The 57,671-nt window shown below is 54.6% G+C and carries 50 protein-coding genes, 1 tRNA gene and 1 pseudogene (1 of these 52 running past the window's edge); 25 read left to right on the plus strand and 27 right to left on the minus strand.

The annotated features are described in order from the left end of the window. Positions 1–459: 459 nt before the first annotated feature. The 10 genes and pseudogenes from cirA to yieE form a co-directional block, all read right to left on the minus strand. Positions 460–2,430 (minus strand): catecholate siderophore receptor CirA, encoded by a 1,971-nt coding sequence (gene cirA / locus VGM55_RS20325; protein WP_154188054.1) that lies wholly within the window; start codon positions 2,428–2,430, stop codon positions 460–462. 126 nt (positions 2,431–2,556) lie between these two features. Further along, complete coding sequence (locus VGM55_RS20330) at positions 2,557–3,345, minus strand: ABC transporter ATP-binding protein (protein WP_096753968.1); 789 nt, start codon at positions 3,343–3,345, stop codon at positions 2,557–2,559. Continuing rightward, positions 3,342–4,418 carry a FecCD family ABC transporter permease gene (locus VGM55_RS20335; RefSeq protein ID WP_038481087.1) on the minus strand — a complete coding sequence of 359 codons (1,077 nt, stop codon included), beginning with the start codon at positions 4,416–4,418 and terminating at the stop codon, positions 3,342–3,344. The genes VGM55_RS20330 and VGM55_RS20335 overlap by 4 nt, the downstream gene beginning before the upstream one ends. A gap of 15 nt (positions 4,419–4,433) precedes the next feature. After that, entirely contained in the window at positions 4,434–5,549 is a 1,116-nt protein-coding gene (locus tag VGM55_RS20340; RefSeq protein ID WP_331636503.1) for an ABC transporter substrate-binding protein, read from the minus strand. A gap of 179 nt (positions 5,550–5,728) precedes the next feature. Further along, the gene (locus VGM55_RS20345) at positions 5,729–7,198 is read right to left on the minus strand and encodes an amino acid permease (RefSeq protein WP_331636474.1); all 1,470 of its coding nucleotides are present in this window, start codon (positions 7,196–7,198) and stop codon (positions 5,729–5,731) included. Positions 7,199–7,386: 188 nt separating this feature from the next. Beyond that, positions 7,387–8,125: pseudogene (locus tag VGM55_RS20350) on the minus strand (amino acid ABC transporter ATP-binding protein). Then, the gene (locus VGM55_RS20355) at positions 8,106–8,762 is read right to left on the minus strand and encodes an amino acid ABC transporter permease (protein ID WP_331636476.1); all 657 of its coding nucleotides are present in this window, start codon (positions 8,760–8,762) and stop codon (positions 8,106–8,108) included. The pseudogene VGM55_RS20350 and the gene VGM55_RS20355 overlap by 20 nt, the downstream one beginning before the upstream one ends. Next, positions 8,759–9,427, minus strand: a complete 669-nt coding sequence (locus VGM55_RS20360; protein WP_154188059.1) for an amino acid ABC transporter permease — start codon at positions 9,425–9,427, stop codon at positions 8,759–8,761. Before VGM55_RS20360 ends, VGM55_RS20355 begins: the two co-directional genes overlap by 4 nt. A gap of 10 nt (positions 9,428–9,437) precedes the next feature. Next, complete coding sequence (locus tag VGM55_RS20365; RefSeq protein WP_154188148.1) at positions 9,438–10,223, minus strand: transporter substrate-binding domain-containing protein; 786 nt, start codon at positions 10,221–10,223, stop codon at positions 9,438–9,440. Between the two features lie 183 nt (positions 10,224–10,406). Continuing rightward, positions 10,407–11,273, minus strand: a complete 867-nt coding sequence (gene yieE, locus VGM55_RS20370; RefSeq protein WP_154188060.1) for a DNA-binding transcriptional regulator YeiE — start codon at positions 11,271–11,273, stop codon at positions 10,407–10,409. A gap of 125 nt (positions 11,274–11,398) precedes the next feature. Here yieE and VGM55_RS20375 point away from each other — a divergent pair, with 125 nt between their 5' ends. Beyond that, positions 11,399–12,448, plus strand: a complete 1,050-nt coding sequence (locus VGM55_RS20375) for a YeiH family putative sulfate export transporter (protein WP_154188061.1) — start codon at positions 11,399–11,401, stop codon at positions 12,446–12,448. Positions 12,449–12,534: 86 nt separating this feature from the next. Continuing rightward, positions 12,535–13,392, plus strand: a complete 858-nt coding sequence (gene nfo / locus VGM55_RS20380) for a deoxyribonuclease IV (protein ID WP_331636478.1) — start codon at positions 12,535–12,537, stop codon at positions 13,390–13,392. Positions 13,393–13,434: 42 nt separating this feature from the next. Here nfo and nadS read toward each other — a convergent pair whose 3' ends face one another. From nadS to fruB, 5 genes are all read right to left on the minus strand, one after another. Then, complete coding sequence (gene nadS, locus VGM55_RS20385) at positions 13,435–13,719, minus strand: NadS family protein (protein ID WP_154188063.1); 285 nt, start codon at positions 13,717–13,719, stop codon at positions 13,435–13,437. Between the two features lie 3 nt (positions 13,720–13,722). Continuing rightward, positions 13,723–14,052, minus strand: coding sequence for a type II toxin-antitoxin system RelE/ParE family toxin (locus VGM55_RS20390; protein ID WP_331636480.1), 330 nt, complete (start codon positions 14,050–14,052; stop codon positions 13,723–13,725). A gap of 286 nt (positions 14,053–14,338) precedes the next feature. Beyond that, entirely contained in the window at positions 14,339–16,036 is a 1,698-nt protein-coding gene (fruA, locus tag VGM55_RS20395; protein WP_154188065.1) for a PTS fructose transporter subunit IIBC, read from the minus strand. Between the two features lie 16 nt (positions 16,037–16,052). Next, positions 16,053–16,991, minus strand: coding sequence for a 1-phosphofructokinase (gene fruK, locus VGM55_RS20400; RefSeq protein WP_154188066.1), 939 nt, complete (start codon positions 16,989–16,991; stop codon positions 16,053–16,055). After that, complete coding sequence (gene fruB / locus VGM55_RS20405; protein WP_331636482.1) at positions 16,991–18,121, minus strand: fused PTS fructose transporter subunit IIA/HPr protein; 1,131 nt, start codon at positions 18,119–18,121, stop codon at positions 16,991–16,993. The genes fruK and fruB overlap by 1 nt, the downstream gene beginning before the upstream one ends. A gap of 386 nt (positions 18,122–18,507) precedes the next feature. Here fruB and setB point away from each other — a divergent pair, with 386 nt between their 5' ends. Next, positions 18,508–19,692 (plus strand): sugar efflux transporter SetB, encoded by a 1,185-nt coding sequence (setB, locus tag VGM55_RS20410; RefSeq protein WP_331636483.1) that lies wholly within the window; start codon positions 18,508–18,510, stop codon positions 19,690–19,692. On the opposite strand, the gene VGM55_RS20415 is transcribed toward setB, so the two are convergent. Beyond that, on the minus strand, positions 19,689–19,943 hold the full coding sequence (locus VGM55_RS20415) for a YkgJ family cysteine cluster protein (protein ID WP_154188069.1): 255 nt from the start codon (positions 19,941–19,943) through the stop codon (positions 19,689–19,691). The genes setB and VGM55_RS20415 overlap by 4 nt on opposite strands. Before the next feature lie 193 nt (positions 19,944–20,136). On the opposite strand from VGM55_RS20415, the gene VGM55_RS20420 reads away from it, so the two are divergent. The 13 genes from VGM55_RS20420 to yejF all read left to right on the plus strand — a co-directional run bounded on the left by VGM55_RS20420 (position 20,137) and on the right by yejF (position 35,738). Then, the gene (locus VGM55_RS20420; protein WP_414648300.1) at positions 20,137–20,517 is read left to right on the plus strand and encodes a DUF2946 domain-containing protein; all 381 of its coding nucleotides are present in this window, start codon (positions 20,137–20,139) and stop codon (positions 20,515–20,517) included. Between the two features lie 104 nt (positions 20,518–20,621). Then, positions 20,622–22,688, plus strand: coding sequence for a TonB-dependent copper receptor (locus VGM55_RS20425; protein ID WP_154188149.1), 2,067 nt, complete (start codon positions 20,622–20,624; stop codon positions 22,686–22,688). A gap of 61 nt (positions 22,689–22,749) precedes the next feature. After that, positions 22,750–23,010, plus strand: coding sequence for a DUF2534 family protein (locus tag VGM55_RS20430; RefSeq protein ID WP_154188071.1), 261 nt, complete (start codon positions 22,750–22,752; stop codon positions 23,008–23,010). Positions 23,011–23,162: 152 nt separating this feature from the next. After that, positions 23,163–23,735, plus strand: coding sequence for an elongation factor P-like protein YeiP (yeiP, locus tag VGM55_RS20435; protein ID WP_008459912.1), 573 nt, complete (start codon positions 23,163–23,165; stop codon positions 23,733–23,735). 191 nt (positions 23,736–23,926) lie between these two features. Continuing rightward, positions 23,927–25,393: a fructuronate reductase gene (locus VGM55_RS20440; protein ID WP_331636485.1), complete on the plus strand. Its 1,467-nt coding sequence runs from the start codon at positions 23,927–23,929 to the stop codon at positions 25,391–25,393. Between the two features lie 151 nt (positions 25,394–25,544). After that, on the plus strand, positions 25,545–26,522 hold the full coding sequence (locus VGM55_RS20445; protein ID WP_331636486.1) for a GTP-binding protein: 978 nt from the start codon (positions 25,545–25,547) through the stop codon (positions 26,520–26,522). 45 nt (positions 26,523–26,567) lie between these two features. Beyond that, a complete protein-coding gene (locus VGM55_RS20450) occupies positions 26,568–27,272 on the plus strand; it encodes a hypothetical protein (protein WP_331636487.1) in 705 nt (234 codons plus the stop codon). A 420-nt stretch (positions 27,273–27,692) separates the two neighbouring features. Beyond that, the gene (gene mepS / locus VGM55_RS20455; RefSeq protein ID WP_154188074.1) at positions 27,693–28,259 is read left to right on the plus strand and encodes a bifunctional murein DD-endopeptidase/murein LD-carboxypeptidase; all 567 of its coding nucleotides are present in this window, start codon (positions 27,693–27,695) and stop codon (positions 28,257–28,259) included. Positions 28,260–28,512: 253 nt separating this feature from the next. Continuing rightward, entirely contained in the window at positions 28,513–30,093 is a 1,581-nt protein-coding gene (locus VGM55_RS20460) for a cyclic di-GMP phosphodiesterase (RefSeq protein ID WP_154188075.1), read from the plus strand. A gap of 132 nt (positions 30,094–30,225) precedes the next feature. Next, complete coding sequence (locus VGM55_RS20465; RefSeq protein ID WP_414648301.1) at positions 30,226–32,016, plus strand: extracellular solute-binding protein; 1,791 nt, start codon at positions 30,226–30,228, stop codon at positions 32,014–32,016. A gap of 10 nt (positions 32,017–32,026) precedes the next feature. Beyond that, on the plus strand, positions 32,027–33,124 hold the full coding sequence (locus tag VGM55_RS20470) for a microcin C ABC transporter permease YejB (RefSeq protein WP_331636490.1): 1,098 nt from the start codon (positions 32,027–32,029) through the stop codon (positions 33,122–33,124). After that, positions 33,121–34,146, plus strand: a complete 1,026-nt coding sequence (locus VGM55_RS20475; RefSeq protein ID WP_331636491.1) for a microcin C ABC transporter permease — start codon at positions 33,121–33,123, stop codon at positions 34,144–34,146. Before VGM55_RS20470 ends, VGM55_RS20475 begins: the two co-directional genes overlap by 4 nt. 2 nt (positions 34,147–34,148) lie before the next feature. Beyond that, a complete protein-coding gene (gene yejF / locus VGM55_RS20480) occupies positions 34,149–35,738 on the plus strand; it encodes a microcin C ABC transporter ATP-binding protein YejF (protein WP_331636492.1) in 1,590 nt (529 codons plus the stop codon). Positions 35,739–35,740: 2 nt separating this feature from the next. Here yejF and VGM55_RS20485 read toward each other — a convergent pair whose 3' ends face one another. The 3 genes from VGM55_RS20485 to rsuA all read right to left on the minus strand — a co-directional run bounded on the left by VGM55_RS20485 (position 35,741) and on the right by rsuA (position 38,336). Next, complete coding sequence (locus VGM55_RS20485) at positions 35,741–36,085, minus strand: YejG family protein (protein WP_154188079.1); 345 nt, start codon at positions 36,083–36,085, stop codon at positions 35,741–35,743. Positions 36,086–36,422: 337 nt separating this feature from the next. Further along, positions 36,423–37,619, minus strand: coding sequence for a Bcr/CflA family multidrug efflux MFS transporter (locus tag VGM55_RS20490; protein WP_154188080.1), 1,197 nt, complete (start codon positions 37,617–37,619; stop codon positions 36,423–36,425). Between the two features lie 15 nt (positions 37,620–37,634). After that, positions 37,635–38,336, minus strand: coding sequence for a 16S rRNA pseudouridine(516) synthase RsuA (gene rsuA / locus VGM55_RS20495; RefSeq protein ID WP_154188081.1), 702 nt, complete (start codon positions 38,334–38,336; stop codon positions 37,635–37,637). Between the two features lie 198 nt (positions 38,337–38,534). On the opposite strand from rsuA, the gene VGM55_RS20500 reads away from it, so the two are divergent. The 3 genes from VGM55_RS20500 (at position 38,535) to VGM55_RS20510 (ending at position 41,250) form a co-directional block, all read left to right on the plus strand. Continuing rightward, on the plus strand, positions 38,535–40,295 hold the full coding sequence (locus tag VGM55_RS20500) for a DEAD/DEAH box helicase (RefSeq protein WP_154188082.1): 1,761 nt from the start codon (positions 38,535–38,537) through the stop codon (positions 40,293–40,295). A gap of 127 nt (positions 40,296–40,422) precedes the next feature. After that, a complete protein-coding gene (gene rplY / locus VGM55_RS20505; protein WP_038480998.1) occupies positions 40,423–40,707 on the plus strand; it encodes a 50S ribosomal protein L25 in 285 nt (94 codons plus the stop codon). A gap of 90 nt (positions 40,708–40,797) precedes the next feature. Continuing rightward, positions 40,798–41,250: a DOPA 4,5-dioxygenase family protein gene (locus tag VGM55_RS20510; RefSeq protein WP_154188083.1), complete on the plus strand. Its 453-nt coding sequence runs from the start codon at positions 40,798–40,800 to the stop codon at positions 41,248–41,250. A 16-nt stretch (positions 41,251–41,266) separates the two neighbouring features. Here VGM55_RS20510 and yejK read toward each other — a convergent pair whose 3' ends face one another. Further along, the gene (gene yejK / locus VGM55_RS20515) at positions 41,267–42,274 is read right to left on the minus strand and encodes a nucleoid-associated protein YejK (RefSeq protein WP_154188084.1); all 1,008 of its coding nucleotides are present in this window, start codon (positions 42,272–42,274) and stop codon (positions 41,267–41,269) included. Positions 42,275–42,410: 136 nt separating this feature from the next. On the opposite strand from yejK, the gene VGM55_RS20520 reads away from it, so the two are divergent. The 3 genes from VGM55_RS20520 to VGM55_RS20530 all read left to right on the plus strand — a co-directional run bounded on the left by VGM55_RS20520 (position 42,411) and on the right by VGM55_RS20530 (position 44,574). Beyond that, positions 42,411–42,638 (plus strand): YejL family protein, encoded by a 228-nt coding sequence (locus tag VGM55_RS20520; protein ID WP_154188085.1) that lies wholly within the window; start codon positions 42,411–42,413, stop codon positions 42,636–42,638. A gap of 19 nt (positions 42,639–42,657) precedes the next feature. Further along, positions 42,658–44,421 carry an LPS biosynthesis-modulating metalloenzyme YejM gene (gene yejM, locus VGM55_RS20525; RefSeq protein ID WP_154188086.1) on the plus strand — a complete coding sequence of 588 codons (1,764 nt, stop codon included), beginning with the start codon at positions 42,658–42,660 and terminating at the stop codon, positions 44,419–44,421. A gap of 76 nt (positions 44,422–44,497) precedes the next feature. Continuing rightward, positions 44,498–44,574, plus strand: a tRNA-Pro gene (locus VGM55_RS20530). 90 nt (positions 44,575–44,664) lie between these two features. Here VGM55_RS20530 and yibB read toward each other — a convergent pair. From yibB to VGM55_RS20565, 7 genes are all read right to left on the minus strand, one after another. Then, positions 44,665–45,516, minus strand: coding sequence for a protein YibB (yibB, locus tag VGM55_RS20535; RefSeq protein ID WP_154188087.1), 852 nt, complete (start codon positions 45,514–45,516; stop codon positions 44,665–44,667). 75 nt (positions 45,517–45,591) lie between these two features. Beyond that, the gene (gene mgtE / locus VGM55_RS20540) at positions 45,592–47,019 is read right to left on the minus strand and encodes a magnesium transporter (protein WP_154188088.1); all 1,428 of its coding nucleotides are present in this window, start codon (positions 47,017–47,019) and stop codon (positions 45,592–45,594) included. A 115-nt stretch (positions 47,020–47,134) separates the two neighbouring features. After that, positions 47,135–48,781 (minus strand): multidrug ABC transporter permease/ATP-binding protein, encoded by a 1,647-nt coding sequence (locus VGM55_RS20545; RefSeq protein ID WP_331636493.1) that lies wholly within the window; start codon positions 48,779–48,781, stop codon positions 47,135–47,137. A gap of 83 nt (positions 48,782–48,864) precedes the next feature. Then, positions 48,865–49,506: a DNA oxidative demethylase AlkB gene (alkB, locus tag VGM55_RS20550; RefSeq protein ID WP_331636494.1), complete on the minus strand. Its 642-nt coding sequence runs from the start codon at positions 49,504–49,506 to the stop codon at positions 48,865–48,867. Beyond that, a complete protein-coding gene (gene ada / locus VGM55_RS20555; protein WP_331636495.1) occupies positions 49,506–50,576 on the minus strand; it encodes a bifunctional DNA-binding transcriptional regulator/O6-methylguanine-DNA methyltransferase Ada in 1,071 nt (356 codons plus the stop codon). The genes alkB and ada overlap by 1 nt, the downstream gene beginning before the upstream one ends. A gap of 76 nt (positions 50,577–50,652) precedes the next feature. Further along, a complete protein-coding gene (gene apbE / locus VGM55_RS20560; protein WP_331636496.1) occupies positions 50,653–51,699 on the minus strand; it encodes an FAD:protein FMN transferase ApbE in 1,047 nt (348 codons plus the stop codon). A 130-nt stretch (positions 51,700–51,829) separates the two neighbouring features. Continuing rightward, complete coding sequence (locus tag VGM55_RS20565) at positions 51,830–52,930, minus strand: porin OmpC (protein ID WP_154188093.1); 1,101 nt, start codon at positions 52,928–52,930, stop codon at positions 51,830–51,832. Positions 52,931–53,766: 836 nt separating this feature from the next. Between VGM55_RS20565 and rcsD the strand changes: the two genes are divergently transcribed. The 3 genes from rcsD to VGM55_RS20580 form a co-directional block, all read left to right on the plus strand. After that, positions 53,767–56,427 carry a phosphotransferase RcsD gene (rcsD, locus tag VGM55_RS20570; protein ID WP_154188094.1) on the plus strand — a complete coding sequence of 887 codons (2,661 nt, stop codon included), beginning with the start codon at positions 53,767–53,769 and terminating at the stop codon, positions 56,425–56,427. A 352-nt stretch (positions 56,428–56,779) separates the two neighbouring features. Beyond that, a complete protein-coding gene (locus tag VGM55_RS20575; protein ID WP_331636498.1) occupies positions 56,780–57,418 on the plus strand; it encodes a DNA-binding protein in 639 nt (212 codons plus the stop codon). A 30-nt stretch (positions 57,419–57,448) separates the two neighbouring features. Beyond that, on the plus strand, positions 57,449–57,671 hold the 5' portion of the coding sequence (locus VGM55_RS20580) for a DinI-like family protein (protein ID WP_331636499.1). The gene runs 17 nt beyond the window's last position; 223 of the gene's 240 nt are visible here — the first part of the coding sequence; the start codon lies at positions 57,449–57,451; the stop codon falls past the right edge of the window.

The following is a 57,671-nucleotide window of genomic DNA, read 5'->3' on the forward strand; positions in this document are numbered from 1 at the left end:
CGTTCCCGACGTCCGGACCCTGGCCAGTCGAAGAGAAAACGGAGGCGATTTAAGCCGGAACCGTGCCTCGCTTTTAACCCCAGCAACACGGAACATCACAGTCGCTTCCGGTTCCACAGCCACGCCCTTGTTCCCGGCTCTCATCGCCCCCGGGTATGACCCAACTCAGGCGGGGTTGAGCTGTCGGGAACAGCGAAAGAGAGCGATCGTCGGGAACGAATCGCGAACGACCCCGAATGTTTGGGTGATAGCCGGTGGGTTTACCGCTTCAGCGGCGATGAGTTCGCCGGGCGCCGGGGGTTGTGAGGGGGAATGGCGTAATTCCCCCTCACACGTTCACCGTGCTCTGAACGAGCAGGGAAAACAGATCTATGGGTGAACGGAATAACGGCTGAACTAAGGACCTCTCCAGGAAGAATATGTATAAGACACACCTCTTAGAGAGACGGTATCTACCGCTTAGAAACTATAATCCAGCGCCATAAAGTAGCGACGGCCGTCTTCATTGTAGCTGTAGACATCACGATTCAGGTCCTTGTCGCCCAGGTTCAGCACGCCCGCGCGCACCTTCACGTTCTTCGTCGCCTTCCAGGCCCCGCCCGTGTTCCACACAATGTAGCCGCCCGGGGTTTTATCGGTGGCTGATACTGCGCGCTGCTTGCCGGTGTAGTTCGCCGAAACATAGAACGACCAGTCTTCCAGCGGCGCCCAGTCAACGGTCCCGTTGGCGGTATGGAACGACTGCTTCTGCAGCGGTTTATTGCCGCCGTTGCTCAGGTCGCGTCCGTCGTTATAGGTGTAGTTCAGCGACAGTTTCCACTGGTCGTTAAACGGTATTTTCAGCTCGGTTTCCACACCGCGAATACGCGCTTTGTTCACGTTGTAGTAGCGGAAGATTGGGTTACCGCTCTTATCAAAACCAACAAAGTTTGAGTAAGACGGCGCTACGCTGCGGTCCGCGGTACGTTGAATATCAATCATATCCTCAACGTTATTCTGGAAAGCGGTTACGCTGCCGGTCACACCATCAAGGATGCCTTCATCCCCGGCGTAATACAGGCCCAGTTCAAAGCTCTCGCTCGTTTCCGGCTTCAGGTCAGGGCTGCCGACAATCTGGCAGGCGCCACGGCAGGACTTACTGGTCCAGTCCGGACTAAGCTGCAGCAGCGACGGCGCTTTAAATGCCGTTGCCCAGCCGCCTTTAACGGTGACGGTATCGGTCGCGCTATACACCAGATAGGCACGCGGGCTCCAGTGGTCGCCGTAGGTTTCATGGTCATCCATACGAATGCCGGTGGTCAGCGCCAGCGGCTCAAAGATGCGCCATTCGTCTTCAATAAACAGGGCGTACTGGCTGGCCGAGGTTTTAGAACTATTACCGCCGGTAATATTCACCGGGTCGCTCAGCTTGTCGTGCCGCCATTCGCCGCCGAAGGTCAGGAACTGGTTGATGTCGCTGAGCGGCAACACCAGCTTGCCGTCGAGGCTATTGTTGCGCGAGGTGATGGCCGCGCTATTCCCCGGATTAAGGTTATCAATTTTGTCGCCGTAGAAACGCAGTTCGGTATTGCCGAAGTCCCAGCGTCCGTTATGGCCGAGGGAATAATCCTGACGTTCGATGCGGTTCTTATCCAGCGAGTCAGATTCCCTGTCCTGGCGGTCAAAGCCGTAGCCTACGGTGACATCCTGATTGTCGGCAGGCGTCCACGAAAACTCGGTGCTGGCATTGCGCGAAGTGAACCCTTCAATCTGCGGCGTCAGGCCATTGGCGTTAGCTGTCGAAGCCTGCTGGCCGTCTTTCTGTCGCTTGCCCAGGCTACCGTAGACTTTTACGCCGAGCACGTCGTCAATCAGCGGGCCGCTGGTGAAAAAGTTACCGTTCCAGGTATCGCCGCGGTCGCGGTGCTCCTGAACGGTTGAATCCACGGTAAAGGTGCCGTGCCAGGCTTTGCCCACTTTACGGGTAATAATATTCACCACGCCGCCGAGGGCATCGGAACCATAGAGCGAGGACATCGGCCCGCGCACCACTTCGATACGTTCAATCGCATCCGCCGGGATCCAGTTCAGGTCAAAGTCGTTATGGCGGAATACCGCATTGCGGGAGTTCACTCGCTTGCCGTCGACCAGAATCAGGGTATAGCTGCTGTCCAGCCCACGCAGGCTGACGCCACGGCGGTTATCGCCTTCATTGGTTAACTGAACGCCGGGCACGTTCTGCAGCACATCTTTCAGATTAGTGACCGGTTTCTTTTGCAAATCGTCCTGGGTGATAACGCTGATACTGGCGGGCGCATCTTTGAGGTTTTGTTCGGTGGCTGACGCGGTGACAACGAGGGTTTCTTCGCGATCGTCGGCGATGACGGGGAAAGCCAGGCCGAGTACAGATGCACAGAGTCCTCCCCGAACAATGGGATTCAACCTTAACATTTCTTTCTCTCCATGAGGTGAATTACAAACGAAACAACCGTTTAGCGCTCACATTGCACTATGCGCCAGCGGCTACATTGGCCGCAGGCTGCATACTGGGTTCCTTAGTATTTCTGAAATGCGTTGTTATACGGTGGGCGTTTCCACCAGGCCGTCGATCAGCACCTGGGCAACACCCTGTGAGCAGCGTTCAATGCGCCCCTTCACGCCGTAAACCTGGGCCAGGCTGCGCGGAGTAATCACTTCCTCCGGCTCACCGCTGGCAACCAGTTTGCCGTCGCGCAGCATGAGAACATGCTCGCTATGGCGTAAAGCAATATTAATATCGTGCACCACAACGACGGTGACGATGTTGCGCTCGCGGGTTTCGCGGGCCACCAGATCCATGACGTGGAACTGATAGTTCAAATCCAGCGCGCTCAGCGGCTCGTCCAGCAGCAACAAAGATGGTCGACGGATCAAAGACTGCGCCAGGCCCACCAGCTGTTTTTGCCCGCCGGAAAGCTGATCCAGGTAGCTCAAAGCCAGATGTGAGATCCCCAGCTGTTTCAGCAGCTGCATGACCTGCGCTTCGCTTTCAGCGCTGTGGCGGCCACCGGACGCGCGCTGGGCCACGATAATGGATTCCAGCACATGCAGATGTACGCCCTGCGGCAGCGACTGCGGCAGATAAACGACTTTTTCAGCGCGTTTGGCAAACGGCAAAGCCATCAGGTCTTCACCGTCGAGATACAGCTGCCCTTCCGCACGGTTCAGGCCCGCCAGCGAGCGCAGTAAAGTCGATTTACCGCAGCCGTTTGGCCCCAGCAGCACGGTGATTTTGCCGCGTGGCAGCGTCGGCACGCTGAGGTTTTCAATAATTTTACGCTTCGGGTAACCGGCGTTGAATGCATCAATCTGTAAACCCTGCATCACACGTTCCCCTTATGGCGAAGAATAATACTCAGGAAGAACGGCACGCCCACCAGCGAGGTGACGATCCCCACCGGAATGATGACGCCAGGGATAATGTTTTTAGAGGCAACCGACGCCAGGGACAGCACCAGCGCGCCGACCAGCACGCTGCCCGGCAGGTAAAAACGATGATCTTCGCCAAACAGCATACGGGCGATATGCGGCGCGACCAGGCCAATGAAGCCGATGGGGCCAACAAAGGCAACCGACAGCGCGGACAAAATACTGATGCGTAGCAGAGTGCCTAAACGCAGGCGCTTCACGTCGATGCCAAAGCTGACGGCGCGATCTTCGCCTAAGCGCAGCGCGGTCAGCTTCCAGGAGCTGAGCATAGAAATAGGCATGATGATGGCAAAGGCCAGCAGCAGCACGCCGAGCTTGTCCCAGGAGGCACGCGCCAGGCTGCCCATCGTCCAGAACACCAGCCCCTGCAGCGTGTCTTCGCTGGCGATAAACTGCAGCATCGACACCAGGGCATTAAAGGTGAACACCAGCGCGATACCAAACAGCACCACGCCGGAACTCGCCACGCGCGTCCAGCGGGTAATGGCGTCCAGCATCAGCGCGGCAAACAGCGCAAAGACAAAGGCGTTGGCAGAGATAAACCACTGATCGGGCACCCCAGGAATACCGATGCCGAGAATAATCGCCAGCGCGGCACCAAAGGCCGCCGCCGAGGAAACGCCGAGCGTAAACGGGCTGGCCAGCGGGTTATTGAGGATGGTTTGCATCTCCGCCCCCGCCAGGCCCAGCGCCATGCCGACCAGCAGCGCCATCAGCGCATACGGCAGACGAATGTCCCACACGATCACCCGCGTACCGGCATTCGCGCTGGCCGGGTCAATCAGGGTCTGCCACAGCGTATCCAGCGGCAGCCCGGAAGGGCCAAGGGTAAAGTCCAGCAGCAGCGAGGCTAAGATCGCAATGACCAACGCCCCCATCAGCAAATAGCGGTGACGTAGCACCTGCTGGTAGCGCCCCATAATAGTGGCAGGCTGCGCCTCGTTTGGCATCGGATCGGTGGTGGCACTCATCAAGTCTTACCTTCGTTACTTCTTAAGATCGGTCCAGTACGTTCCCGTTGGCTCTACCGCCAGGAACTGTTTATAAAGTTGCTGCATCGTCTGCTCCGGGTTCACCTCAGCAAACTGCTGCGGGTGGAACCAGGTCGCCATCGCCTGAATAGCGAGGATGTTGTAAGGCGAATTGTAGAAATTATGCCATACGCCCCAGGCGCGCCCTTCTTTCACCGCGGTTAGCTGGTCAATGCCCTTACGCTCCAGCACGGTCTGCAGGCTGGCCTGAGCTTCTGCTTTTGTTGCCTGAGCCCCCAGCACCACGCCCGGTGCAGTCGCTCCCGGCGCTTTGCCGCCGCTGGCAATGTAGATTTGCGGGTCAGCGGCAAGTACTTTTTCCAGGTTTACCGTACCCAGCGCGCCCGGCAGCAGGTCTTTAGCTATGTTGTTGCCGCCTGCCAGGTCGATAAAATCACCCATGTTGCCTTTACCGGCGGATCCACAGCACTCTTCCATTGCCGCAGCACGCAGTTCGATAAACACCGAAGGTTTATCTTTCACCGCCATCTTGCCGGTGACATCGGTTATTTTTTTCAGGTTTGCTTCATAAAAGGCGATGTAATCATCGGCCTGCTTCTCGCGATGCAACACTTTGCCCAGCACGCGCATGCTCGGCAAGGTATTTTTAAGCGGCGAGGTACGAAAATCAACGAAGACCACCGGCACGCCCGCTTTTTCAAGCTGGGAAACCAGCTCGCTATGGCGGCCAGGCCCGTGACCAGACAGGCCAAAAATCGCCACGTCAGGGTGCAACGTCAGCACTTTTTCCGGGCTGACGCTGTCGGCCGTGGTGCTGCCAATCAGCGGAATATCATCGATTTTCGGGAATTTTGCTTTGTACTGCGCGTAAGTCTGCGTGTCCAGCTTACGGAAGTCTCCCTGCCAGCCAACGATACGGTCGATCGGCTTTTGCCCTTCCAGCAGCGCCAGAGCATAAAACAGCCGCCCTTCCCCCAGCAAAATGCGATCAACCTTCTGCGGGATAGTGACTTCACGCCCGACGATGTCGGTCACCGTCGCGGCGATTGCGGCGTGCAAACCGGAGGCGGTTAATGCCAGTGCAAGACAGATATTTTTTAATTTAATCATACGCTTCATGCTAACGCTCCTTCGTTCCTTAAAGAATGGTGTTAACGATAAAGCAAATGATAATGGTTATCAATTTAATTGTTGAATACTATAGCCCGTTGGCATTATTGATTGCCAGCAGAATAGAAAAAGGGCGTGATAATCACGCCCTTTAAAGAGTAACTTATTGTTACTTTGGCTTATTTTTCACGGAATTTCGGGAATTCCATTTCGCTGTAGCGCACGAAGCGGCTGCCTTTCGTTATCTTGTAGCCGAACCAGATAGCCAGGAACAGCGGAATGCCGATGTAGGTTGCCGCGACGCCGCCCCAGTCGATGGTGTCAGACAGGAAAGCTTCGTAGTTCTGGCCCAGCGTGATGACAAGGCACAGCACAAAGGCGAAGATCGGCCCAATCGGGAAGAAGCCCGAACGGTACGGCAGGTCGTTAATGTCGTTGCCCTGCAGCACGTAGCCGCGACGGAAGCGATAGTGGCTGATGGCAATCCCCAACCAGGCGATAAAGCCTGTCATCCCGGAGGTATTCAGCAGCCACAGGTAAACGGTCTGGTTGCCGAACATAGAGGTCAGGAAGCAGAGCGCAGCGATGACGGTGGTAGCGTAAAGCGCGTTACGCGGCACGCCACCTTTAGACAGCTTCGCGAAGATACGCGGCGCCTTACCGTCGCAGGCCAGGGTGTAAAGCATACGCGTGGAAGCGTACATCCCGGAGTTACCCGCCGACAGCACCGCCGTGAGGATAACGGCGTTCATGACCGCCGCCGCAGAGAGCAGGCCCGCGTGCTGGAACACCAGGGTGAACGGGCTGACGCTGATGTCTTTCACGTCGTTGCGCAGCAGGCTTGGATCAGTATAAGGAATGATCAGGCTAACAATCAGGATCGCGAACACATAGAACAGCAGGATTCGCCAGAACACCTGACGCACGGCGCGAGGGATATTTTTCTCCGGGTCCGCGGACTCACCGGCGGCAATCCCGATAAGCTCGGTGCCCTGGAAAGAAAAGCCTACGATCATCGCTACGCCGATCATTGCGGCAAAGCCCCCGGCAAACGGCGCGTCGCCGGTTGTCCAGTTGCTCCAGCCTACCGGCTGTGCCCCTTTGAAAATACCCACGATCATCATCACACCCACAATGATGAAGATGATGACGGTGGTCACTTTTATCAGCGAGAACCAGTATTCCGCTTCGCCAAAGCCCTTCACGGAGATCCAGTTAAGCAGGAACATGATGCCGAGGAACAGCGCACTCCAGATCCAGCCTGGGGTGTCCGGGAACCAGTAATTCATTACTAGCTGCGAGGCGACGAGGTCAACGGCGATGGTTACCGCCCAGTTGTACCAATAGTTCCAGCCGAGCGCGAAGCCGAAGCCGTCTTCTACATATTTCTGGCCGTAGGTTGCGAAGGAACCAGAGACCGGCATAAACGCCGCCAGCTCGCCCAGGCTGGTCATCAGGAAGTACACCATCAGGCCAATCAGCATATAAGAGAGCAGCGCGCCGCCCGGCCCCGCCTGAGAAATTGTCGCCCCAGAGGCAACGAAAAGCCCCGTACCGATGGAGCCGCCAATGGCGATCATCGTCAGGTGGCGCGCCTTTAATTCGCGGCGTAAGCCAGGCGCTTCTGTCGTTTTATCTTGTGAAACCATAGGAAATTGTTGCCTATCCAAAAAATGAGGCAAGATTGTAACAAAACGTCTTTATTCAGATAGCAGAAATCCCGGGTTATAAGAGAGCTTCATGATCGCCCGGCAATTATTAGCAAGTCGCTAATCAGGCCGATAAGTTGAGGGGAATTAAAAACCGCCGGCGCATTCAGCCGACCGGCGGTCAAAGATTAACCGAGCCCGCGTACGGACGAGATAAACTGCTGCAATTCCTGAGTACGAGGACTGGCAAAAAACGACTTGCTCTCCCCCTGCTCCCACACTTTGCCCTGATGCATAAACACCACGCGATCGCCGACTTCCCGGGCAAAGTTCATTTCATGAGTCACCAGAATCAGCGTCATGCCTTCTGCCGCCAGCTGTTCCAAAACTTTAAGCACTTCGCCCACCAGTTCAGGATCGAGCGCCGAGGTAATTTCATCGCACAGCAGCACTTTAGGGTTCATTGCCAGCGCGCGGGCAATGGCAACGCGCTGCTGCTGGCCGCCGGAAAGATTGGCCGGGTAATAATCCACGCGCTCGCCCAGGCCGACTTTGTTGAGCATCTCCAGCGCCAGCTCACGGCATTCGGCAGCGCTCTTATTCAGGACCCGTCGCGGCGCCAGCATCACGTTTTCCAGCGCGGTCATATGCGGGAACAGGTTAAAGCTCTGGAACACCATCCCCCACGGAACGGCTGATTTCTCTCGCCTGAGATTCACGGTCGGTGATGGTCATGCCGCCAAGCTTGATGCTGCCGTCCTGGTAACCTTCAAGCCCGTTCATGCAGCGCAGCAACGTACTTTTACCGGAGCCGCTGCGGCCGATGATCGACACCACTTCGCCCATGTCGATATCAAGGCTGACGCCCTTCAGCACGTGGTTGTCGCCGTAATATTTTTGTACGTCATTAATGGTGATGAGCGGCATGGAATTTTTTCTCCAGATAGCGGCTGTAGCGCGACAGCGGATAGCAAAGTAAGAAATAGCCGAGCGCCACCAGGGCAAACACTTTAAACGGCTCAAACGTCACGTTATTCAGCATGGTGCCGGCTTTGGTCAGCTCAACAAAACCAATAATCGAGGCCAGCGCGGTGCCCTTAATCACCTGTACCGAAAACCCGATCGTCGGCGCAACGGCGATGCGCATTGCCTGCGGGGCAATCACCCGAAACAGCGTCTGCCCGAAGCTCAAACCGAGACAACGACAGGCTTCCCATTGGCCTTTGGGTAACGCACGAATGCTGCCGTACCAGATATCCAGCAGAAACGCGCTGGTAAATAACGTCAGGGCAAGCGTCGCCGCCGTCCAGGCGCTCACGTCAATACCGAACAGCGCGATACCGAAGAAAGCGAGGAACAGCTGCATCAGCAGCGGCGTGCCCTGAAACAGCGCGACATAAGCGCTAATGAAACGTTTTGGCCACGTCCAGCGGCTGATGCGAAGCAGCAGCAGCGGCAAGGTCACCAGCGTGCCGCAAAAAAACGCAATCAGCGACAGCAGCACCGTCCAGCGGGCCGCCAGCAGCAGGTTGCGCACGATATCCCAGTCGGTAAACGTCATCATCCGACATCACTCCCCAGCCATTTTCGCCCTGCTGCCAGCAGCAGCTGACGCATAATTAAAGACAGCACCAGATACATTAAAGTTGTCACCAGATAGACCTCAAAACTGAGGAAGGTGCGTGACTGGATGAGGCTGGCGGCAAACGTCAGGTCTTCGCAAGAAACCTGCGACACCACGGAAGACCCCAGCATCACGATAATGCACTGGCTGACCAGCGACGGATAAATGCGCTTCAGGGAAGGCGGCAGCACCACGCGTAAAAACGTCTGGCTACGCGTCAAGCCCAGCACGCGGGCGGCTTCCCACTGCCCTTTCGGCGTCACCTGAATGCCCGCCCGGATAATTTCGGTGCTGTAAGCCCCGAGGTTAATCAACATCGCGATAAGCGCCGCTTCCCCGGCGTTGAGCTTTAGCCCCAGCGCCGGTAGTCCGAAAACAATAAAGAACAGCTGCACCACAAACGGCGTGTTGCGGATTAGCTCCACGTAACCGCCCCATACCAGGCTCAGCAGCCCCGGTTTGCCGCTGCGAATGGCCGCCCCGGTAATGCCGATGGCAACGCCACCGACCGTCGCCATAAAAGTGAGTCCCAGCGTCACCCACAGGCCGGAGAGTAGCTCCGGCCAGTAAGGCAGCAGACCGGCAAAATCAAGTTGCGTGGTCATCCCCCGCTCCTCAGGCGCCGAGGTTGGCAGGCAGCGGCGCCTGCATCCATTTCTGCGACAGGGTATTCAGGGTGTTGTCCTTCAGCGCGTCGCCAATCAGCTCATCTACCTTCGCTTTCAGCGCAGGTTCGTTCTTTTTCAGCCCAATATAGCAAGGCGAGTCTTTCAGCATAAATTTACTGACCGGCGCTTTGGTGGGTGTCTGGCGGGCAATCGCCGCCACGACCAGGTTGCCGGTGGCGATGTACTGCACCTGGCCGGAGAGATAAGCGGAGATTGTGGTGTTGTTATCTTCGTAGCGCTTCACGTCGGCGTCTTTCGGTGCCAGGTCGGTTAATACCATGTCCTCCACAGCACCGCGAGTCACGCCAATGGTTTTGCCGCTAAGCGCTTTAGCATCAGCTACGGTAGCATCTTTAGGGCCAAATACGCCGAGGAAGAACGGGGCATAGGCGCGGCTAAAATCGATGACCTTTTCACGTTCCGCGTTCTTGCCGAGGCTTGAAATCACCAGGTCAACCTTGTCCGTTTGCAGGTACGGGACACGGTTCGCGCTGGTCACCGGCACCAGCTGCAGTTTGACTTTCAGCCCTTTCGCCAGGTAGGCCGCCATATCGATGTCATAGCCCTGCGGTTTCAGGTCAGCATTGACTGAGCCAAAAGGCGGGAAATCCTGCGGAACCGCCACGCGCAGCACGCCGCGCTTTTCAATATCCTGCAGCTGGTCGGCCATTACCGCCCCCGCCTGAGCCAGCAGAACCGTCGCGCCAACTAAAGAGAACAACCATTTTTTCATCGTCATGTGCAGCCTCGTCGCCTGATTGAAACAAAAGATTCTTTGAATTCAAATCTGCAACTAATGTGCCAACGAAGCTGAATCGCCAAGATTGTTGCTACATCACGGTGAAAGGAGGTTATCGGGGGGAAAGCTGCCTCGCAGTTACACCCCAATCGGGTGCAGCTGCAAGATCTTGGTGCATTATGCTTCGCAGTAGCGCAGGAAACGAAGCAGCGCGTTAGAGATGTGCTTCTGGCGGTGGTGGATACGGTACAGCGTGCGCACCAGGCGAGGGAGCGGGACGACAACCTCCACCAACGAGCCGCTTTCCAGCTGTTCGGCAATGACGCGGCGGGACAGGCAGCTGATGCCCAGCCCGTGGCGCACCGCATGCTTGATCGCCTCCGAATTGCCCAGCTCCATGCCCAGCTGAAACTTCGGCAAGTGCGAAAGCAATAAATAGTCGACAATCTCACGGGTGCCTGAGCCACGCTCACGCAGGATCCACGGCTGTTTTGCCAGGTTTTCAAGCGTGACCGGTTGATGTACCAGCGGGTTTCCCGGCGAAGCAAAGATCACTAGCTCATCTTCGAGCCACGGTTCAGTCACCAGCTCTGCCATGTGGCAGGGCCCTTCAATCAGCCCGATATCGACGCGGAAATCCGCCACCGCGTTAATCACGTCCTGACTGTTGCCGACGCTAAGCTCGAGAGGCAGCTTCGGAAAGTCGCGCCGGTAGCGGGCAATCATCTCCGGCAGAATGTAGTTGCCAATGGTGCTGCTGGCATAAACACGGATCGCGCCGTTATCCTCGCGAAACAGCTGTTCTATTTCACCCGCCTGCTCCAGCAGCCCCACCACACGCGGATAGAGCAGCCTGCCGTGCTCGTTGACGACCAGCCGCTTCCCGACCCTGTCGAAAAGCTGAACCCCAAGCTGCCCTTCCAGGTCGGCCAGGGCGGCGCTTACCGCCGACTGGGACAGAGACAGCATCTGGGATGCCTGGGTGGTCGAGCCGCTTTTAAGGACTTCAGCAAACACTTCAAGTTGCCGCAGCGTGATATGCATAAGGGGGCTTTCCTGTGGTGGCAGCGCGTTGCTTACCACTTATAAAGATTAATTATAAATATATAATCAATTTTATTTTTATGCCAGCGAGGCGTAGCCTTTTTGCCATGACAAAGGAGAAGGTTATGACTGCACTCACAGTACAAGCTCACCGCCACACGCTGTGGCACTTTTTACCGGGGCTGGCGCTTTCCGCCGCCATTACCGGACTGGCGTTATGGCTCGGCAATATCCCTGCGGTGGCCGGCGTCGGTCTTAGCGCCCTGACGCTTGCCATCCTTTGCGGCATGATTGTCGGCAACACCGTTTACCCAAAAATCTGGCAGCAGTGCGACGGCGGCGTGCTGTTCGCCAAGCAGCATCTGCTGCGCCTCGGCATTATTCTTTATGGCTTCCGCCTGACGTTTTCGCAAATTGCCGACGTCGGCGTAAGTGGCCTGCTGATTGACGTGCTGACGCTGTGCAGCACCTTCGCCCTCGCCTGCTGGCTCGGCCAAAAAGTCTTCGGTCTGGATAAACAAACCAGCTGGCTGATTGGCGCGGGCAGCAGCATTTGCGGCGCGGCGGCGGTGCTTGCCACAGAGCCCGTGGTCAAGGCCGAGGCCAGCAAAGTCACCGTGGCGGTGGCAACCGTGGTTATCTTCGGGACGCTCGCTATCTTTGTCTACCCGATGATTTACCCGTTCGTCACCCACTGGTTTACGCCGGAAACCTTCGGGATCTACACCGGGTCGACGATGCATGAGGTCGCTCAGGTGGTGGCTGCAGGCCATGCGATTAGCCCGGAAACCGAGAACGCAGCGGTCATTGCCAAGATGCTGCGCGTGATGATGCTTGCGCCGTTCCTGATTTTCCTTGCCGCCCGCGTTAAGTCTCTGGCGCCGGCTGGCAGCGCGCAGACGCGCAAAATCACTATCCCATGGTTTGCGATACTGTTTATCGTGGTGGCGATTTTCAACTCCTTCCACTTCTTGCCGCAGGCCGTGGTTAATTTGCTGGTAACGCTGGATACCGTCCTGCTGGCGGTGGCGATGGCCGCGCTCGGCCTGACAACCCACGTCAGCGCGCTGAAAAAGGCCGGCGTGCGCCCTCTGTTGATGGCGCTGGTGCTGTTCATCTGGCTGATTGTCGGTGGCGCGGGCATTAACCTGGCGATTCACCACCTGATCGCATAATTCAATACGGAAAAAAGCCTCCTGACCCGCTATCATGACGGATTACCGATAGCGGGTTCTGCCCGTCAAGAAACAGGAGAAGACAGATGAAGTTTATTGGAGCGCACATTAGCGCCTCGGGCGGCCTGGAAAACGCCGCCATCCGCGCCCACGAACTGGAAGCCACCGCTTTTGCCCTGTTCACCAAGAATCAACGCCAGTGGCGCGCCGCGCCGCTGGCCAGCGAAATTATCGACAGCTTTAAAAGCGCCTGCGAAAAATATCACTACGGTCCGGGCCAAATTCTCCCTCACGACAGCTACCTGATTAACCTCGGCCATCCGGTTGAAGAGGCGCTGGAAAAATCCCGCGAGGCGTTTATCGACGAAATGGTTCGCTGCCAGGACCTGGGGCTGACGCTGCTGAATTTTCACCCCGGCAGCCACCTGAAGCAAATTCCGGAAGAGGAATGCCTGAAGCGCATCGCCGAGTCGATTAATATTGCGCTGGAAAAGTCCGAGGGCGTAACCGCGGTTATCGAAAACACCGCAGGCCAGGGCAGCAACCTCGGCTTCCGCTTTGAGCATCTCGCGGCCATCATTGACGGCGTGGAAGACAAGTCCCGCGTTGGCGTCTGCATTGATACCTGCCACGCTTTTGCCGCCGGTTACGATCTGCGTACCGAAGAAGACTGTGAAAATACCTTTAGCGAGTTCGAACGCATTGTCGGCTTTAAGTACCTTCGCGGTATGCACCTTAACAATGCGAAAAGTGAATTTGGCAGCCGCGTTGACCGTCATAACAGCCTGGGCCTCGGCAACATCGGCCACACGCCGTTCAGCTGGATCATGCGCGATGCACGTTTCGACGGCATCCCGTTAATTCTGGAAACCACTAATCCGGATATCTGGGCGGAAGAAATAGCCTGGCTTAAGGCGCAGCAGCACGAAGAAGCTACAGCTTAGTTCTTAAGCGAATTGCGCCTGGATCTTAGCTGGCAGCAACGCTCAGCGTGCTGCCAGCTCATAATAGAATGCCGGGTTGGCCTGAATCGTCGCCAGCACTTTTGCGGCAAGGCCCGTAGGGTTCCGGCGCTTTAATTCCCAACTTTTGATGGTGTCAACGCTGGTGCCTAAAGCCTTTGCCATTTCACTTTGTGAAACATTCAACTGCTCTCTGATCGCCCGGACATCCGCCACGTCATAGCGAACCACCTTTGCAGGGGCCTTCGCGCCATTTTTAATCTCCACCGCCTCTTCAAGCGAAGATTTAAGGTCATTAAAAAAACTCATGCTCTATTTACCTTTCAATAATTTAGTCAATTTCCTGAGTTCAGTTTTTTCCGCGGCCGTCAGGTCTTCTTTTATATTCTTCGGCCAGGCCATAATCAGCCAAATCACCTCCGCCGTTGCCAAAAAATAAACACCCCTTGCGCCTCCGCTTTTCCCCCTGACGCCGGTTGCCATCCTGATCTTCCGTAATCCTCCGGTTTTCTGTATCAGGTCGCCTTTCTCCGGCGATCCGATTAACTCCTTTTGTAGCGCGCTAAGTTCGTCATCCGTCGCGAGCTGTTTAATCTGGCGAGTAAATAACGTCGTCTCAATAAAAGTAATAGCGTGAGTCATCGTGCCCCCGTCCTTGAGGGTACTAAGTACACCATTGGGTACATAGTACACCCATCTTGTTTGCCTGGCCAAAATATTCGTTTTTACCCGGCAGGAGACAAGGTTGAAATATCAGGATTGTGCAAAGGGCTTAGTAAAGGGCTGTAACGAGTTGGAGGGTTTTCATGTATGCGGGAGAGATCCCGAAAGAGCATGCTGAGAGGTATTTAAGGGATTGCAGGGAATAAAAAATGAAGGCAGAAGAGAAACGTCTGCCTTTAACAGGAAGGCAGACGTTGAGGAGGGATTAAGCCGCTTTCGCCGTCAGCTCCGTTTCAGGACGCTTGAGGAAGGCGTAGGACAGGCCAGCCACCAGCGTACCGGCCACAATAGCCAGCAGGTAACCCAGCACCGGGGTAATCGCGCCAGGGATCAGCAGCACAAACAGTCCACCGTGCGGCGCCATCAGCTTGGCGCCAACCGCCATGGACAGCGCTCCCGTCAGCGCGCCGCCGATGATGCAGCAAGGCAGAACGCGCATCGGGTCACGAGCGGCAAACGGAATCGCCCCTTCGGTAATGAAGCACAGCCCCAGTACCAGCGCCGCTTTGCCACCCTCCTGCTGCGCCTTGTCAAACTTACGGCGAGCAACCAGCGTGGCCAGGCCCAGCGCCAGAGGTGGCACCATGCCTGCGGCCATGATTGCCGCCATTGGCGCATAAGTCTGGGTACTGAGCAGGCCAACCCCAAAAGCGTATGCCGCTTTGTTCACCGGGCCGCCCATGTCGGTACACATCATCCCGCCCAGAATTGCGCCCAGCAGGACCGCGTTCGCGGTGCCCATGGTTTGCAGCCAGTGGGTCAGGCCCGCCAGGATTTTAGCCACCGGTGTCCCGATCAGGTAGATCATCGCCAGGCCAACCACCAGGCTTGAGAACAGCGGAATGATCAGGATCGGCTTCAGCGCTTCCATGCTTGGCGGCAGCTTCAGCTTAGCGCTAATCAACTTCGCGATATAGCCCGCAAGGAAACCGGCAATGATACCGCCGATAAAGCCTGAGCCGGTGCTAACTGCCAGCATGCCGCCAATAAGACCCGGCGTCAGGCCTGGACGGTCGGCAATAGAAAAGGCGATGTAGCCCGCCAGAACCGGCACCATCAGCGCGAACGCGGAACCGCCGCCAATCTGCATCAGCGCAGCGGCAAGCGTGCCGGGTTCCTTAAAGGCCTGGATCCCGAAGGCAAAGGAAAGTGCGATACACAGGCCGCCCGCCACCACCATCGGCAGCATGTAAGAAACGCCGGTCAGCAGGTGACGATACGCGCCTGCGCTCTCTTTCTTACCGGACTCCTGAGCGGTGCTTGCTTTACCAGCCGTTTCGTAAGGTTTGGCTTCAACCAGCGCCTTATCCAGCTCCTGAGCCGTTTTCTTCAGCGCCAGGCCGGTAGAGGTACGGTACATCGGCTTACCGGCAAATTTTGCCAGGTCGACTTCAATATCGGCCGCCACAATCACCAGATCCGCCTCGGCGACTTCTTCAGGCGTAATCGCGTTACCTGCGCCCACGGAGCCACGGGTTTCAACCTTCACCCACCAGCCACGTTTTTTCGCTTCGGTTTCAATCGCTTCGGCTGCCATAAATGTGTGCGCCACGCCGGTTGGGCAGGCGGTGACGGCGACAATACGCTTCGGCCCCTTCGCAGAAGCAACCTGAGCAGGTGCAGCGGCCACCGGCGCGGTGTACGTCTGTGCCTTACCTTTTGCTTCGCTCAGGAACAGCTCCGGGTGCTGAACGGCTCTGTCGATATCGCCGAGGAACACCTTTTTGCCGTTCAGCGCAGTATCAGCAGGAATAGCGTTCCCGACAACAATCGCCAGCTCAGCATCGTTCGGGTTATCAATGATGTCGAGGTGCGCTTTTGGCGCAGCGGCACCGAGCAGCGTTTTCGCGAGATATGCGCGCGCCTGCCCCAGTCCCGGCTCAATAATTAACAGCGTTTTCATTGCCTGTCTCCTGCTGTCAGTGGAAAGGTTTCAGGTCGACACGAGCCATCATCGCGGCCAGCTGTGTACGATCGGTTATGCCTACGTTGCTCTGGCTGACGGCCAGGGCGGCAACGGCGGTAGCAAGGCGCAGCGTGTGTTCGCTGGACTCACGCATCAGCAGGCCATAAATCAGGCCGCCGACCATCGAATCCCCTGCGCCAACGGTACTCACAACTTCACAAGCTGGTGGTTTGGCAATCCATTCCCCGGAGGCGTTAACCCACAGCGCCCCTTCAGCGCCGAGAGAAATCACCACATGGGCAATCCCCTGCTCGCGCAGCGCATGTGCCGCTTCAATCACGTCTTTCAGCTCAGGCAGTTTGCGACCGGCCCAAATTTCCAGCTCGCGACGGTTAGGCTTCACCAGCCACGGCGCTGCTTTCAGGCCCGCAACCAGCGCTTCACGGCTGCTGTCGAAGATGATGCACGGGCACTGGCTGCGCAGGCGGGTCATCCAGTCGGTGAACGCTTCCGGAGAAACGCCTGCAGGCAGGCTGCCGCTGACGCACACCATATCGAACTGGCCGAGCCAGCTCAGGGAGTCGGCAACGAAACGCTCCCAGTCTGTACCGGTAACCTCAAAACCGGAAAAGTTAAGATCGGTCACTTCGCCGTCTTTTTCGGTTAGCTTGACGTTGATACGGGTACGGCCCTGTACGACCTGAAAACGGTTCGCAATGCCCAGCTCGCTGAAGAGCTGCTGGAAGCCGTCCTGGTTATCTTTGCCCAGGAAGCCGCCGACGGTGACGTCAATGCCAAGATCTTTAAGCACTTTGGCAACGTTGATACCCTTCCCGGCAGCATGTAGGCCGGTGGTGCGAACCAGGTTGACTTCACCGCGCTCGATTTCCGGGCAGAAGCCGACTAAGTCATAGGCCGGGTTCAGGGTAATTGTCGCAACACGTCTGGTCATTACGCGCCCTCCCCAAGACCTGCAGCAATGGCATCGCCAATCGCCTTCAGCGCCAGTTCAGCATCCTCACCCAGCGCGGTGAAGCGCAGGCGATGCCCTTTTTTCACACCCAGCGCCACAACTTTCATCAGGCTACGTCCATTTGCCGGTTTGCCGGTTCCATCAAGGTTTGTCACGGTAATTTCGCTATTGAATTGTTTTATGGTATTGACCAACGCCGTACCCGGGCGGGCATGCAGGCCATGTTCATTGCGCACGGTGAATTCGGCGCTCAGCGCCTCTACCGCGGGTGCATCGTCGCTGGTCAGCAGCGTCAGCAACGCTGGCGCATCGGCGCTTAACAGTTTGTCAGCACGGTTACCGATAAGCATATCGCTCAGGCGGTTCAGCACCTGCAGCGGCTGCTCGTCGGCAACGGCGACGGTCATCAGCAAATTCACCGGGTTTCCGCTCGCTTCAAAGCCTGCCGCCGGGCGGCTAACGGCCACAGCGCTGGCCAGGTTACCTTCCGCGCTGTCGTTCAGCCAGATGCCCTGACCGAGATACAGCGGATTACCAGCGATAACATTACTGACGAAAGCGGCATCTACCGCGCCTGCCTGTTTTAGCCGTCCGGCGTTTAGTGCCTGCAGCGTCATCAGGTCGCTGGCATCGACGTTCAACGCCAGCAGGCTGTTATCCAGCAGTAGCGAGGTTGTTTGTTTTTCGCCCATCAGCAGCGCGCGAAGTTCTTCGGCGCTGGCGGCGGATTTCAGCTGTTCAGCAACGTCGTCATCGCTTAGCACATGGGTCAGCTGGCGCAGCAGGCCAAGGTGTTCATCGGAGCTGGCAGCAATACCAATCGCCACATAGGCGGTCTGGCCTTCGCCCCATTCCACCCCCTGCGGAAACTGGAAAACCTGGACGCCGGTCTTCAGCACCAGACCGCGCGTGTCGGTGGTGCCATGCGGGATAGCAATCCCGTTGCCTAAATAGGTTGTCGTCTGCTGCTCACGCGCCAGCATACCGTTCACATAGCCTTCGCCGACGTTACCGGCCTGCGCGAGCGCAGCGGCAACCAGGCGGATAGCCTCTTCTTTGCTCCCGGCAGCGTTGCCAGGGTGAATATCCTGCACAGATAACTGGAACATAAATCTCCTCTCTCGCTGAATTGAAACGATTCAGCTTTTCTGAGAAAAAAGACGTCATCTCCGTGTGGCGGGATGCCTAAGATGACGCTGAAACGTTTCAAGGATTGTTGTGCTAATTCCACTTTCCGCGCAACATTTCTCGTATTTCAGCTTTCTAAATTTAGAGCTTCAGCACATTTTCATTTTAGCAGACGGTAAGTTCAGCGTCTGAAAAGGCCATTACCGTCCAGCGTCAGCAAACTTCAGCTATACCAAATGTTCCCGGCCCGGGGCTCTATTCTGTGGATAATTTGTGCTGGCGGCCTCGCAGAGCTGGCGGGTAAATCTGTTTATTTAATGACAACGGGCGTACACTCCGCGCATTCTTTTTTCTGTCACCCGATAGCATGCAAAACGCTCCCGTTACCGCCGCCCGTAAGCCCCTTGATTTCTCGTCATCCGCTTTCCTGATTGTCGCTTTTTTGACCGGCATTGCCGGGGCGCTACAAACGCCGACGCTAAGCCTGTTTTTGACCGATGAAGTTCATGTTCGCCCCGCGCTGGTGGGATTTTTCTTCACCGGCAGCGCGGTGATAGGTATTTTGGTGAGTCAGTTTTTAGCCGGGCGCTCTGACCGCAAAGGCGACCGTAAAACGCTGATTTTTGCCTGCTGTCTGCTGGGCGCGCTGGGCTGCGTCCTGTTCGCCTGGAACCGTAACTACTTCATTTTGCTGTTCGTCGGGGTATTTCTCAGCAGCTTCGGCTCCACGGCCAACCCACAAATGTTTGCGCTTGCCCGCGAGCATGCCGACCACACCGGGCGCGAAGCGGTGATGTTCAGCTCTATCCTGCGTGCGCAGGTTTCTCTTGCCTGGGTTATTGGACCGCCGATTGCCTACGCGCTGGCGATGGGGTTCGGCTTCAAGGTGATGTACCTGAGTGCGGCGTTTGCCTTCGTCATTTGTGGAGCGATGGTCTGGCTGTTTTTACCGTCGATGCGCAAAGAGCCCACGGTGAAAACGACAGCAACGCTGGAATCGCCGCGTCGCAACCGCCGGGATGCCCTGCTGCTATTTGCCGCCTGTACCATGATGTGGGGCTGCAACAGCCTGTATATCATTAACATGCCGCTCTATATCATCAATGAGCTACATCTGCCGGAGAAGCTCGCCGGGGTAATGATGGGCACCGCTGCCGGGCTGGAAATTCCGACCATGCTGATTGCGGGCTACTACGCTAAACGCTTCGGTAAACGCTTCCTGATGCGCTTTGCCGTCGCAGCAGGGTTGCTGTTCTATATAGGGATGGTGGCGCTGACCAATGAATATATGTTGTTGGGGCTGCAGCTGTTAAACGCCATTTTTATCGGGATTTTGGCCGGGATCGGCATGATCTATTTTCAGGATCTCATGCCGGGCCAGGCGGGGGCGGCCACCACGCTTTATACCAATACTACGCGCGTGGGCTGGATTATTGCCGGTTCGCTTGCAGGGGTTGTTGCCGAGATCTGGAACTACCACAGCGTTTTCTTCATCGCGCTGGGGATGATAGCCATCAGCGTTTATTGCATGGCCCGCATCAAAGATATTTAAGGCGCCGTTGCGGCTTCAAGGTGAATCAGAAATGCCATAGCCTGCTGGCGCGAGGTGCCGCACATCTCGCGAGCAGGCTGGAGCCCCCCGCACACTTTAGGCCGTAAAGGCGAGCCAAACAGCTTGCAGCGCAGCCGCTCGTCCAGCTGAACGCAGGGCGTGTTGGCGGGTTTCCCCTCGGGCATGCCGGGGATAGGGCTTGATATCGAAGGCGCGGTACAGCAGGCGCCGCAGTCCGGACGACAATCCATTCGCGTTTCCACCAGCGTCAGAGGGTGCGTGACAATAGCAGACCCTGTGCCTGCGTCAATCTAACAATTCATTTAACATCATTCGTTCTTCCAGGATACACTTGCGCCACAATGACTACGGATCGGTAACGTTTTGTCCTGGCGCAAACGCTTTAAGCAAACGGCCTGCTGGCTGGCGCTGCTTGCCGTTGCGATGCTATTTATTGCACCGGTTATTTCAAAATCGCTGATGCACCATTCAGCCTGCGAACACAGCAGCATGATGATGACAATGGACATGTCTGACATGGACCATCATATGCCCATGCCCGATCCGTGCCCCCAGGCGTCAATGCCGCATAATATGCTGATGTCCGGCCCGGGGATGTCGCCCGGGGAAGAGATCGCCTGCGGATACTGCCAGCTGCTGATCCACCTGCCTTTTATTCAGTTTTGCCTGACCGTTTTACTGCTGTTGTTGTTGATTTGCGTGCGCCGAACGCCGGTGCTCGCCCTGTGCTGCGCAACGGTATCTCGCCCCTGGTCACCTCATCCGGCCCGCGCCCCGCCCTTTGCTGCCTTTTACATCGCATAACACTCTAATAATTAACTGCGTAACGCTGGCGGCAACGTTGAAGCGTTGTCTCGTTCTTTTGATCAAGAACGGCGACGTTACGCCTGAAGGACAGTAAGGCAATGATGAAAACGCATTTAAAGCCGCTGGTATCGCTGATACTGCTGGCTATCACCTCTCACGCGGCCATCGCGGCGGGAGCGCATGACGCTATGGATATGCAGGATGATTCCGTGATGATAGTCACCTCTCCGGCCTCATCGCCGCTGGAGGTTATAACGTCTCCTAAAACACCCCGCCAGCCCGTTCCGGCAAGCGACGGGTCTGACTATCTGAAGACGATTCCCGGCTTCTCGCAAATCCGCAATGGCGGCACCAACGGTGACCCGGTATTTCGCGGTATGTTCGGCTCCCGCCTGCGTATTCTTACCAATAATGGTGAAATGCCGGGCGCCTGCCCGGCCAGAATGGATGCCCCAGGCTCTTATATTTCGCCGGAAAGCTTTGACCTGCTGACGCTGATTAAGGGGCCAGAAAGCGTGCTCTGGGGGCCGGGTAACTCGGCGGGAACGGTGCGCTTCGACAGGGAACCGCCACGCTTTGAAAAAGCGGGCATTCAGGGCACCGCAAGCCTGCTTACCGCCTCTAATCAGCGCTGGGACAGCAACGCGGACGTTAGTCTCGGCAATGAGGAAGGTTATCTACGCCTGATCGGCAATAAATCCCACTCAGGTGATTACGAAGACGGCAACGGTAACCGGGTGGCCTCAAAGTGGGATAAATGGAACACCGACGTGGCCCTGGGCTGGACGCCCAACAAGGACACGCTGCTCGAGCTGACCGCAGGCAAAGGCAACGGCGAAGCTCGCTATGCCGGGCGCAGCATGGACGGCTCGCAGTTCAGGCGAGACAGCCTCGGCGCGCGTTTTGAAGCATCGAACATTGGCGACGTGTTCAATAAGTTCGAAACCAACGTTTATTACAACTATGCCAACCACATCATGGATAACTACTCGCTACGATCGCCAGGGACAATGTCCGGCGGGATGTCTGGCGGGCACATGGCCTCATCGATGGGCATGGATATGGGCGGCGCAATGGACATGGGTTCGTCGATGAGCATGAATATGCCGATGGCGATGCAGCTCGATCGCCGCACGATTGGCGGACGTATGATGGGCACCTGGATCTGGTCAGATTACGAACTGCGCAGCGGCCTCGACGGCCAGCAAAGCACCCACCGCAGCAAGCAGGATGCCGGCTGGAAGCAAGATGCTCGTTTCCAGGACGCTGGCGTCTTTAGCGAGCTAACCTGGAATGCTGACGCCAACGGTAAAGTTATCGGCGGCACGCGCCTCGACCGCACGCGCGTCAATAACGATACGGGCGTGGGCGCCAGCGTGCGCAGCAAAACATTACCGGCAGGTTTTGTTCGCTATGAGCAAACGCTCAGCGACATCCCGGTCATGCTGTATGCCGGCGTTGGCTACACCGAACGCTTCCCGGATTACTGGGAGCTGTTTTCGCCCACCTACGGGCCTGATGGCTCTAAAAATGTCTTCGATAACCTGCAAACGGAAAAAACCACGCAGTTAGACATTGGCGCGCAGTACAGCGGCGAGCGCTTTAATAGCTGGGTTTCTGCGTATCTTGGCCGGGTGAATGATTTTATTCTCTTCCGCTATGACCCCAATAACGTACGCGTTAGCCAGGCCGATAACGTTGACGCCACGATTATGGGCGGCGAAATGGGCATGAGCTATGCGCTGAGTGAAGCCTGGAAGGCGGATGCCAGCCTTGCCTACGCCAGGGGGCAAAACACCCGCGACCACCAGCCGTTGCCGCAAATTGCCCCGCTGGAAACGCGCGTCGGCCTGACGTGGGAACAAGGAGACTGGAGCAGTACCGGCCTGCTTCGCGTGGTCAGCCACCAGCAGCGGGTAGCGCTGAATGAAGGCAACGTTGTTGGCAAAGACTTTGACAAAAGCAGCGGCTTCGCGATTTTCTCCGCCAACGCGGCTTATCGTCTCAGCAAAGCTATCAAGCTTAGTGCCGGGGTCGATAACCTGTTTAACAAAACCTACAGCGAGCACCTGAACCTGGCGGGCAACAGCAGCTTTGGCTATTCGTCCAACACCCCGGTTAATGAACCCGGCCGAACGGTCTGGGGCAAAGTAAACGTCACGTTTTAATCATCCAGGCCTCGTCTACCGGGGCCATTACGCTTAACGACTCACCAGCCAGGAGGCTGATATGTTTGCAAAACTTCGTACTCCCGAAGGGAAAAAATTTCTTATCGCGGTTGCGATTGTCTTCACTATCGTGGTGTCACTGATTTCGAAGGTCACCTTTGAAGGCGTGGAGGAGCAGTACAACTGGCCGATGGAGCAATGGACGCTGGACATGTTTATCATGCAGGGCGCATGGGTCGCTATCTACACGATTATGTTCACCATTCTCTGCTCGCTGCCGTTTGCTTTCTATTTCTTAGCGCCGAAGGATGGCCGCGGCTAAGCCTTCCCGCCTCACTTGCCGGTAACGATGCAAAGTTACCGGCTAATGCGCTCCAGCCCCCGTTTTCTTGAATAAATCCGCTTGCCTGAAACGCGCCTCACGAGTACTTTGACGCAATATTTTCGCATCTCAATTTTTGACAGGAAACACCGATGGCAAGAGCTAACGAAATCAAAAAAGGCATGGTTCTCAATTACAATGGCAAGCTGCTGATTGTTAAAGACATTGATATCCAGGCTCCGAGCGCTCGCGGCGCAGCAACCCTGTACAAGATGCGTTTCTCAGACGTGCGTACCGGGCAGAAAGTGGAAGAGCGCTTCAAGGGTGACGATATCGTTGACACTATTACCCTGACCCGTCGTTTCGTTGACTTCTCCTATATCGACGGCAACGAATACGTGTTCATGGATAAAGAAGATTACACGCCGTATATCTTCACCAAAGACCAGATTGAAGAAGAGCTGCAGTTTATCCCTGAAGGCGGCATGCCGGATATGCAGGTTCTGACCTGGGACGGCCAGCTGCTGGCGCTTGAGCTGCCGCAAACCGTGGATCTGGAAATCATCGAAACCGCACCGGGCATCAAAGGCGCTTCTGCCAGCTCCCGCACCAAGCCAGCCACCCTGTCCACCGGCCTGGTGATTCAGGTGCCGGAATACATGGTTGCCGGCGAGAAAATCCGTATTCATATTGCGGAAAAGCGTTCAATGGGCCGCGCAGACTGATGATTAATGACGCTCCTTCGGGAGCGTTTTTTCTTTCTTTTCGCCAAAGTTATTATACCAATTAACCATTCCCACCTCATTATCAGACCTGAATCACACAAAAACGATTAAATTAATAGACCAATTTTATTTCCTGTCATACAGCTTTACACTACACGGGTTTCCATTTCCCTCACCCAGGATGCCAACCTATGGACACCATTGCCACCGCTTCACTCCCGGATACCGTTCAGTTGCCAGGCTACGACCGTAATGCGCTTAAAACGCGCATCGTGCATTTTGGCTTTGGCGCTTTCCATCGCGCACATCAGGCGCTGCTTACCGATCGGGTTCTTAACAAGCTGGGCGGCGACTGGGGGATCTGCGAGATCAGCCTGTTCAACGGCGATAAGCTAATGCGCGATCTGCGGCAGCAGGATCATCTTTTTACGGTGCTGGAAAAAGGCGCGGCAGGAAATCAGGCGTTGGTGATTGGCGCCGTGAGAGAGTGCCTGAACGCGAAGCTGGACGGCATGGAGGCCATCATAGAGAAGTTTTGCGAGCCGCAGGTGGCTATCGTTTCTCTGACCGTTACCGAAAAAGGCTACTGCATCGATCCGGCAAGCGGCACGCTCGATACCGGGAACGAGCGAATCATTCACGATCTGGCCTCACCTCAGGAGCCTCACTCGGTGCCCGGGATCCTTGTCGAAGCATTGAGCCGCCGCCGCGAGCGTGGACTGCGCCCGTTTACGGTCTTATCCTGCGACAATATTCCCAATAACGGGCATTTGGTTCGTCAGGCCGTGCTGGGCATGGCCGCCAAACGAAGCACGGTGCTGGAAGAATGGATTGTTAAAGAGGTCACTTTCCCGAGCACTATGGTTGACCGCATTGTTCCGGCGGCGACGGAGGCGTCGCTGCAAGAGATAGCTGACCTGCTGGGCGTAAAAGACCCCTGCGCCATTGCCGCTGAGCCGTTTATTCAGTGGGTAATAGAAGATGACTTCGTGGCCGGCCGCCCCGAATGGGAAACCGTGGGCGTGGAAATGGTTGAAGACGTCATGCCCTTTGAACAAATGAAGCTGCGTATGCTTAACGGCAGCCATTCGTTTCTGGCTTATCTCGGCTACCTTGCCGGCTACCATCATATTAATGATTGCATGGCCGACGAACACTTTGCCCGTGCCGCACGGCAACTGATGCTGCAGGAGCAGGCCGTGACGCTAAATATTAGCGGCGTCGATCTGCATCAGTACGCCACAAACCTGCTGGAGCGGTTCGCAAACCCAGCGCTGAAGCACCGCACCTGGCAAATCGCTATGGACGGCAGCCAGAAGCTGCCCCAGCGCTGGTTAGAAGGCGTACGCTGGCACCTGGAAAATAATGATAGTTGGCCGTGCCTCGCGTTAGGTATCGCGGGCTGGATGCGCTACGTAAGCGGTGTGGACGGGCAAGGCCACGCGATTGATGTACGCGACCCGTTAGTGGAAAAAATCCAGGCGCTGGTTAACGGCAGCAGCGAAAACCAACGCGTAATAGCCCTGCTCAGCCTGAGTGAAATCTTTGGTCACGATCTGCCTTCAACCGCCAGGTTTGTCGACGAAGTCCAGCGGGCGTGGCAACAGCTCACGCAAAACGGTGCCCGCCGGGCGGTAGAAAACCTGCTCGCAGGTTAACAATCTATGCGCTTAACGCGGTTTTACCCGGCAGCAAACCGTGTTAGGGCTTCTCTTTTGGACGGGTTGTGGTCAGGATAGTCAGCGTAAATAATTAGCAATGACTGACTGATTAACGTGGTTTACAGGCAGTGAACTACCCGGAGTACCCGTGACAAAGACAAATTTAATTACCGGCTTCCTGGGGAGCGGCAAAACCACCACCATTCTGCACCTGCTGGCGAATAAACCCGCCGATGAAAAGTGGGCGGTGCTGGTGAACGAGTTTGGCGAGATTGGCATTGACGGCGCACTGCTGGCCGACAGCGGCGCCCTGCTCAAAGAGATCCCCGGCGGCTGCATGTGCTGCGTCAACGGCCTGCCGATGCAGGTCGGACTGAATACGTTGCTGCGCCAGGGCAAACCTGACCGGTTATTGATTGAGCCCACCGGCCTCGGCCATCCAAAGCAAATCCTCGATATGCTCTCCGCCGACGTGTATCAGCCGTGGATCGATCTGCGCGCGACCCTTTGCCTGCTGGATCCCCGACAGCTCCTGAATGAGAACGCCCTGAATAATGACAACTTCCGCGACCAATTAGCCGCGGCGGATATCATTGTGGCCAACAAACAGGATCGCGCCACGCCAGAAAGTCAGGCCGCGTTAGCGCACTGGCATTTGGCGCACGGAGATGGCCGGGAATGGGTTCATGCGGAAAAAGGCGCGATCGGCGTTGAGCTGCTGGACAGGCCAAGGCTGAACCAACGAGCGCTTCCAGCCAGTGCCGAACATCAGCATGGACAGGGAGCGGCACGTGGCCTGGCCGCGCTCAGTCTTCCTGAACATCAGCGCTGGCGCCGCAGCGTTAACAGCGGACAGGGGTATCACGCCTGCGGTTGGGTTTTCGATGAGGAAACGGTGTTCGACACTATTGGGCTGCTGGAATGGGCGCGTCTCGCCCCAGTTGAACGCGTTAAAGGCGTACTGCGTATTCCCGAAGGACTGGTGCGCATCAATCGCCAGGGCAATGACCTGCATATTGAAACGCAATCCTCACCGCCGCCGGATAGCCGCATAGAATTGATACACCCGGAGAAGCCCGACTGGAACGCTTTGCAATCCAGCCTGTTGAGCTTACGTTTAAGTTAGCACGTCTACCTTTGCGCCCCCGTAACGAGATTTAGAAGCTATATAATGACTAATCGCCTCCCTCTAATCCTGCTGCTGAACGCACTGGGCATTGCCCTGTTCTTTAGCTGGTATCTGCCCGAGAACCATGGATTTTGGTTCAACATTGACGCCACGCTGTTCCACTTCTTTAATAATGAACTGGTCAAGAGCCCGACTTTTTTAACGCTGATAGCGGTCACCAATAACCGCGCTTTTGACGGTATTTCGCTGCTGGCTATGGGCGCTCTGTTCTCCTGGTTCTGGCTACATGAAGACGGCGCTGGCCGACGCCGCCTGGTGCTGATGGGCATCGTGATGCTGCTTTGCGCCGTGGTGATCAACCAGCTGGGCCACCTGATCCCGGTGGTTCACGTCAGCCCGACGCTGTTTTTCGACGATATCCATCGCGTCAGCGAACTGCTGCATTTCCCGACGAAAGATGCCTCCCGCGATAGCTTTCCCGGCGATCATGGCCTGATGCTGCTCATCTTCACCGGTTTTATGCTGCGCTATTTTGGCAGGTGCGCGTTTTTGATCGCGGCAGTTATCTTCGTTATCTTCTCCTCACCAAGAATAATGATTGGCGCACATTGGTTTACCGATGTCTACGTTGGCTCGGTTTCTATTGCCCTCGTTGGCCTGCCGTGGGTGCTTTTAACCCCCATCAGTGACCGGTTAATTTCTATACTGAACCGTACCGTGCCGGGTAAATATAAAGCTCAGCGCTAATGGCTAATAAGGTATGACGATTGCCAATAAGCAGGGCCCTGCCTCAGGACCTGCTTATTTTTTCAGCACCATGACAGTAAGATGAATATTTACGCATAGTAAATTCTCTTCAAATTGAATGACCTGGCGATAAAAACAGCAACATCGCCGATCATTTGTTCGAAATAACCTTTCGCGACGAAACATCACAATTTCTTATAAAAATAAGAATAAAAACGCTCGCATAGCCCGGTTTTATCGGGTAGTCTCGGGAAAGTTTGCTCTGCGGCTGATCTATTTGTGCTGTGAATAAAAGTGTGCGATGTTCCACATTTTTGTGCATGAATAATTGTCTCGTGGCTTTTAGGTAATTAATCTCGTCACGTTGGTATTTTTGTATAACGAATTATTCGTTAAGGACATCAAGGGAAAACAAACAAAATGGTCAAATCTCAGCCTATTTTGAGATATATCTTGCGGGCTATCCCCGCGATTGCGGTAGCAGTTATGCTTTCCGCCTGTAGTTCGACTAACACAGCAAATATGCATTCTGAGACGCATGCAGTCGGTGAAAAAGATGGTTTTTTACTGCAAGCCTCTCAGGATGAATTCGAAGAGATGGTTCGTAACGTTGACGTTAAGTCACGCATTATGGATCAATACGCGAGCTGGAAAGGTGTACGCTACCGCCTTGGCGGCAGCAGCAGGGCTGGCATTGATTGTTCTGCTTTCGTGCAGCGCACCTTCCAGGAGCAGTTTGGCTTAACGCTGCCTCGTTCTACTTCTGAGCAGCAGGAAACGGGTAAATCGGTGTCGCGCAGTAAATTACGCACCGGCGATTTAGTTCTGTTTCGTGCAGGCTCAACCGGGCGTCATGTTGGCATCTACATTGGCAATAACCAATTTGTACATGCCTCTACAAGCAGTGGCGTAGTGATCTCCAGTATGGATGAACCTTACTGGAAGAAGCGCTACAACGAAGCACGCAGAGTGCTAAGCCGCAGCTAACGCCGTAGCCAGACACGTTTTGTTGAGGGTTATTCCCTTGGCCTTTCAGCAAAACCGCCAACGTGATAAAAGCGCTGCCTATGCAGCGTTTTTTTATGTCTTAAATTCAGAAGGTTAGCTTTTTACCCGACAATTGAAACATCGAATAGTCACCAGACGAAACAAAGTAAACAATTTCCTGGTTATGGGTTATAGTCAGAAAAAATCATAAAACAAACGATGATTCGCTTGCCCCTGCGGGACTCATACATCCATGTCTTATAAGAACATTTTTTCGCGCTACTTTAGCACGCCAAAACAGATAGTCACCTTCAGCCTTCTGATTGGGCTGATTGCCGCATTATTTGTGGGTGGGCTAACCAGCCTGGCACTTCATTCCAAGCGTGAGTCCGCTTATAACCTTCTCGTTCGCGACATCAGTAACTACCTCGATACCTTTTTTAAAGAACTCCACGCCACGGCCGATGGCATTCAACCTTTAACCATGAACGAATGCGAAAGAGTCAGCGGCGAGCTAACTTCCCGCGCGGCGTTTAATCCCAACGTGCGGGCCTTTTTACTGGTGCGTAACGGTATCGCCTACTGCTCTTCCGCCACCGGCGACATGGAACTGTCGATGGATGCACTGGAACCCGAGCTGAACATTAATAAAACTATCGATCTGGCTATCATGAACGGCACGCCGATGATGCCGGGCAGGCCGGTGATTGCCGCCTGGTTTCTGAATCCCCTGGCTTCCGGACGTGGCGTGTTTACCACGCTTAATGTCAACCTCACGCCGTACCTGGTCTTCACCTCGAGGCAGCAGGACATCAGTTCGATGGCGCTGGTAGTAGGCAACAAAGCGCTGACGTCCTATTCCCAGGACGTGATTAATGTTGATGAGCTCCCCCCTTCTCCCACTCGAATTTCCATCCTTAGCGGCTACCCAATCAAACTTTATATCTATGGTACCCCCTGGCCGATAGAGGATATCCAGCTGGCGATCCTTGCTGGATTGTTATTCGGTCTGCTAAGCACCGCGCTTTGCGCCTACTTCCTTTCGGTGAAAGTGCGTGCCGGCAAGGAGATCCTGACCGGTATCAAGCGGGGGCAATTCTTTGTGGTTTACCAACCCGTTGTCGATTCCGAAGCCCTGCAGATGCGTGGAATAGAAGTGTTGATGCGCTGGGAACATCCAACAGCAGGCATGATACCGCCCGACGCGTTTATTGGCTTTGCCGAAGCCCAGCAGCTGATTGTTCCGCTGACGCGCCATCTGTTTGAACTCATCGCCAGAGATGCACCCACGCTGCAAAACGTCTTACCTGCCGGAGCCAAGCTTGGCGTTAATCTTGCCCCCAGCCATCTTCACTCGCCAACGTTTAAGCACGATATTCAGGCTTTTGCCGCCTCTCTGCCGCCGCACCATTTCCAGCTGGTTTTCGAAATAACCGAGCGCGATATGCTGAAAGAAAAGGAGGCGATGGGCATCTTCGCCTGGCTGCATGAGCAAGGGTTTGAAATTGCGGTTGATGACTTCGGCACCGGCCACAGCGCGCTGATTTATCTGGAACGTTTTACTCTGGATTACCTGAAAATCGATCGAGGCTTCGTCAACTCCATAGGAATGGAAACGGTAACGGCTCCGGTGCTGGACGCCGTGCTGACGCTTGCCCAGCGCCTGAACATGAACACCGTAGCAGAGGGCGTAGAAACGCCGGAACAGGCAAAATGGCTTATCGAGCGCGGCTGCAACTTCCTGCAGGGCTATTACTTCAGCCGCCCGCTTACCCTAAGCCAGCTGGTCAGCTGGAACCCGTCGCATACGCTTTATGATGAACTGAAAGACTGACAGACATTGCACAATCTTCACCGGCTAACTTATGATTAACCATCATGGGCTTACCGGGCGCGTGAGAGCTACGCCTGCACTATCCCATCCACCGGGCAAGGAATGAAGATGACGAAAGCTGTACGTGTACTGATGCTGCTTTGCCTGAGCGCATTATCCCAGGCGCCACACGCCGCTGAGATAAACGAAAGCTACGCCTTTGCCGTGCTGGGCGACCCCAAATATGCCGTCAACTTTACCCAGTTTGATTACGTCAACCCGGCCGCCCCGAAAGGCGGAGACATAACGCTTTCGGCGATTGGCACCTTCGATAACTTCAACCGCTTTGCCATGCGCGGCAATCCCGGCATCCGCACCGATGCGCTTTACGACACGCTGTTTACTACCTCCGATGATGAACCCGGCAGTTATTACCCGCTGATTGCCGAGATGGCCCGCTATCCGTCCAATTTTTCCTGGGCTGAAGTCTCAATCAATCCACGCGCCCGTTACCAGGACGGTAGCCCGATTACCGCGCAGGACGTCGCGTTCACCTTCAATAAATTCATGACCGAAGGCGTGCCGCAGTTCCGGCTGATATACAAAGGGGCGACGGTACGAGCGATTGCTCCGCTGACCGTGCGCATCGAGCTTGCCACGCCGAGCAAAGACAGAATGCTGGGCTTGTTCTCGCTGCCTGTATTCCCGGAAAAGTTCTGGAAAGATCACAAACTAAGCGACCCACTTTCTTCCCCTCCGCCTTCCAGCGGACCGTACAAAGTCACCGACTGGAAGATGGGGCAGTACATCACCTGGTCTCGAGTCCGTGACTATTGGGCGGCAAATTTGCCCGTGAACCGGGGGCGCTGGAATTTTAATACCATCCGCTACGACTACTACCTGGATGACGATGTTGCATTTGAGGCCTTCAAGGCCGGCGCTTTTGATTTTCGCAGCGAAGTTTCTGCCAAAAACTGGGCCACGCGCTATACCGGCAAAAACTTCAGCAACCATTACATCGTAAAAGATGAGCAGAAAAACGAATCCGCACAGGATGCCCGCTGGCTGGCATTTAATATCCAGCGCCCCATCTTCTCCGACCGCCGGGTGCGGGAAGCCATCAGCCTGGCATTTGATTTTGAATGGATGAACAAGGCGCTGTTTTATGGCGCATATAGTCGGGCAAACAGCTACTTCCAGAATACCGAATACGCCGCACGCGGCTATCCGGACGCCGACGAACTGATGCTGCTGGCGCCGATGAAAAAAGATCTCCCGCCGGAGGTCTTCACCGCAATCTACAACCCGCCTAAATCAGACGGCCGTGGGTTTGACCGGGATAACCTGCTTAAGGCGCTCAGCCTGCTTAAAGAAGCGGGTTGGGCGTTAAAAGACCAGAAGCTGGTGAATGTGAGCACCGGCAAGCCATTTGTTTTTGAACTGTTGGCCGGTACGGCAGGCAATACGCAGTGGATCCTCCCCTTCCAGCGCAACTTGCAGCGCCTGGGCATTACCATGAATATCCGACAGGTAGATAACTCGCAGCTCTCAAGCCGCCTGCGCAGCCGCGATTACGATATGATGCCGCGGGTCTACAGCGCGATGCCATACCCAAGCCCGGATTTGCAAATCATCTGGGCGTCGGAGTACATCAACTCAACCTATAACGCGCCCGGCGTGCAAAGCCCGGTGATCGACAAGCTTATCGACATGATTATCGCCAACCAGGGTGACAAGAAAAAACTGCTGCCGCTGGGCCGTGCCCTTGACCGCGTGTTAACCTGGAACAACTACATGCTGCCGATGTGGTATATGTCGGCAGACCGCATGGCGTGGTGGGATAAATTTTCTCGCCCGGCTATCCATCCGGTCTACAACATTGGCTTTGACAACTGGTGGTACGACGTCAACAAGGCGGCGAAACTGCCTGCCGACAGGCGATAGGAGAAGAGACGTGGGCGCTTATATTCTGCGGCGTTTGCTGCTCATCATTCCCACTCTGTGGGCGATCATTACGATTAACTTTTTTATCGTGCAAATCGCCCCTGGTGGCCCCGTAGACCAGGCGATTGCGGCAATACAGATGGGGTACAGTAGCGGGATACCGGGCGTGGGTAACGACGCGATGGGCAGTGGCCATGCGCGAACCGGCGTAGGCGATGCCACCAGCAGCCAGTACCGGGGCGCCCGCGGTCTTGATCCGGAAGTCATCGCGGATATCGTTCATCGTTATGGGTTCGACAAGCCGCTGCACGAGCGTTATTTCAACATGCTCAGCGACTATTTACGCTTCGACTTTGGCGATAGCCTGTTTCGCAGTTCCTCTGTCATTAAACTGATTAAAGACAGCCTGCCCGTCTCCCTCTCTATCGGCCTGTGGAGCACGCTGATTATCTATCTGGTGTCGATTCCCCTTGGGATCCGCAAGGCGGTGAGCAACGGCAGCAGCTTTGATATCTGGAGCAGCATTTTCATTATTATCGGCTACGCCATTCCGGCGTTTTTGTTTGCCATCCTGCTGATTGTGCTGTTCGCCGGCGGCACCTATCTCGACTGGTTCCCGCTACGGGGACTAACGTCAGCCAATTTTGACGCCCTGCCCTGGTACAGCAAAATCACCGATTATCTGTGGCACATCGCGCTACCTGTGCTGGCGACGGTTATCGGCGGCTTCGCCACGCTGACCATGCTGACGAAAAACGCCTTTCTCGATGAGATCCGCAAGCAATACGTTGTCACCGCGCGAGCTAAAGGGTTGGATGAGAAAAAGATCCTCTATCGCCACGTCTTTCGCAACGCGATGCTGCTGGTCATTGCCGGGTTCCCGGCGACCTTTATCAGCATGTTTTTCACCGGATCATTGCTTATCGAAGTTATGTTTTCGTTAAATGGGCTGGGTCTGCTCGGCTACGAAGCCACCCTTTCGCGCGACTACCCGGTAATTTTTGGCACGCTTTACATTTTTAGTCTGATCGGCCTGCTAACCAACATCATCAGCGATGTCACCTACACGCTGGTCGATCCCCGCATTGATTTTGAGGGCCGAGGATGAGCCGACTAAGCCCGGTAAACCAGGCGCGTTGGGCGCGTTTTCATCAAAACCGTCGCGGCTACTGGTCGCTGTGGATCTTTGCCGTTATTTTTATTTTGAGCCTGGGTTCGGAGCTGATCGCCAACGACCGCCCGCTGGTGGTGCACTACGAGGGCAAACTCTGGTTCCCGTTCGTGAAAAACTACAGCGAGAGTGATTTTGGCGGCCCGCTTGCCACCCCGGCCGACTACCAGGATCCGTGGCTCACTGAACGCCTCAGTGAAAAAGGCTGGGTACTGTGGGCACCCATACGCTTTAGCAGTAGCAGCATTAACTATGCCAGCAACATACCGTTCCCTTCACCGCCGAGTGCACAAAACTGGCTGGGTACCGATGCCAACGGCAGCGATGTTTTGGCACGCATACTCTATGGCACGCGTATTTCCGTACTCTTTGGCCTGATGTTGACCATTTTCTCCAGCATGATTGGCGTGCTGGCAGGCGCGGTACAGGGCTATTACGGCGGGCGTATCGACCTGTGGGGGCAGCGTTTTATTGAGGTCTGGTCAGGTATGCCGACGCTGTTTTTAATCATCATGCTGTCGAGCGTAGTGCAGCCCGGCTTCTGGTGGCTGCTTGGCATTACCGTCTTATTCGGCTGGATGGGGCTGGTCGGCGTGGTGCGCGCGGAATTTTTGCGCACCCGCAACTTCGACTATATTCGCGCAGCAAAAGCAATGGGCGTCGGCGACTGGTCAATCATGACCCGCCATATGCTACCTAACGCCATGGTAGCCACCCTGACCTTCCTGCCCTTTATTCTGTGCGCGTCGATAACGACCTTAACCTCCCTCGATTTTCTCGGTTTTGGTCTGCCGCTAGGCTCACCTTCTCTCGGTGAGCTGGTACTGCAGGGGAAAAACAACCTGCAGGCGCCATGGTTGGGTATTTCCGCCTTTTTATCTCTGGCGATATTGCTCTCCCTGTTAATTTTTATTGGCGAAGCGGTTCGTGACGCCTTTGATCCGTCTAAGGCACACTGACCATGACGACTCCCCTACTCGCCATCAACGATCTTTCGATTGCCTTCCAGCAGGGCAAAACCCTGCATCAGGTGGTGGACTCAGTTTCTCTTCAGGTTGGTGCAGGCGAGACGCTGGCGCTGGTCGGCGAGTCCGGTTCGGGCAAGAGCGTGACGGCGCTCTCCGTGCTGCGTCTGCTGCCGTCACCGCCCGTGGTTTATCCCTCAGGAGAGATTTTGTTTCACGGCACAGACCTGCTAAACGCGCCAGAAAAAACGCTGCGCGGCGTGCGCGGCAATAAAATAGCGATGATTTTTCAGGAACCGATGGTGTCATTAAACCCGTTACACACCCTCGAAAAACAGCTGTATGAAGTGCTTTCTCTGCACCGGGGTCTGCGGTCTGAAGCCGCGCGGGCGGAGATCCTAACCTGTCTCGATCGCGTGGGGATCCGCAAACCAGCAACCCGACTTAACGACTACCCTCACCTGCTGTCTGGTGGAGAGCGTCAACGCGTGATGATTGCCATGACGCTGCTAACCCGCCCCGAACTGCTGATTGCCGATGAGCCGACAACCGCGCTGGACGTTTCCGTTCAGGCGCAGATCCTGCAGCTGCTGCAAGAGCTGAAGCAGGAGCTGAACATGGGGCTGCTGTTTATCACGCATAACCTGAGCATTGTGAAAAAGTTGGCTGATAACGTGGCGGTCATGCGCAACGGCCAGTGCGTTGAGCAGCAGCCTGCCGCCCGACTATTCAGCCATCCGCAGCATGCCTATACCCGGCAGCTGCTGAACGCAGAGCCTTCAGGGGAGCCGGTGCCGCTTCAAACGGACGTTGCTCCCTTATTGAAGGTTGAAGATTTGCAGGTGGCTTTCCCGATCCGCCGCGGGCTGCTGAAACGAACGGTAGGCCACCATTATGGCCTGAAAAAACTGAGCTTTGAGCTACGCCCGGGTGAAAGCCTTGGCCTGGTGGGGGAGTCAGGCTCGGGCAAAAGCACAACGGGCCTGGCGCTATTACGCCTTATTCACTCCACCGGAGCTATCTGGTTTGACGGGCAACCGCTGCACCAGCTTACCCGTAAACAGCTGCCACCGCTGCGCCACCGTGTCCAGGTGGTATTCCAGGATCCTAATTCTTCGCTGAACCCACGCCTCGACGTCCTGCAAATCGTTGAGGAAGGCCTGCGGGTGCATCATCCGTCGCTAAGCGCCGCCGAACGTGAGGCCAAAGTGATTCAGGCGCTTGAGGAAGTTGGGCTCGAGGCGGACATGCTGCACCGCTATCCGGCAGAGTTTTCAGGCGGCCAGCGGCAGCGCATTGCTATCGCCAGGGCATTGATTCTACAACCACAGCTCATTGTGTTGGATGAACCCACCTCCTCGCTGGACCGCTCGGTTCAGGCGCAAATTCTGGCGCTGTTAAAATCGCTGCAGGAAAAGCACCGGCTGGCGTATATCTTCATTAGCCATGATTTAAGGGTGGTAAAAGCGCTTTGCCATCAAATGGTGGTGCTGCATCAGGGTGAGGTGGTGGAACAAGGAGACTGCAGGCAGATATTTAGCGCACCGCAAAGCGACTACACGCGTCAGCTACTGGCGCTAGCCTGAGTTCAGAAAGGATTATTGCTGGAAAAAGACTCGGCAATCGCTACGCCAACGTTTTTCAGGCGGCAGGTTGCAGCCAGTTCATCCTGCAGATTAACAAACAGGCACGGCTCACCTTCACACTCGACTACCGAGCTATCGACTTCAATATCGCTTAGTGCCTGGCTCAGCGTATCCATAATCGGCCACGCTTTTTCCCCGCCAGGACTCAGCAGTTTCAGGCCAATCAGACAATCTTCGCCCTGTTGCCCGTTTTGCGGAATCGGTTCAACTTTTGAGCCTGTAAAACCCGTCAGCCAACGATAGCTCTGCGGCAGGCGGTGCACGATGGACAGTTGTATGGTATTCAATTTCATTTCCCCGGAAGTTCCAATCGGCAATATGTCTCAAACTATTTACACAAAGGTTAACACAATGTTGATAAATTGCGTTTAAACGAGTATGTAAATGGCTTACATCCATTGTAGTAATTTCAAAACTAACGCTTTATTTTTGTGCTTTAGCACGCGTTTCGGCGCTATATGTATCGCTTTCTGAGATCTAACTCAACCTTTTTAACTACAAATTTGTGACTTTTTACAGTTGAGACATTTACATATACGAAACATATATCCTGTATCAGGACGTACGTAGAGAGGATTTTAGGGCAGAAAGCGGGCGTTTCCGAGCAGAAACACCCGTTAGTTTTCAGGCTTTCACGTGGCGAGCTTTACTGGCATAGAGATAGAACAGCACGGAGGCGGCGGCGCAGAAGGCAATAGACCAGATCATCGGCCAGGCGGTGTTAAACGTCGCCACCGAGAGCAGCGCACCGGTCAACGCGCCAATGCCAAAGCGGAAGGTACCGGCAAGCGAAGAGGCCGTTCCGGCCATATGCGGGAACTCGTCCAGAATCACCGCCATGGCGTTGGAGGAGACCATCGACACGCAGCTGATGAACACCGCTACGCCAAGCACCATCGCCCAGAAGCCAAAGCCGAACTGGCTGCTAATAACCAGCCATATGGCCATCGCAAACTGAATATACAGCCCGGTGCGGAACATATTGATTGCCCCGACACGGCGCACAAAGCGGCTGTTAATCATCGTCATAAAGAACAAAAATACGACGTTCAGCGCAAAGTAGTAACCAAAGTGCTGCGGTGAAACATGGTTTAGTTCGATGTAAACAAACGGCCCGGCGCTGAGAAACGAAAACATGCCGGCAAAGCTGAAGCCGCTGGCCAGCATATAGCTGAGCACACGCTTATGGCGGAATAGCGTGGCGAAATTGCCTATCGTGGTGCGCAGATGAAATTTCTGCCGCATCTCAGGGGCCAGCGTTTCGTGAATAAAGAAGAAAATCATCGCTGACGCCAGCAGCGCGGCTGCCGCCAGAATCCAGAAGATGGCGTGCCAGCTAAACCATACCAGCACCGCTCCCCCGACCATCGGGGCCACAAGTGGTGCAATGGTCGTAATCAGCATCACGAAAGACATCATCCGCGAGAATTCTTCTTTCGGGTAAATATCGCGCATCAGGGCGTTGATCACCACGCTTGCCGCCGCAGCCGCAAGGCCATGGAGGAAACGCATCGCAATCAGCTGATCGATGGTCTGCGAAAGCGCGCAGGCGATTGCTGCCAGCGCGAACACCAGCGTGCCGCCAAGTACCACCGGCTTACGTCCCAGACTATCGGCCATCGGCCCGTAGAAGATCTGCCCGATGGCAAAACCCAAAATATAGGTACTGAGGGTCATTTGTGCGCTGCCCGCCGGGACATTAAAGCCCTGGGCAATCATCGGCAGCGCCGGTAAGTACATATCGATGGACAGCGGCATAAGCATCGCCAGCAGGCCAAGGATAACGATAATACCGACAGAAGAGTTCTGTTTACGGCTCAAAAGTCACTCCGGTGATTAGGGCATGCCAACGCTGGCAATTTCCTGTTCGGTTAACGGGCGGTACTCTCCTGGCGCCAGTTCAGGATCCAGGGCGATGTCACCAATGCGCTCACGGTGCAGGCCAACCACATGATTACCCACTGCGGCAAACATGCGTTTTACCTGATGATAGCGGCCCTCGCTGATGGTCAGACGCACTTCCGTCGGCGTAATCACCTCCAGCACGGCAGGTTTGGTGAGATCTTTCTCATTATGCAGTTGAACGCCTTTGGCGAAGTGCTCCGCCGTGCCCTCTTCAACCGGTGATTCCAGCGTAACCAGATAGGTTTTTTCACAATGATGGCGCGGGGACGTAATGCGATGCGACCACTGGCCGTCATCCGTCATCAGCACCAGGCCGGTGGTGTCAATATCCAGACGGCCTGCGGCATGGAGCTTGTGCGCCACCGGCACGTCCAGGAAGTAAAGCACCGTCGGATGATCGGGATCATCGGTCGAGCAAACGTAACCCTGCGGCTTATTGAGCATGAAATAGCGTGGGCCATTTTGCTGGGTCAGCGGGTTACCGTCGAAGGCAACCTGGTGTTCCGGCTGCAGTTTAAAAGAGGCGTCGCGCACCACTTCATCGTCAATGGTGACGCGGTTAGCGCGGATTTCACGGCCAGAAATAGCGCGGCTGATACCGAGCTGCTGAGAGATAAATTTGTCGAGTCGCATTAGTGTATTGCCTGTTTCATGAAGGTGCCGACAAGCGAGCGTGCGGCAGGGGCTGAAGCCCACATTCAGGTGGAAATTGGTTTGCCTGATAATTAGTTTGCCAGTATAGCGACATCAAAAACTCTCTCAAGGTAAAACCGTGCTTTATGGCATAATCGTTGCAGTCATTTGATAACAAGGTTGAAAAACCGCCCGGCCATGTCTTTTACTCTTCGTCCTTACCAGCAAGAAGCGGTGGATGCCACCCTCAACTACTTCCGCAAGCACTCTGAACCTGCCGTCATCGTGTTGCCTACCGGCGCGGGCAAAAGCCTGGTGATTGCGGAGCTTGCAAAAGTGGCGCGCGGGCGCGTGTTGGTGCTGGCCCATGTGAAAGAGCTTGTGGCGCAAAATCATGCGAAATATGTCGCACTCGGGCTGGAAGCGGATATTTTCGCCGCCGGTCTGCAGCGTAAAGAAAGTCAGGGAAAAGTGGTTTTTGGCAGCGTTCAATCCGTTGCCCGCAACCTTGAGCATTTTCACGGTGAATTCTCCCTGCTGATTGTCGATGAATGCCACCGCATCGGCGACAGCGATGATAGCCAGTATCAGCAAATTCTGACGCATTTGCGTAAGAACAATCCCAGACTGCGGTTGCTGGGATTAACGGCAACGCCCTATCGGCTCGGCAAAGGCTGGATTTATCAGTTTCATTATCACGGCATGGTTCGCGGCGATGAAAAAGCGCTGTTCCGCGACTGCATTTACGAGCTGCCGCTGCGCTACATGATCAAGCATGGCTACCTGACCCCGCCGGAAAGACTGGATATGCCGGTGGTACAATATGATTTCAGCCGCCTGCAGGCACAGCCTAACGGGTTGTTCAGCGAAGCCGACCTGAATCGCGAACTGAAGCAGCAAAAACGCATTACGCCGCATATCATCAGCCAGATTGTAGAATTCGCCGCCGAGCGTAAGGGCGCGATGATCTTCGCCGCGACGGTTGAGCATGCCAAAGAGGTTACCGCCCTGCTGCCTTCCAGCGATGCGGCTCTGATTACCGCCGACACACCGGGCCCTGTGCGCGACACGCTTATCGAAGCCTTTAAGAATCAGCAGTTCCGTTTTCTGGTCAACGTTGCGGTACTGACCACCGGCTTTGACGCCCCGCACGTCGACCTGATAGCCATCCTGCGCCCTACCGAGTCAGTTAGCCTTTACCAACAAATCGTTGGCCGAGGCCTGCGCCTGTCTCCGGGCAAAAAAGATTGCCTGATCCTCGACTATGCCGGTAACCCACACGACCTGTTCACGCCGGAAGTCGGCCATGCCAAAGGCAAGAGCGACAACGTGCCGGTGCAGGTCTTTTGCCCGTCCTGTGGCTTCGCTAACACGTTCTGGGGGAAAACCACCGCGGACGGCACCGTCATTGAACATTTTGGCCGCCGCTGCCAGGGCTGGTTTGAAGATGATGACGGCCTGCGCGAACAGTGCGACTACCGATTCCGCTTCAAAAACTGCCCCAACTGCAATGCGGAAAATGATATCGCCGCCCGCCGCTGCCATCAGTGTGACCACGTACTGGTCGACCCGGACGATATGCTAAAGGCCGCGCTGAAGCTAAAAGATGCGCTGGTGCTACGCTGCAGCGGCATGGCGCTACAGCACGGTGGAGACGCAAAAGGCGACTGGCTAAAAATCACCTATTACGATGAAGATGGAGCGGATGTCAGTGAGCGCTTCCGTCTCCAGACCCCGGCTCAACGTATGGCCTTCGAACAGTTATTTATCCGCCCACACTCCCGCGCGCCGGGCGTGCCGCTGCGCTGGATAACCGTAGCGGATGTTGTGGCCCAACAGCCGCTGCTGCGTCATCCCGATTTTGTGGTCGCGAGGAAAAACGGTCAGTTCTGGAACGTGCGTGAAAAGGTTTTCGACTATCAGGGACGTTTCCGTCGGGCCAATGAATTGCGCGGCTAAGCGGTACTTTTCATTGCCGACAGAGTCAGATATGGCTATAATGCCGCCCGCTTTTGCATCCGCAAAGCAGAAAACTTTACCTGCTGCTGGGTCGCCTGTAGCAGGCTTATTTAAAGAGAAACAGTCAATGTTTACTATCAATGCAGTAGAACGTAAAGAGCAGGGCAAGGGTGCGAGCCGCCGCCTGCGTGCAGCAAACAAATTCCCGGCTATCGTTTATGGTGGCGCGGAAGCTCCTGTTTCCATCGAGCTGGATCACGACTCCGTAATGAACCAGCAGGCTAAGCCTGGTTTCTACGAAGAAGTACTGACCCTGTCTATCGACGGTAAAGAAGTAAAAGTGAAAGTTCAGGCTGTTCAGCGTCACCCGTTCAAGCCAAAACTGACTCACATCGACTTCGTTCGCGCTTAATCGCGAGTTAAGTTCGAAAAAAAACCCGCTTCGGCGGGTTTTTTTGTATCTTGAGTGACGGATTATTTGATTAAGGTCTGGCACCCAGAGATGAGCGACATGTTTAAACCAACCCCACGCACGTCCGTTGAAAAAGCGACGCCCCAAACGCTTCAGACGATACAAAGCTATCACGCTCATATCTATTTTGATGGTCCGCAGCAACGGCTTGCGGCAGAAACACTACGCGAAGAAATCGCTTTGCGCTTTTCCGTTCTGCTTGGCCGCTGGCACGATGTTCTGGTCGGCCCTCATGCCATGCCTATGTACCAGGTGGCGTTTATGCCCGATGAGTTTGCACGCTTTGTACCGTGGCTGATGTTAAACCGCCGCGGCCTGACGGTGCTGCTTCATCCCAATAGTGGCCAGCCGAGAGCTGACCATACTGAGCATGCCGTGTGGATGGGTCAAAAGCTCGATATCATCAACTTACAGCGCCTACCCGAGCATGAAGAACCGGAGCCACCGCTGACGCCTAACACGTCGCCTTCAGTGGCTCCATAACGAGAGGCTCGGGCGTTTATTTACCGGAAGTGCGGCGTTGGAGCTGATCGCGCAGGTTCGGCGGCGTGCCTTTAATCGTCAGGGTATCGGTCGCCGGATCCCAGAAGATACGCTCGCCCAGCAGCATGGCGTCGAAGTTAATCGTCAGCCCGCCGCCGCTACCGGCGTACTTCGTAAGCTGACGCAGCGTACCGCGATCCGCCGGGAAGCTCTCTTCCAGCTCATAGCCTTTTTCAGCGGTAAACTGCTGGAAGTTCTTGTCATCCACCGCCCACGGCAGCTCATCGGCCAGAGAAGAAAGCGCGATCTCTTCTCCCGCCTGAAGCTGTTCGTTGCAATAGGCATAAACCTGCTGGCGAGCTGCCTGCCGTTCATTTTTGTCCAGTTGAGCTTCATTGGTGAAGTCGTCCAGCGCCTGCAGCAGGCCTTTGTTCTGCGCTTTGGCGTTAAGCCCTTCGCTTGCGCCGAGGAAGTCCATAAAGAAGTCGGCCACTTTGCGCCCCACCCTGCCCTTCAGGAAGGTCAGGTAACGGGTTGATTCTGGATTGGTTTCCCATTCGGTTAAGTCGATACGCGCCACGATATCCGCATGGTTGATGTCGAGATAATGCGTCGCGCTGATATCCAGCTCTTCGTTGACGCGCATGCTGCTCAGATTATTCAGTACCGCGACCAGCAAATATTCCACCGCCAGGTAACGATAGTGACAAAACAGCACAATGCCGCCATCAGCAAACGGATACTTTGCAAGTTCATCGCGCAGGCGGCCGGTCGCGGCCCGGCTGAAGGCAAGAAAATCTTCATCGCCGTTACGCTGTAAACGCAGCGCTTCCGCCAGTTCGCTCTCTTCGCTGAACAGGCCATAGGCTTTATTTTTGGCGCTGTACACACGGTGTAACTCCGCCATCATCTCTTCGACGGCACCGTCTGTTGCCAGCAGCGTGTCGCGCAGCACGACGTCCAGCGTCTGCTCATCGCGCTTAATCAGTTGATGCAGGGCAATCTGGTTGATATCCAGACTCATGTTAAACTCTCCTTTATGACCGGGCGGTATTCAACCACTGCCGCTGCCGGGACGCAAGTCGTGATAAAAAAGCGGAAAAATCGTCCCTGCTACGGTAAGATAATGCCCTTTCCCGAATACAAATGATTTTTAATTTATGCCACAAACATCCCGCTACAGTGACGAACAAGTTGAAGCGATGCTGACCGAACTGGCAGCCGTGCTGGAAAAACACCACGCGCCTACCGATCTTTCCCTGATGGTATTGGGAAATATGGTCACCAATCTGATAAATACCAGCGTGGCGTCCGCTCAGCGTCGTCCTTTGGCTCGCTCCTTTGCTGAGGCGCTTCAAGCTTCGGTGAGCGAAGATAAAGCCCACTAAGGAACTATCGTAACAAGTTATGGTGACTAACCGTCAGCGCTACCGCGAAAAAGTTTCCCAGATGGTCAGTTGGGGACACTGGTTCGCCCTGTTTAATATCCTGCTGGCCATGCTGCTGGGTAGCCGCTATCTGTTTATTGCCGACTGGCCAACGACGCTCACAGGGCGGATTTATTCGTACCTGAGCGTTGTTGGGCACTTTAGTTTTTTGGTGTTTGCCACCTATTTACTGATTATCTTTCCGCTAACGTTTATCGTGATGTCGCAGCGCCTGCTGCGCTTTATCACCGCCGCCTTAGCCACGGCGGGCATGACACTACTATTGATAGACAGCGAAGTTTTCACGCGCTTCCACCTCCACCTTAACCCAACCGTTTGGGAGCTGGTGATTAACCCCGATCAGGGGGAGATGGCCCGCGACTGGCAGTTGATGTTTATCAGTGCGCCGGTGATCCTGCTGATTGAGATGCTGTTCGCGACCTGGAGCTGGCAAAAGCTGCGCAGCCTTGGGCGTCGTCGTAAATATGCACGTCCATTAGTGATTTTATTCTTCATCTCATTCTTTAGCAGCCACCTGATGTACATCTGGGCGGATGCTAACTTTTATCGCCCGATTACCATGCAGCGGGCTAACCTCCCGCTCTCCTACCCAATGACGGCGCGGCGTTTTCTTGAAAAACACGGCCTGCTGGATGCGCAGGAGTACCAGCGCCGCCTTGTTGAGCAAGGTAACCCGGAAGCGCTGGCGGTCCAGTATCCGCTGAGTAACCTGCAATTCCGCGATATGGGCATCGGTAATAATGTTCTGCTGATCACCGTTGATGGCCTAAACGCCGGCAGCGTGAGCAAAGATATGCCGGCGCTGAATGAATTTGCGGCCAGTAATATCCGCTTTACTCAGCACATGAGTTCCGGAAATAACACCGACAGCGGTATCTTTGGCCTGTTCTACGGTATTTCTCCGGCCTACATGGACGGCGTGCTTTCGAGCCGAACCCCTGCGGCACTGATTACCGGCCTGAACCAGCAGGGTTATCAGCTTGGCCTGTTTGCCTCTGACGGCTTTAACTCGGCAATGTATCGCCAGGCGCTGCTCTCTGACTTCTCGCTGCGTCCGGCAAAAAACCAAACCGACAGCCAGACAGCGATGCAGTGGATTAACTGGCTTAACCAGTACGCTTCTGACGACAACCGCTGGTTCTCATGGGTGGCATTTAACGGCACCAGCATTGACGACAACAGCAACCAACAGGCCTTCGAGCGCCGATATTCGCGTGCGGCGGGCAGCGTTGACGACCAAATCAAGCGCGTGCTGGATGCGCTACAGGAAGCTGGAAAACTGCAAAATACCGTGGTCATTATTACCGCTGGCCACGGCATTCCGCTCGGCGATGAGCGCGACGCTTTCGCCTGGTCACGTTCGCGCATTCAGGTTCCGCTTGTTATTCACTGGCCGGGTACGCCTGCCCAGAGTATCAGCAAGCTTACCGACCACCAGGATGTGATGACGACCCTGATGCAGCGCCTGCTGCACGTTAAAACGCCGGCTAATGAGTATTCACAGGGTGAAGACCTGTTTGCCGCCACCCGTCGCAACAACTGGGTGATTGGCGCAGACAACAATACTCTTGCCGTGACGACCCCGGAAATGACGCTGGTGCTGAGCAACAGCGGCAATTACCGGATGTACAATCTCAAAGGGCAAAGAATCGAAGAGACCAAGCCGCAGCTTGATTTACTGCTGCAGGTTCTGACCGACGAGAAGCGCTTCATCGCTAACTAATTGTTTACTTATAAGACAGTTAGCGCATGGTTCCCTTGCAATCAAATCGGAAAAATGTAGTATTGGTCTTCTGCGTCGGCACGTAGCGCAGCCTGGTAGCGCACCGTCATGGGGTGTCGGGGGTCGGAGGTTCAAATCCTCTCGTGCCGACCAACTAAACATTGAAAACCAGCCTCTTACGGCTGGTTTTTTTGTGCCTTCATTTCCACTCTGTCATCCTGGCGGAGGTATCAGGGCAAGCGCTTATTTGATCAAAAACTTAAGTCGATAAAGGGTCTCTTTAAGGCTTTTCTTTTCGTAGCGTTTAAACAGATCGAACCAGCGACTTTTCCCCAGATAATTCAGCTTAATCAGATCGGGGCGGAAGTGATAGCACATCAGGAATATCCCCTGATCGTCATCGACAATGTTATTATCCAGCGTCAGCTTCTGGCAACGGCACATCAGCGGGTAAAACTCCTGCCACTTTGCTTTCGATCCCACCAACGCACCGCCGATAACAAAGACGTGGTTGCCAATCATATAATCAAATACCGAGTTAACAGACTTCGCCTTTAACCCTTTCTTGATGGTGAAGAAATGCATCTTGTTTTTATCAAAAGGCCAGGACCAGCGCTGAATGCCGTTGGTGGTCTCGGGGGTTCGGCAATAGCCAAAATCCACCCACGCCACGAGTTCGTCTTTCACAAGACCGAGGTCGATCGCTTTTTTGACAAAGAAGGCTTTTAAATTGCAGACCAGCACATATTCAGGAGACCAGTATTCTGGATTGATTAGCTGCCGCGTCTCCAGCCGGGAACGGAAAGCTTCATCCTGTTGGATGCGGGCAATCCGTTTTTTAATGTGGGCAAACTTCTTGTTCACATCTATCACAATCACCGTTGTCGGCCTGTTCCCTCGAAGGGCCTCTACTTTCGGCTTCATATCGCTGCTGGTAAATACCACCATGTTGTTATCCAGCTGCGCCAGGTTAGCAAAGTAGTTCAGATAGCGGTCCGTGGTACGTTCAAGATGAGGGGAAAACCCCTTATCGGCGGTCCACTGGCCCCTTCCGATATCAAAAAAAGCGGTCACGATTGTAATTGAAGAGTTCATAGCATCCATAACAGAGGTCATCGGCATCACCGCGACTATAACATAGCGTCGCGGTGAGACGTTGTTGATATCGGGTTACAGCAGGAACAGCGTAGCCAGGCCAAGGAAGATAAAGAACCCACCGGTGTCGGTGATCGCAGTGATCATCACGCTTGATCCTACCGCCGGATCTTTCCCCAGCCGGGTCATCGTCATCGGAATAACAACGCCCATCAGTGCCGCGACAAGCAGGTTCAGGATCATTGCCAGCGTCATCACGCCCCCCATTGCCGGGTCGTCGTACAGCAGCCAGGTTATCGTCCCCATCACGCCGCCCCACACCAGGCCATTGATCAGCGCTACCCCTAATTCACGCAACATCAGGAACGAGATATTACCGGCCTGAATATGCTGCAGGGCTAGCGCCCGCACAATCATGGTGATGGTTTGGTTGCCGGTATTCCCACCAATCCCTGCCACAATAGGCATCAGTGACGCCAGCGCCACCAGCTGGGAGATCGTGTGTTCAAACAGCCCTATCACGCGGGAAGCCACGAAGGCGGTACATAAATTGATTGCCAGCCAGGCCCAACGAGTGCGAACGGCTTTGCTTACCGGCGCAAACACATCTTCTTCTGCGCTCAGGCCGCCCATACGGCGCAGGTCGCTGTCGGTTTCCTCGTACACCACGTCGACGATCTCATCGACCGTTAAGCGCCCCATCAGCTTGCCGGCGCTGTCGATGACCGCCGCACTGATCAAGTCATCGCGTTCGAAGGTTCGCGCGGCTTTTTCATCATGATCTTCCGGGGCAAAGCAGGTTGGATTGTCATCCATCACCTTCAGTACCGGCGTCTGCGGCGGGTGCAACAGGATAGCCGTCAGCTCCAGTTCTCCCAAAAGCGTTTTGTCCCGGCTGGTGACAAACAGTTTGTCGGTGTTTTGAGGAACCTTACCGCGAATACGCAGGTAACGCTGCACCACGGCAAGCGTGACGTCAGGACGCACGGTGATCACCTCAAAGTCCATGATCGCGCCGACGCTGTGCTTGTCGTAATGCAGGATCTGACGAACCTGAGTGCGCTCATTTTGCGGCATCGTCGCCAGCAGGCGCCCCACCAGATCGCGCGGCAGGTATTGTGCCAGGTAGATCTGGTCGTCAATATCCAGCGGTCGCAGCGCGTTAAGCAGCGCTTTGTCGCTCATATCCTCAATCAGGTCATCCCAAACCGTTTCTGAGGCCTCTACCAGCACGCTGCCGCGACGCTCTTCGGTAATAAGGCTCCACAGTGCTAAACGCTCTTCCGTTGGCAATGCTTCCAGGACATCGGCGAGATCCGGCGCGGGCAGTCGCCCTACCAGCGTCACTATCTCGGCGATATCCTGCTCGGCGCTTTGCGTTTCAGCAAACGGCTCTTTGGCCAGAATGCCGCTGGCGACGGCTTTATTGGTCAGCAGGATCTGCAATATGCGCGCACGGTCCTGGTCGCGCTCTTTGGTGCTGTATTTTTGAATGGCTGTCATAAATAAACTATTCCCTGGAAACGACGAGTTAGTTTATAGCGTGGGAAGATGAAGAAAACAAAAAACCAGCCTTAATAGACTGGTTTTTTTTTTATTTTTCTTAGACGAGGCTAACCTAATGACCCGTTCGTGCCACCGCATCACGCGAAGCCTGTTCACGTTCGTGGCCCGTTAATTCACCCAGCTGGCCCTGCCGCATCTCCAGCAGGCGATCGGCATGAATGAAATAGTGATCGTCATGGCTGATGGCAAACACCGTTTTCCCCATCTGCTGCATTAACGGCAACAGGACCTGGTAAAACTCACGTCGGAAATGCGGATCCTGGTCTGCCGCCCACTCATCCAGCAGAATAATGTCTCGCTCCTCCGCCAGCGCCAGCAACAGCGCCACGCGCTTACGCTGGCCCTTCGAAAGCTTGAGATTAAGGATTGTGCCGTTTTCCAGCTCAAGCTTATTGCTCATTTTCAGGCGATCCAGCCAGCTGCTGACCAGCTCCGGGTTGGCCTGCTTACCCTGCGGCCCAAGTAAACGTTCAAACAGCCATACGTCGGTAAACACCGCCGAGAAAAGCTTACGATAGTCATCCTGCATTTCGGTATCTATTTTTTTACCATCAAGGTAGATAGCCCCGCTCACAGGTTGGTAAAGCCCTGTCAACAGCATAGCCAACGTGGATTTTCCGCTGCCGTTTCCACCAATCAGGAACAGCAGTTCACCTCGTTTGATGGTGAGGTTGAGCGGGCCCACGCTAAAGCTATTGTCGCCATACTGGAACACGACATCACGCATCTCAAGCTGCTGCCAGTTCCCGGCTTCCTTCGAACGAGCGAACCCGGCATCATAAGGCGCAAGCTGGAACTTGTTCAGTTTATTGAAGGCGACCAGGGCGCTTAACAGCGTCGGCAGCGCGCCAACGGCAGAAAGAAGTGGTGTACGCAGGAATAGCAGCGTTAAGGAGAAAGTTGCCGCCACGTTGGTGTCAGACCAGCCAAGACTGTTTGCCATATAAAACACCAGGCCAATTGCGCCCAGCATCATGATATTTGACCAGTTTACAGCGCTAAGATGGAACGTATCCGCGCGGATGATATGGTTACGGTATTCGGCGGCATGCGGAGTATAGGTGTCTTCATAGACTCGCTCGGCACGCTCGCGGTTTAAAGCAAGCTCCTTTCGCCCCTCAATCACGCTCTGATAGTCGTTATAGAGTTTATCTTCGATTTCACGCAGCTGGGCCATATGCTTGTAAACCCGCGCCACCAGCAGGTATCCCCCCACAATGGTTATCACCAGCCACACGGTGGTGACGCCCAGCATTTTCGGCGACAGCCAGGCCAGGTAGGCCGCCGAGCCAATCGCCAGAATAATACCCTGCACCAGCTCAGGCAGGCGCACAAAGGCGATAGTAATATTACGGACATCGCTGGTTAACCCCGCCAGCAGTGCCGCGCTGCCGAGTTGATCCACCCGCTCTACATCGGTATCCATCAGGCGCTTGATAAACTCGCCACGCAGGCGAAAGACAAAATGGTGACCGAGCGTGGTTAACGCGAGCTGAGAACCGAGCGTCACGGCCATCAACAGTAAGAGTAAGCCCAAAAATTCCGGTAGGACCGCCAATGTGAGATCGGGAGTCTCAATCAAACGCTGGTTAATAAAGGCGATAAGACCAATTCCCAACGCTGCACTTGCCAGGCTTAACGCCATGACCATCATAAAAGGCCAGCGATACTGGCGGTAGACCACACGTAGCAGTTCCATAGTTCCATACCTGCAAAACAAAACAGCGAGCAGTTTAAACAGCTCGCCGGTCACAGCAAGAATAATTCTTATTTTTATTTGTATTATGAGGCTTTACGGAAGGTCAGGTTGTAGCGGAACTGGTCGGTCAGCGGATGAAAACCGGGTTTGAGGGGTAAAATGCCGTGGTAGAAAAGTCGGGATACCCCACCCCACACCACAACGTCACCATGCTCAAGCATCACACGCTTCAGCGGACCGCTACGCTTAAGGCCGCCGAATTGAAAAATGGCAGGTAATCCAAGCGAAACAGAGACAATCGGCTGGCGCAGATTAGGCTCGTCTTTATCCTGGTGAAGAGAAAGTTTTGTCCCCTGCGCGTAGCGGTTTATCAGGCAGGCGTCAGGTTCAAAATCAGGATAACCCGCCGCCACGGAGGCCCGGGCGCAAACAGCGTTAAACTCGGTAGGTATTTGAGGCCAACGTTTGCCGGTAAGTGAGTCCTGCGGTGAGTAGACATAACCGTGCTGATTCGTGCTCCAGCCCAGCATACCGCAGTTAGTCATCGCCACCGACATAGTATGCCCCCCTGGCGTCACCATATGGCGAAAAGGCGCCTGCCGGGCCAGTCGATGAACGGCAGCCATCAGCGTCGGGGCTTCTTCACGGGCGAAGCGCCGCAAAATAATCGCGCCCTCGGCAAGAGGCTCTTCCCAGGGAGCCTCGTCGGCGAACAGATCCAGCATTATTCCCCCTGTCTTCGCGTTTCGTTTTCCAGTAGCTGGCGTTTGCGCTCCACGCCCCAGCGGTAACCAGACAGGCCGCCGTCACTGCGAATCACGCGGTGGCACGGAATGGCGACCGCCAGGGTGTTAGCCGCACATGCACCGGCCACAGCGCGAACGGCAGCGGGCTTACCAATGCGCTCGGCCAGCTCACTGTAGCTCACCGTTACGCCAGGCGGAATGGCGCGTAATGCCTGCCAAACCTGCTGCTGAAAAGCCGTGCCTCGAATATCCAGCGGCAGCGTAAACTCAGCCGTTGGCGACTCAACAAAGCTAACAACCTGCGCCACCCGGGAGGCAAATGCCTCATTGCCGGGCGTAAGCTGCGAACGCGGAAACTCACTTTCCAGTTCATCTATCAGTGCCTCGGCGTTCTCACCTAACAAAATGGCGCAAATTCCACGTTCGCTTTCTGCTACCAGGAATTCACCCAGTAGGCATGAGCCGACCACGAACTGCACGTGAGCACGAGCGCCTCCCTGCCGGTATTGGCTAGCCGTCATGCCAAGCGTCTCATCAGCCTGATGGTAGAACGCGCTGCCGGACTGAAAACCTGCATCAAAGATGGCCTGCGTCACCTCTTTGCCTCCGGCAAGTGCTTCACGTAACCGACGAGCACGATGTGCTTTTTGCCAGCCATTCGGCGTTAAACCCGTGACGCGTTTAAACAGGCGATGGAAGTGGAAGCTGCTCATGGCAACCTGCCCTGCCAGCTCATCAAGCGTGAGGGGCGAGTCGCTTGCTTCAATAATGCGACAGGCCTCTTCAATACGCGCAACCCGTTGAAGCTCGGGGGCCAGTTTGTCTGGCTGACAGCGTTTACAGGCCCGAAAACCAGCGTTCTGCGCCGCTTTTGGCGTATCGTAGAAGGCGGTATTTTCACGCAGCGGGCGGCGTGCGCGGCAGGATGGCCGGCAAAATATACCGGTCGTTTTGACGGCAAAGACAAACGTCCCGTCGGCGAGAGCATCACGCTGTTCAACCGCCTGCCAGCGCTGCTGCTCCGTGATAAACCCGTGTGGCTGTTTCATGGTTGCGACCTCATGCTTATCTTAACGATACCATCATGGCAGCCTCGGCCGGATGAAAAACTCGGGTTCTTGCTTTTTAATTTTTTTCGCCGATCAGGAAGGTTTTGAACTGCGGCGACATCCAGCTTCGGAATCCGTCCCCTTCTTTGCTGATTAGGTAAACGGCCAGGTCTTCTTTCTCCGCAACCTGTTTGGCTTTTTCTTCCCCCAGTACCATCAGGCCAGTGTCCCAGCCGTCCGCCTCCATCGCCGTGGGAGCGATGACCGTTGCCGAGACGAGCTTGTGCTCGATAGGCCGCCCGGTTTGCGGGTTAATGATGTGCGAGATGCGCTTCCCATCGAGCTCATAATAGTTGCGGTAACTGCCTGAAGTACTGATGCCGTGACCGTTGATATCCACCATCGCCTGCACGGCATTTTCCCTGTCCGTTGGCTTCTGAATGGCCACTCGCCAGGCTTTCCCCGCCGGATTAGTCCCTCGAGTGGTCACTGCACCACCGACAGAAACGAGATAACGGCTAATACCATTTTGCTCCATCAGGCGGGCAAGATGATCGGCCGCGTAGCCTTCACCGATAGTCGACAGATCGACATACAGCCCGGGAAGATCCTTTTGCAGCCACTGCTGCCCGGCAGCATTCACCACCTTCAGATGCTGCAGACCCGTTAGCGCCTTCGCCGCATCGATTTGCGCCTGGTTTGGCGTGTGCAGGGGCTGCTTATCTGGCCCAAACCCCCACAAATTAACCAGCGGTCCAACCGTGATGTCCATGGCACCCTCGGTTTTTGCACCGATGCGCAGCGCCATGGTGACGATATCGCTCATCGCCTCGCTTACCGGATACGGCTCAGTGCTGACTGACTGGTTAAAGAGGGAGAGTGCCGAATCCTTTTTCCAGGTCGACATCAATCTGTCATCGCCATCCAACTGATCCTGAATTTTTTTCTGCAGCACGGATTTTTGTGCAGCATCCACGTCGGCCAGGCTAACACGCCAGTAAGTCCCCATGGTTTTGCCTTCCAGCACCAGCGCCTTTGCGGCGCTGTTTTGAGCGTTATCGCACCCTGCCAGGGCTAAAAGAGCTACGGCAAAGCAGCCGCGACGAATAAGGCGTAAATCCATGGTGTTGTTCTCCAGTTTCGGGAGCATAAGGGTACAGCAAATGAGACGAAGAGATGAGGTAACCGGCGGGTCATTGAGGGTTAAGACATAAAAAAGGCGCCTTGCGGCGCCTTTATCAGCTTGAGCGGAATTAGAACTGGTAAACCAGACCTACACCCACGATGTCATCGGTACCGATGCCAGCAGCCTGAGTGAATTCATTTTTGTCCAGCAGGTTGATTTTGTAGTCAACGTAGGTGGACATGTTTTTGTTGAAGTAGTAAGTCGCGCCAACATCAACATATTTCAGCAGATCCTGGTCGCCGTAGCCGTTTTCCAGGTTCTTACCTTTAGACTGCAGGTAAGCAACGGATGGACGCAGACCGAAGTCGAACTGGTACTGAGCAACAACTTCGAAGTTCTGTGCTTTGTTAGCAAAGCCCAGGTTACCAGCGCGAGTTGCGTTGTAGGTCTGGGTGTACTGCGTTGCCAGGTAGATGTTGTTCGCGTCATATTTCAGGCCGCCGGTGTAGGTGGTTGCATCGTCACCATGGCCGAGCAAGCCAGCAGTATTGTTCTGCTCAGTAGTACGTTTGGAGCTGGAGATAGCAGAACCCACGCTGAAGCCTTCACCCAGAGCATAAGTCAGGGAGCCACCGAAGCCGTCACCGTTCTGTTTCAGCACGTTACGACCATTGTTGGTAGAACCTTCGCCGCTCTGGCTACCGTTTTTACCCTGATACTGCAGAGCAAAGTTCAGGCCATCAACCAGACCGAAGAAGTCGGTGTTACGGTAGGTGGCAACGCCGTTAGCACGCTGCTGCAGGAAGTTGTCAGAACCGTAAGTGTCACCGCCGAACTCTGGCAGAACGTCAGTCCAGGAAGTCACGTCGTAAACAACGCCGTAGTTACGACCGTAGTCGAAAGAACCCGCCTGGCCGAATTTCAGACCGGCAAATGCCAGACGAGTCCATGCCTGGTTGCCAGAAGATTCAGTGTTGTTTGCCTGAACGTTGTATTCCCACTGGCCGTAACCGGTCAGCTGGTCATTGATCTGGGTTTCGCCTTTGAAGCCGAAACGAACGTAAGTCTGGTCGCCGTCAGCACTTTTGTCGTTAGAGAAATAGTGCAGACCATCAACTTTACCGTACAGGTCTAATTTGTTGCCGTCTTTGTTATAAATTTCGGCTGCATTTGCAGCGCCTGCTACCAGCAGAGCCGGTACCAGAAGGGATAGTGCTTTAACTTTCATCTTATTAACCCTCTGTTATATGCCTTATTTTATTTACCACTGCTTACTGATTAACCCTCTAATCAGTCGGCAAATTCATTGTCCAAAACAAATACCGAATAATCCAACGAGAATATGATACGAAAACTATATAGATGTTTCATTTGTCTATATAGATGTATCAAAATGTAAATAACAGGGAACTTTTTTTAGCACGAATAGCTAAAAATATAAGCATGAATAATCAAAAAATAATAACAAAACATCAAAATCAATGGCTTATACTTAAATAAAAAAAGTAGCACTGAATGATAATTTTTTTCTCACTTTCGGAGATAAAATCATTATCGCTATCATCATTAACTTTATTTATTACCGTCATTCGAATCTGAATGTCCGTTTACCCCTATTAATACCGGATGCATGCATCCGGTTTTTTTTTACCATTCTTTACACAACTTTAATATCCTTGTGCTACCGATGAAATTTGTAACGTCTGTTAATTAATCGATCTGCTTTTTTTCTTCATATTTCATATCGAATGCGGATTTTTCTTAAAAAAATATATCCCCCAGACCCAACATGCCAGCCTTCATTATTTGTACAAATCTTCTTCAGCTGTACAAATTACCTACAAGACTTAACGCAAATCCTTATTTAAGGATTTATCCTAATAATCAGTTACCTGAAAAACACCTGAGAACCCCCTATACTGCGTCAGACTGCTGACGGCACCGCCAGATAAAGGTATTCTTAGCGTCGGCAGGCGTGAATACGCTAAAGCCAAACGGTCCCCCGAGCGGGTTGACCCTCTATTATCCAGGATTGGCGAGGCTTCGCCGGGTTACATACATACAATGAGCCAGTCTGAAAATACGTCGCTAAATAAGTTTTCACTGTTCCCCGGTAACATCACGCGTTTCTTTTTGTTGCTGACTATCGTGCTGCTTGTCGCGATGGGCGTGCTGGTACAAAGCGCCGTCAATGCCTGGCTTAAAGATAAAAGCTACCAGATTGTCGACATCACGCATGCCCTGCATAAGCGCGTAGAGACCTATCGCTACGCGACGTGGCAAATCTACGACAACATTGCAACTGCCCCTGCCACCGCCGGTGAGGGCCTGCAGGAAACACGCTTACGGCAGGACGTTTACTATCTAGACAAACCGCGCAGCAAAACCGAAGCGCTGATCTTTGGTTCTCATGACAGCTCAACGCTGGAAATGACGCAGCGGATATCCGGCTACCTCGACACACTGTGGGGAGCCGAAAATAGCCCATGGTCGATGTACTACCTGAACGGCCAGGACAACAGCATGATTCTGGTCTCTACCCTGCCGCTAAAAGATCTCTCCTCTGGCTTTAAAGATTCCGGCGTCGGTACCATTGTCGACTCACGCCGGGCAGAGATGCTGCAGCAGGCCAATGCCCTGGACGAGAGAGAAAGCTTCTCACCGCTGCGCAAGTTAAACTGGCAAAATGGCCACTATTTCACGCTCAGGACTACCTTTAACCAACCGGGGCATCTGGCCACCGTGGTCGCATTCGACCTGCCTATTAATGACCTCATCCCGCCGACAATGTCTCTGGACAGCTTCCAGCTCGAGCCAGATGAGCGTCAGCGCACGGCTGTTGCGGCAACGGATAAAGACGATCCCGACAGCGTAAGCATTAATTTTAATAGCGCTCGCATTGAAATCACCGCGCCGGTCGCAACGACTCAGCTCCAGCTGGTCTGGCAGGTACCCTTTGGCTCGCTGATGATGGATACGCTGCAAAACATTCTTCTTCCTCTGCTGCTGAATATTGCGCTGCTTGGGTTAGCCGTGTTTGGCTTCGCCACTTTCCGTCAGCAGCCTCAGCGCCAGGCGGAAAGCAACCCGGGTAACGGTGAGCTGCAAATCCTGCGCGCGCTGAATGAAGAGATTGTAGCGATCCTGCCACTCGGCCTGCTGGTTCACGATCTCGATGCCAACCGCACCGTGATAAGCAACAAAATTGCCGACCACCTGCTGCCCCATCTAAATTTGCAAAACATCATTTCGATGGCGGATCAGCACCAGGGCGTGATTCAGGCCACGGTAAACAATGAGCTGTATGAAATCCGCCAGTTCCGCAGTCAGATAGCGCCGCGCACGCAGATTTTTGTTATCCGCGATCAGGATCGTGAAATTCTGGTGAACAAGAAGCTCAAGCAGGCACAGCGCCTGTATGAGAAAAACCAGCAAGGGCGCGCTGCCTTTATGCAGCACATTGGCGAAGCGTTACAGCTCCCGGCCAAACAGCTGGCTGAACATGCCGCAGAGATTAGCGACAACACACATCTGCGGCTCGCGAACGACGCCCAGACTATTGTGCGTCTGGTCGATGAAATCCAGCTGTTAAATATGCTGGAAGCCGACAGCTGGAAAACCAACGCCTGCGAATTTTCTATTCAATCGCTGATCGATGAAGTGGCCCTGTCGATGCTGCCGATCATCAAACGTAAGGGGCTGCAGTTGCTCATCAACAACAACCTGCCGGCCGACGAAAAGCGCCACGGCGACAGGGATGTGCTGCGTAAGATTCTGGAGCTCCTGCTGCATTACTCCGTTACCACGACGCAGATCGGTAAAATTACGCTCGACATCAGTGAAGAGGAAGCCGGGCCAGACCGCCTGCTGTTCCGCGTGCTGGATACCGGCACCGGCATCGGCGGCGGCGAGGTAGACAACCTGCACTTCCCGTTCCTCAATGAGACCAGCGAAGACCGCTATGGCCAGGCAAATGGTCTGGCTTTCTATCTCTGCGATCGTCTTGCACGCAAGCTTGGCGGACACCTGAATATCAAAACGCGCCAGGATATTGGGACACGCTATAATTTACACATCAGAATGGCCGCAGAACCGCAGGCAGATATGCAGGATGAGAAGCTGCTGGACGACGTAGTTGCGATGCTGGATATCACCTCTAACGAGGTACGTACAATTGTGACCCGCATGCTGGAAAACTGGGGAGCGAACTGTATTTCCCCGGATGAAAGGCTGTCGAGTCAAGAGTTTGATATCTTCCTGACTGATAATCCGTCTAATCTTACTGCTTCGGGCTTGCTTTTAAGCGATGATGAAAACGGGATGCGGAAAATCGCGCCTGGCCAGTTCCGGGTTAACTTTAATATCAGCAATGCTATGCAGGACGCCGTTCTGCAGCTGATTGAAAACCAACTGGCGGAGGAAGATATACCGGATTCGCCTCCGGGCGGCGACGAAAACGCTCAGCTGCACGCCAGCGGTTATTACGCGCTGTTTGTCGACACGGTACCGGAAGATGTCACCAGACTGTATACTGAATCCGCAGCGGGCGACTTTGCCGCTCTGGCTCAGACTGCGCACCGCCTGAAGGGCGTGTTTGCGATGCTGAATCTGGTACCCGGCAAGCAGTTATGTGAAACGTTGGAGCATCATATTCGTGAAAGTGATGCTCTAAACATACAAAAATATATCAGCGACATTGATGCTTACGTCAAAAGTCTGCTGTAGCAAGGTAGCCTATTACATGAACAATGTACCTGCTCAATTTTAAAAATCGATAAATATCGTCCAGGAGCACCGTTTTTCGCGGTTGGGCAAAACATTCGAGAAGTCATGTTTGTGAACTTTAGCGAACTTTGCTGATTAAAAGTGTCCCATGGGTGCCCCATAGACCTTTCAGGGAAAAACCTGTGGCTACGTCGCACACTGACAACCCCTAAATTATCGGGGCAATTACTCACGAAACTTTCGTAGGTACGGATTGATTTTCACAAAAGGTGCATGGTAGTGGCTTTCAGCAAAAAGCATCTGTTGATAAAGTGAGTCGAAAATCAGGATCAGCCGCGGGAAGGGAGTGTTTATGGTCGGGCGCATAGACTACCAGATTGAGAAATTCAGCTTTGCTGAGGTTCAGGAAACACCGAGGCTCAGCCGCCAGTGGGCGGAGGTAATGGAGGAATGTCGGGAGGAAAAGGCTGGAAGTGAAGATCGCCTGCGCATTGCACTACTGAATGTGGACTACGTCACCAGCTTTGAGCTGCCCTTTCGGCTATTGTTGATCCGCGCGCCACAGCTAATTGACAAACTTCGCAATGAGCTGCATCTCAACCAGAAGGCCGTCGTCATTAATGGTAAAAAGCGCGGTCAGGTCTACAGCATCAGAGCCGATCTTGACGATGTACCAGAGGAGTTTCGCTACCGGCTATCAAACCGCATACACAGAACAGAAACCGCTGGTCCGACAGCAGCACCATTTCTGGAAATAGCGAAACAAGCGAAAGCGCCTCGTGAGCGGCTCAAATTAGCTCTTGAGTCAGGGCTACAGGTTAACGCTCTTGATGGCCTGTTCTGGTTGGGTATACAGCGAATTGCCGCCGATGTAGCCAGACTGAGGGCACATGGAATGAAAATATGCACAACTGAAGTTGAAGTGCACGACAGCCTTACAGGAACACTCAGAACCATTTCCGCATATCAACGAGAACCACACCAGCCTTAACCATCAAAAACAGCCCGGAGGGACATTGTCATGCTTTACGTTGAAGTAACCATCGACAGGAAGAAAGAACTACCGAAGGGAGCTCTGTCTGCACTGGCTATTGAATTTAACAAACGATTGCAAAACAAATTCCCGGGCATTGAAGCCACTATCCGCTTGGCTGGTATTGATAAGCTATCAGTACGCAACGGTACAGCAGATGACAAGGAAGTAATTGAGCAAATACTGCAGGAAACATGGGAAGGCGCGGACG

This window comes from Cedecea sp. (genome assembly GCF_036500665.1).
Lineage (GTDB): Bacteria > Pseudomonadota > Gammaproteobacteria > Enterobacterales > Enterobacteriaceae > Cedecea.

Coding starts and splice junctions, on each gene's coding strand:
- cirA (WP_154188054.1), bottom strand. CDS start 2,430: ATGTTAAGGTTGAATCCCATTGTTCGGGGAGGACTCTGTGCATCTGTA.
- VGM55_RS20335 (WP_038481087.1), bottom strand. CDS start 4,418: ATGAGTGCCACCACCGATCCGATGCCAAACGAGGCGCAGCCTGCCACT.
- VGM55_RS20340 (WP_331636503.1), bottom strand. CDS start 5,549: ATGATTAAATTAAAAAATATCTGTCTTGCACTGGCATTAACCGCCTCC.
- VGM55_RS20345 (WP_331636474.1), bottom strand. CDS start 7,198: ATGGTTTCACAAGATAAAACGACAGAAGCGCCTGGCTTACGCCGCGAA.
- VGM55_RS20355 (WP_331636476.1), bottom strand. CDS start 8,762: ATGATGACGTTTACCGACTGGGATATCGTGCGCAACCTGCTGCTGGCG.
- VGM55_RS20360 (WP_154188059.1), bottom strand. CDS start 9,427: ATGACCACGCAACTTGATTTTGCCGGTCTGCTGCCTTACTGGCCGGAG.
- VGM55_RS20365 (WP_154188148.1), bottom strand. CDS start 10,223: ATGAAAAAATGGTTGTTCTCTTTAGTTGGCGCGACGGTTCTGCTGGCT.
- yieE (WP_154188060.1), bottom strand. CDS start 11,273: ATGCATATCACGCTGCGGCAACTTGAAGTGTTTGCTGAAGTCCTTAAA.
- VGM55_RS20375 (WP_154188061.1), top strand. CDS start 11,399: ATGACTGCACTCACAGTACAAGCTCACCGCCACACGCTGTGGCACTTT.
- nfo (WP_331636478.1), top strand. CDS start 12,535: ATGAAGTTTATTGGAGCGCACATTAGCGCCTCGGGCGGCCTGGAAAAC.
- nadS (WP_154188063.1), bottom strand. CDS start 13,719: ATGAGTTTTTTTAATGACCTTAAATCTTCGCTTGAAGAGGCGGTGGAG.
- VGM55_RS20390 (WP_331636480.1), bottom strand. CDS start 14,052: ATGACTCACGCTATTACTTTTATTGAGACGACGTTATTTACTCGCCAG.
- fruA (WP_154188065.1), bottom strand. CDS start 16,036: ATGAAAACGCTGTTAATTATTGAGCCGGGACTGGGGCAGGCGCGCGCA.
- fruK (WP_154188066.1), bottom strand. CDS start 16,991: ATGACCAGACGTGTTGCGACAATTACCCTGAACCCGGCCTATGACTTA.
- fruB (WP_331636482.1), bottom strand. CDS start 18,121: ATGTTCCAGTTATCTGTGCAGGATATTCACCCTGGCAACGCTGCCGGG.
- setB (WP_331636483.1), top strand. CDS start 18,508: ATGCAAAACGCTCCCGTTACCGCCGCCCGTAAGCCCCTTGATTTCTCG.
- VGM55_RS20415 (WP_154188069.1), bottom strand. CDS start 19,943: ATGGATTGTCGTCCGGACTGCGGCGCCTGCTGTACCGCGCCTTCGATA.
- VGM55_RS20420 (WP_414648300.1), top strand. CDS start 20,137: ATGCTATTTATTGCACCGGTTATTTCAAAATCGCTGATGCACCATTCA.
- VGM55_RS20425 (WP_154188149.1), top strand. CDS start 20,622: ATGAAAACGCATTTAAAGCCGCTGGTATCGCTGATACTGCTGGCTATC.
- VGM55_RS20430 (WP_154188071.1), top strand. CDS start 22,750: ATGTTTGCAAAACTTCGTACTCCCGAAGGGAAAAAATTTCTTATCGCG.
- yeiP (WP_008459912.1), top strand. CDS start 23,163: ATGGCAAGAGCTAACGAAATCAAAAAAGGCATGGTTCTCAATTACAAT.
- VGM55_RS20440 (WP_331636485.1), top strand. CDS start 23,927: ATGGACACCATTGCCACCGCTTCACTCCCGGATACCGTTCAGTTGCCA.
- VGM55_RS20450 (WP_331636487.1), top strand. CDS start 26,568: ATGACTAATCGCCTCCCTCTAATCCTGCTGCTGAACGCACTGGGCATT.
- mepS (WP_154188074.1), top strand. CDS start 27,693: ATGGTCAAATCTCAGCCTATTTTGAGATATATCTTGCGGGCTATCCCC.
- VGM55_RS20460 (WP_154188075.1), top strand. CDS start 28,513: ATGTCTTATAAGAACATTTTTTCGCGCTACTTTAGCACGCCAAAACAG.
- VGM55_RS20465 (WP_414648301.1), top strand. CDS start 30,226: ATGCTGCTTTGCCTGAGCGCATTATCCCAGGCGCCACACGCCGCTGAG.
- VGM55_RS20475 (WP_331636491.1), top strand. CDS start 33,121: ATGAGCCGACTAAGCCCGGTAAACCAGGCGCGTTGGGCGCGTTTTCAT.
- yejF (WP_331636492.1), top strand. CDS start 34,149: ATGACGACTCCCCTACTCGCCATCAACGATCTTTCGATTGCCTTCCAG.
- rsuA (WP_154188081.1), bottom strand. CDS start 38,336: ATGCGACTCGACAAATTTATCTCTCAGCAGCTCGGTATCAGCCGCGCT.
- VGM55_RS20500 (WP_154188082.1), top strand. CDS start 38,535: ATGTCTTTTACTCTTCGTCCTTACCAGCAAGAAGCGGTGGATGCCACC.
- rplY (WP_038480998.1), top strand. CDS start 40,423: ATGTTTACTATCAATGCAGTAGAACGTAAAGAGCAGGGCAAGGGTGCG.
- VGM55_RS20510 (WP_154188083.1), top strand. CDS start 40,798: ATGAGCGACATGTTTAAACCAACCCCACGCACGTCCGTTGAAAAAGCG.
- yejK (WP_154188084.1), bottom strand. CDS start 42,274: ATGAGTCTGGATATCAACCAGATTGCCCTGCATCAACTGATTAAGCGC.
- VGM55_RS20520 (WP_154188085.1), top strand. CDS start 42,411: ATGCCACAAACATCCCGCTACAGTGACGAACAAGTTGAAGCGATGCTG.
- yejM (WP_154188086.1), top strand. CDS start 42,658: ATGGTGACTAACCGTCAGCGCTACCGCGAAAAAGTTTCCCAGATGGTC.
- yibB (WP_154188087.1), bottom strand. CDS start 45,516: ATGAACTCTTCAATTACAATCGTGACCGCTTTTTTTGATATCGGAAGG.
- mgtE (WP_154188088.1), bottom strand. CDS start 47,019: ATGACAGCCATTCAAAAATACAGCACCAAAGAGCGCGACCAGGACCGT.
- VGM55_RS20545 (WP_331636493.1), bottom strand. CDS start 48,781: ATGGAACTGCTACGTGTGGTCTACCGCCAGTATCGCTGGCCTTTTATG.
- alkB (WP_331636494.1), bottom strand. CDS start 49,506: ATGCTGGATCTGTTCGCCGACGAGGCTCCCTGGGAAGAGCCTCTTGCC.
- ada (WP_331636495.1), bottom strand. CDS start 50,576: ATGAAACAGCCACACGGGTTTATCACGGAGCAGCAGCGCTGGCAGGCG.
- apbE (WP_331636496.1), bottom strand. CDS start 51,699: ATGGATTTACGCCTTATTCGTCGCGGCTGCTTTGCCGTAGCTCTTTTA.
- VGM55_RS20565 (WP_154188093.1), bottom strand. CDS start 52,930: ATGAAAGTTAAAGCACTATCCCTTCTGGTACCGGCTCTGCTGGTAGCA.
- rcsD (WP_154188094.1), top strand. CDS start 53,767: ATGAGCCAGTCTGAAAATACGTCGCTAAATAAGTTTTCACTGTTCCCC.
- VGM55_RS20575 (WP_331636498.1), top strand. CDS start 56,780: ATGGTCGGGCGCATAGACTACCAGATTGAGAAATTCAGCTTTGCTGAG.